Source organism: Candidatus Rhabdochlamydia oedothoracis, from assembly GCF_019453995.1.
Taxonomy (GTDB): Bacteria; Chlamydiota; Chlamydiia; order Chlamydiales; family Rhabdochlamydiaceae; genus Rhabdochlamydia; species Rhabdochlamydia oedothoracis.
In genome coordinates, this window is record NZ_CP075587.1 from 1,143,623 (window position 1) to 1,201,293 (window position 57,671).

The 57,671-nt window shown below is 35.4% G+C and carries 54 protein-coding genes, 3 tRNA genes and 3 pseudogenes; 31 read left to right on the forward strand and 29 right to left on the reverse strand.

Annotated elements, in window-relative coordinates; genetic code table 11:
• Nucleotides 1-40: 40 nt before the first annotated feature.
• Nucleotides 41-736: pseudogene (locus RHABOEDO_RS10840) on the forward strand (IS5 family transposase); the annotation flags it as partial.
• 213 nt (nt 737-949) lie between these two features.
• Here RHABOEDO_RS10840 and RHABOEDO_RS06350 read toward each other — a convergent pair.
• Both RHABOEDO_RS06350 and RHABOEDO_RS06355 read right to left on the reverse strand, forming a co-directional pair.
• Nucleotides 950-1,399, reverse strand: coding sequence for an ExbD/TolR family protein (locus RHABOEDO_RS06350; RefSeq protein ID WP_215216356.1), 450 nt, complete (start codon nt 1,397-1,399; stop codon nt 950-952).
• A complete protein-coding gene (locus RHABOEDO_RS06355) occupies nt 1,396-2,283 on the reverse strand; it encodes a MotA/TolQ/ExbB proton channel family protein (protein WP_215216355.1) in 888 nt (295 codons plus the stop codon). Before RHABOEDO_RS06355 ends, RHABOEDO_RS06350 begins: the two co-directional genes overlap by 4 nt.
• 164 nt (nt 2,284-2,447) lie before the next feature.
• On the opposite strand from RHABOEDO_RS06355, the gene trmB reads away from it, so the two are divergent.
• Both trmB and RHABOEDO_RS06365 read left to right on the forward strand, forming a co-directional pair.
• Nucleotides 2,448-3,143 (forward strand): tRNA (guanine(46)-N(7))-methyltransferase TrmB, encoded by a 696-nt coding sequence (gene trmB, locus RHABOEDO_RS06360; protein WP_215216354.1) that lies wholly within the window; start codon nt 2,448-2,450, stop codon nt 3,141-3,143.
• Nucleotides 3,130-4,023 carry a hypothetical protein gene (locus RHABOEDO_RS06365; protein WP_215216353.1) on the forward strand — a complete coding sequence of 298 codons (894 nt, stop codon included), beginning with the start codon at nt 3,130-3,132 and terminating at the stop codon, nt 4,021-4,023. Before trmB ends, RHABOEDO_RS06365 begins: the two co-directional genes overlap by 14 nt.
• On the opposite strand, the gene RHABOEDO_RS06370 is transcribed toward RHABOEDO_RS06365, so the two are convergent.
• Entirely contained in the window at nt 4,009-4,455 is a 447-nt protein-coding gene (locus tag RHABOEDO_RS06370) for a hypothetical protein (protein ID WP_215216352.1), read from the reverse strand. The genes RHABOEDO_RS06365 and RHABOEDO_RS06370 overlap by 15 nt on opposite strands.
• 57 nt (nt 4,456-4,512) lie before the next feature.
• Nucleotides 4,513-4,587, reverse strand: a tRNA-Pro gene (locus RHABOEDO_RS06375).
• A gap of 606 nt (nt 4,588-5,193) precedes the next feature.
• Here RHABOEDO_RS06375 and RHABOEDO_RS06380 point away from each other — a divergent pair.
• The 3 genes from RHABOEDO_RS06380 to RHABOEDO_RS11500 all read left to right on the forward strand — a co-directional run bounded on the left by RHABOEDO_RS06380 (nt 5,194) and on the right by RHABOEDO_RS11500 (nt 8,095).
• Nucleotides 5,194-5,541 (forward strand): helix-turn-helix domain-containing protein, encoded by a 348-nt coding sequence (locus RHABOEDO_RS06380; protein ID WP_215216351.1) that lies wholly within the window; start codon nt 5,194-5,196, stop codon nt 5,539-5,541.
• A gap of 135 nt (nt 5,542-5,676) precedes the next feature.
• Complete coding sequence (locus RHABOEDO_RS06385) at nt 5,677-7,272, forward strand: glucose-6-phosphate isomerase (RefSeq protein WP_215216350.1); 1,596 nt, start codon at nt 5,677-5,679, stop codon at nt 7,270-7,272.
• 718 nt (nt 7,273-7,990) lie between these two features.
• Nucleotides 7,991-8,095, forward strand: coding sequence for a winged helix-turn-helix domain-containing protein (locus tag RHABOEDO_RS11500; protein ID WP_350339713.1), 105 nt, complete (start codon nt 7,991-7,993; stop codon nt 8,093-8,095).
• 16 nt (nt 8,096-8,111) lie between these two features.
• Here the strand turns inward: RHABOEDO_RS11500 and recF are convergent, their stop codons facing one another.
• Genes recF through RHABOEDO_RS06410 form a run of 4 tightly spaced genes read right to left on the reverse strand, consistent with a single transcriptional unit; the run spans nt 8,112 to nt 12,093 of the window.
• Nucleotides 8,112-9,173 (reverse strand): DNA replication/repair protein RecF, encoded by a 1,062-nt coding sequence (gene recF, locus RHABOEDO_RS06395; protein ID WP_215216349.1) that lies wholly within the window; start codon nt 9,171-9,173, stop codon nt 8,112-8,114.
• The gene (gene dnaN, locus RHABOEDO_RS06400) at nt 9,163-10,275 is read right to left on the reverse strand and encodes a DNA polymerase III subunit beta (protein ID WP_215216348.1); all 1,113 of its coding nucleotides are present in this window, start codon (nt 10,273-10,275) and stop codon (nt 9,163-9,165) included. Before dnaN ends, recF begins: the two co-directional genes overlap by 11 nt.
• A gap of 49 nt (nt 10,276-10,324) precedes the next feature.
• Nucleotides 10,325-10,792, reverse strand: a complete 468-nt coding sequence (gene smpB, locus RHABOEDO_RS06405) for an SsrA-binding protein SmpB (protein ID WP_215216347.1) — start codon at nt 10,790-10,792, stop codon at nt 10,325-10,327.
• A gap of 5 nt (nt 10,793-10,797) precedes the next feature.
• Nucleotides 10,798-12,093, reverse strand: a complete 1,296-nt coding sequence (locus tag RHABOEDO_RS06410) for a hypothetical protein (protein ID WP_220017449.1) — start codon at nt 12,091-12,093, stop codon at nt 10,798-10,800.
• Nucleotides 12,094-12,364: 271 nt separating this feature from the next.
• On the opposite strand from RHABOEDO_RS06410, the gene leuS reads away from it, so the two are divergent.
• The 4 genes from leuS to RHABOEDO_RS06430 all read left to right on the forward strand — a co-directional run bounded on the left by leuS (nt 12,365) and on the right by RHABOEDO_RS06430 (nt 16,325).
• Nucleotides 12,365-14,899 carry a leucine--tRNA ligase gene (gene leuS, locus RHABOEDO_RS06415; protein ID WP_215216345.1) on the forward strand — a complete coding sequence of 845 codons (2,535 nt, stop codon included), beginning with the start codon at nt 12,365-12,367 and terminating at the stop codon, nt 14,897-14,899.
• A 97-nt stretch (nt 14,900-14,996) separates the two neighbouring features.
• Complete coding sequence (locus RHABOEDO_RS06420; protein WP_220017450.1) at nt 14,997-16,151, forward strand: 3-deoxy-D-manno-octulosonic acid transferase; 1,155 nt, start codon at nt 14,997-14,999, stop codon at nt 16,149-16,151.
• 17 nt (nt 16,152-16,168) lie between these two features.
• Nucleotides 16,169-16,242 (forward strand) — tRNA-Met (locus RHABOEDO_RS06425).
• 9 nt (nt 16,243-16,251) lie between these two features.
• Nucleotides 16,252-16,325, forward strand: a tRNA-Met gene (locus tag RHABOEDO_RS06430).
• A gap of 127 nt (nt 16,326-16,452) precedes the next feature.
• On the opposite strand, the pseudogene RHABOEDO_RS06435 reads toward RHABOEDO_RS06430, so the two are convergent.
• The 4 genes and pseudogenes from RHABOEDO_RS06435 to RHABOEDO_RS06450 all read right to left on the reverse strand — a co-directional run.
• Nucleotides 16,453-16,916 (reverse strand): annotated as a pseudogene (locus tag RHABOEDO_RS06435) (transposase); the annotation flags it as partial.
• A 209-nt stretch (nt 16,917-17,125) separates the two neighbouring features.
• Entirely contained in the window at nt 17,126-18,805 is a 1,680-nt protein-coding gene (locus tag RHABOEDO_RS06440; RefSeq protein ID WP_215216343.1) for a peptide ABC transporter substrate-binding protein, read from the reverse strand.
• 775 nt (nt 18,806-19,580) lie between these two features.
• The gene (locus tag RHABOEDO_RS06445) at nt 19,581-21,026 is read right to left on the reverse strand and encodes an AAA family ATPase (protein ID WP_215216342.1); all 1,446 of its coding nucleotides are present in this window, start codon (nt 21,024-21,026) and stop codon (nt 19,581-19,583) included.
• A 112-nt stretch (nt 21,027-21,138) separates the two neighbouring features.
• Complete coding sequence (locus tag RHABOEDO_RS06450; protein WP_215216385.1) at nt 21,139-21,891, reverse strand: glycosyltransferase family 2 protein; 753 nt, start codon at nt 21,889-21,891, stop codon at nt 21,139-21,141.
• Between the two features lie 84 nt (nt 21,892-21,975).
• Here RHABOEDO_RS06450 and RHABOEDO_RS06455 point away from each other — a divergent pair, with 84 nt between their 5' ends.
• From RHABOEDO_RS06455 to RHABOEDO_RS06475, 5 genes are all read left to right on the forward strand, one after another.
• On the forward strand, nt 21,976-22,992 hold the full coding sequence (locus RHABOEDO_RS06455) for a guanosine monophosphate reductase (RefSeq protein ID WP_215216341.1): 1,017 nt from the start codon (nt 21,976-21,978) through the stop codon (nt 22,990-22,992).
• Between the two features lie 108 nt (nt 22,993-23,100).
• Nucleotides 23,101-24,366: an Npt1/Npt2 family nucleotide transporter gene (locus tag RHABOEDO_RS06460; protein WP_215216340.1), complete on the forward strand. Its 1,266-nt coding sequence runs from the start codon at nt 23,101-23,103 to the stop codon at nt 24,364-24,366.
• Entirely contained in the window at nt 24,359-25,624 is a 1,266-nt protein-coding gene (locus tag RHABOEDO_RS06465) for an Npt1/Npt2 family nucleotide transporter (protein ID WP_215216339.1), read from the forward strand. The genes RHABOEDO_RS06460 and RHABOEDO_RS06465 overlap by 8 nt, the downstream gene beginning before the upstream one ends.
• Nucleotides 25,617-26,855 (forward strand): Npt1/Npt2 family nucleotide transporter, encoded by a 1,239-nt coding sequence (locus RHABOEDO_RS06470; protein WP_215216338.1) that lies wholly within the window; start codon nt 25,617-25,619, stop codon nt 26,853-26,855. Before RHABOEDO_RS06465 ends, RHABOEDO_RS06470 begins: the two co-directional genes overlap by 8 nt.
• A gap of 1 nt (nt 26,856) precedes the next feature.
• Nucleotides 26,857-28,512: an NAD-dependent malic enzyme gene (locus tag RHABOEDO_RS06475; RefSeq protein WP_215216337.1), complete on the forward strand. Its 1,656-nt coding sequence runs from the start codon at nt 26,857-26,859 to the stop codon at nt 28,510-28,512.
• Between the two features lie 2 nt (nt 28,513-28,514).
• Here the strand turns inward: RHABOEDO_RS06475 and tpx are convergent, their stop codons facing one another.
• Entirely contained in the window at nt 28,515-29,021 is a 507-nt protein-coding gene (gene tpx, locus RHABOEDO_RS06480) for a thiol peroxidase (RefSeq protein WP_215216336.1), read from the reverse strand.
• A 299-nt stretch (nt 29,022-29,320) separates the two neighbouring features.
• Between tpx and RHABOEDO_RS06485 the strand changes: the two genes are divergently transcribed.
• The 3 genes from RHABOEDO_RS06485 to RHABOEDO_RS06495 all read left to right on the forward strand — a co-directional run bounded on the left by RHABOEDO_RS06485 (nt 29,321) and on the right by RHABOEDO_RS06495 (nt 31,300).
• Nucleotides 29,321-30,334 (forward strand): IS30 family transposase, encoded by a 1,014-nt coding sequence (locus tag RHABOEDO_RS06485; protein WP_215216525.1) that lies wholly within the window; start codon nt 29,321-29,323, stop codon nt 30,332-30,334.
• Between the two features lie 140 nt (nt 30,335-30,474).
• Nucleotides 30,475-30,828, forward strand: a complete 354-nt coding sequence (locus tag RHABOEDO_RS06490) for a transposase (protein WP_215217041.1) — start codon at nt 30,475-30,477, stop codon at nt 30,826-30,828.
• Nucleotides 30,785-31,300: a transposase gene (locus RHABOEDO_RS06495; protein WP_215216393.1), complete on the forward strand. Its 516-nt coding sequence runs from the start codon at nt 30,785-30,787 to the stop codon at nt 31,298-31,300. The genes RHABOEDO_RS06490 and RHABOEDO_RS06495 overlap by 44 nt, the downstream gene beginning before the upstream one ends.
• A 285-nt stretch (nt 31,301-31,585) precedes the next feature.
• Here RHABOEDO_RS06495 and RHABOEDO_RS06500 read toward each other — a convergent pair whose 3' ends face one another.
• From RHABOEDO_RS06500 to RHABOEDO_RS06530, 7 genes are all read right to left on the reverse strand, one after another.
• Nucleotides 31,586-32,497: an ABC transporter ATP-binding protein gene (locus RHABOEDO_RS06500; protein WP_215217008.1), complete on the reverse strand. Its 912-nt coding sequence runs from the start codon at nt 32,495-32,497 to the stop codon at nt 31,586-31,588.
• Nucleotides 32,494-33,471 carry an ABC transporter ATP-binding protein gene (locus RHABOEDO_RS06505; protein ID WP_215217009.1) on the reverse strand — a complete coding sequence of 326 codons (978 nt, stop codon included), beginning with the start codon at nt 33,469-33,471 and terminating at the stop codon, nt 32,494-32,496. The genes RHABOEDO_RS06500 and RHABOEDO_RS06505 overlap by 4 nt, the downstream gene beginning before the upstream one ends.
• The gene (locus tag RHABOEDO_RS06510) at nt 33,468-34,382 is read right to left on the reverse strand and encodes an ABC transporter permease (protein ID WP_215217010.1); all 915 of its coding nucleotides are present in this window, start codon (nt 34,380-34,382) and stop codon (nt 33,468-33,470) included. Before RHABOEDO_RS06510 ends, RHABOEDO_RS06505 begins: the two co-directional genes overlap by 4 nt.
• A complete protein-coding gene (locus tag RHABOEDO_RS06515; RefSeq protein ID WP_215217021.1) occupies nt 34,379-35,305 on the reverse strand; it encodes an ABC transporter permease in 927 nt (308 codons plus the stop codon). The genes RHABOEDO_RS06510 and RHABOEDO_RS06515 overlap by 4 nt, the downstream gene beginning before the upstream one ends.
• A 35-nt stretch (nt 35,306-35,340) precedes the next feature.
• Nucleotides 35,341-35,808, reverse strand: a complete 468-nt coding sequence (locus RHABOEDO_RS06520) for a hypothetical protein (RefSeq protein WP_215217011.1) — start codon at nt 35,806-35,808, stop codon at nt 35,341-35,343.
• Nucleotides 35,809-35,946: 138 nt separating this feature from the next.
• Nucleotides 35,947-36,480, reverse strand: a complete 534-nt coding sequence (locus tag RHABOEDO_RS06525) for a hypothetical protein (protein WP_215217012.1) — start codon at nt 36,478-36,480, stop codon at nt 35,947-35,949.
• Between the two features lie 184 nt (nt 36,481-36,664).
• Complete coding sequence (locus tag RHABOEDO_RS06530; protein WP_220017451.1) at nt 36,665-37,279, reverse strand: hypothetical protein; 615 nt, start codon at nt 37,277-37,279, stop codon at nt 36,665-36,667.
• Between the two features lie 269 nt (nt 37,280-37,548).
• On the opposite strand from RHABOEDO_RS06530, the gene rimO reads away from it, so the two are divergent.
• The 8 genes from rimO (at nt 37,549) to RHABOEDO_RS06570 (ending at nt 43,445) form a co-directional block, all read left to right on the forward strand.
• Nucleotides 37,549-38,937 (forward strand): 30S ribosomal protein S12 methylthiotransferase RimO, encoded by a 1,389-nt coding sequence (gene rimO / locus RHABOEDO_RS06535; protein WP_215217014.1) that lies wholly within the window; start codon nt 37,549-37,551, stop codon nt 38,935-38,937.
• The gene (locus tag RHABOEDO_RS06540; protein WP_215217015.1) at nt 38,934-39,236 is read left to right on the forward strand and encodes a hypothetical protein; all 303 of its coding nucleotides are present in this window, start codon (nt 38,934-38,936) and stop codon (nt 39,234-39,236) included. The genes rimO and RHABOEDO_RS06540 overlap by 4 nt, the downstream gene beginning before the upstream one ends.
• Nucleotides 39,206-39,514, forward strand: a complete 309-nt coding sequence (locus tag RHABOEDO_RS06545; RefSeq protein ID WP_215217022.1) for a hypothetical protein — start codon at nt 39,206-39,208, stop codon at nt 39,512-39,514. The genes RHABOEDO_RS06540 and RHABOEDO_RS06545 overlap by 31 nt, the downstream gene beginning before the upstream one ends.
• Nucleotides 39,498-39,773: a class I SAM-dependent methyltransferase gene (locus RHABOEDO_RS06550; protein ID WP_245397491.1), complete on the forward strand. Its 276-nt coding sequence runs from the start codon at nt 39,498-39,500 to the stop codon at nt 39,771-39,773. The genes RHABOEDO_RS06545 and RHABOEDO_RS06550 overlap by 17 nt, the downstream gene beginning before the upstream one ends.
• Nucleotides 39,774-40,018: 245 nt before the next feature.
• Complete coding sequence (locus RHABOEDO_RS06555) at nt 40,019-40,474, forward strand: GNAT family N-acetyltransferase (RefSeq protein WP_215217017.1); 456 nt, start codon at nt 40,019-40,021, stop codon at nt 40,472-40,474.
• On the forward strand, nt 40,464-41,804 hold the full coding sequence (locus tag RHABOEDO_RS06560; protein ID WP_215217018.1) for a sugar porter family MFS transporter: 1,341 nt from the start codon (nt 40,464-40,466) through the stop codon (nt 41,802-41,804). The genes RHABOEDO_RS06555 and RHABOEDO_RS06560 overlap by 11 nt, the downstream gene beginning before the upstream one ends.
• 130 nt (nt 41,805-41,934) lie before the next feature.
• Nucleotides 41,935-42,990 (forward strand): class I fructose-bisphosphate aldolase, encoded by a 1,056-nt coding sequence (locus tag RHABOEDO_RS06565; protein ID WP_215217019.1) that lies wholly within the window; start codon nt 41,935-41,937, stop codon nt 42,988-42,990.
• Nucleotides 42,991-43,145: 155 nt separating this feature from the next.
• On the forward strand, nt 43,146-43,445 hold the full coding sequence (locus RHABOEDO_RS06570; protein ID WP_215217020.1) for a transposase: 300 nt from the start codon (nt 43,146-43,148) through the stop codon (nt 43,443-43,445).
• A gap of 184 nt (nt 43,446-43,629) precedes the next feature.
• Here RHABOEDO_RS06570 and RHABOEDO_RS06575 read toward each other — a convergent pair whose 3' ends face one another.
• The 3 genes from RHABOEDO_RS06575 to RHABOEDO_RS06585 form a co-directional block, all read right to left on the reverse strand.
• Nucleotides 43,630-44,061 carry an IS630 family transposase gene (locus RHABOEDO_RS06575; protein ID WP_320412796.1) on the reverse strand — a complete coding sequence of 144 codons (432 nt, stop codon included), beginning with the start codon at nt 44,059-44,061 and terminating at the stop codon, nt 43,630-43,632.
• 374 nt (nt 44,062-44,435) lie between these two features.
• Nucleotides 44,436-45,380, reverse strand: a complete 945-nt coding sequence (locus tag RHABOEDO_RS06580; protein WP_215217594.1) for a glycosyltransferase family 9 protein — start codon at nt 45,378-45,380, stop codon at nt 44,436-44,438.
• Nucleotides 45,377-46,309, reverse strand: a complete 933-nt coding sequence (locus tag RHABOEDO_RS06585; RefSeq protein ID WP_215217593.1) for a glycosyltransferase family 9 protein — start codon at nt 46,307-46,309, stop codon at nt 45,377-45,379. The genes RHABOEDO_RS06580 and RHABOEDO_RS06585 overlap by 4 nt, the downstream gene beginning before the upstream one ends.
• Before the next feature lie 264 nt (nt 46,310-46,573).
• Here RHABOEDO_RS06585 and RHABOEDO_RS06590 point away from each other — a divergent pair, with 264 nt between their 5' ends.
• From RHABOEDO_RS06590 to RHABOEDO_RS06600, 3 genes are all read left to right on the forward strand, one after another.
• On the forward strand, nt 46,574-47,464 hold the full coding sequence (locus tag RHABOEDO_RS06590; protein WP_215217592.1) for a hypothetical protein: 891 nt from the start codon (nt 46,574-46,576) through the stop codon (nt 47,462-47,464).
• A gap of 75 nt (nt 47,465-47,539) precedes the next feature.
• Complete coding sequence (locus RHABOEDO_RS11130; RefSeq protein WP_281069576.1) at nt 47,540-47,761, forward strand: helix-turn-helix domain-containing protein; 222 nt, start codon at nt 47,540-47,542, stop codon at nt 47,759-47,761.
• Between the two features lie 11 nt (nt 47,762-47,772).
• A complete protein-coding gene (locus RHABOEDO_RS06600) occupies nt 47,773-48,144 on the forward strand; it encodes a helix-turn-helix domain-containing protein (RefSeq protein WP_281069577.1) in 372 nt (123 codons plus the stop codon).
• A 38-nt stretch (nt 48,145-48,182) separates the two neighbouring features.
• On the opposite strand, the gene RHABOEDO_RS06605 is transcribed toward RHABOEDO_RS06600, so the two are convergent.
• Together RHABOEDO_RS06605 and RHABOEDO_RS06610 are read right to left on the reverse strand one after the other, a co-directional pair.
• Nucleotides 48,183-48,545, reverse strand: a complete 363-nt coding sequence (locus RHABOEDO_RS06605; RefSeq protein ID WP_220017454.1) for a hypothetical protein — start codon at nt 48,543-48,545, stop codon at nt 48,183-48,185.
• A 210-nt stretch (nt 48,546-48,755) separates the two neighbouring features.
• Nucleotides 48,756-49,790, reverse strand: a complete 1,035-nt coding sequence (locus tag RHABOEDO_RS06610) for an IS630 family transposase (RefSeq protein WP_220017455.1) — start codon at nt 49,788-49,790, stop codon at nt 48,756-48,758.
• Nucleotides 49,791-49,859: 69 nt separating this feature from the next.
• On the opposite strand from RHABOEDO_RS06610, the gene RHABOEDO_RS06615 reads away from it, so the two are divergent.
• A complete protein-coding gene (locus tag RHABOEDO_RS06615; RefSeq protein ID WP_220017456.1) occupies nt 49,860-50,096 on the forward strand; it encodes a hypothetical protein in 237 nt (78 codons plus the stop codon).
• Between the two features lie 157 nt (nt 50,097-50,253).
• On the opposite strand, the gene RHABOEDO_RS06620 is transcribed toward RHABOEDO_RS06615, so the two are convergent.
• Nucleotides 50,254-53,100, reverse strand: a complete 2,847-nt coding sequence (locus RHABOEDO_RS06620; protein ID WP_215217528.1) for a hypothetical protein — start codon at nt 53,098-53,100, stop codon at nt 50,254-50,256.
• A 92-nt stretch (nt 53,101-53,192) separates the two neighbouring features.
• Nucleotides 53,193-53,993, reverse strand: coding sequence for a bifunctional DNA-formamidopyrimidine glycosylase/DNA-(apurinic or apyrimidinic site) lyase (gene mutM / locus RHABOEDO_RS06625; protein WP_215217527.1), 801 nt, complete (start codon nt 53,991-53,993; stop codon nt 53,193-53,195).
• A gap of 74 nt (nt 53,994-54,067) precedes the next feature.
• On the opposite strand from mutM, the gene RHABOEDO_RS06630 reads away from it, so the two are divergent.
• Nucleotides 54,068-55,360: a dicarboxylate/amino acid:cation symporter gene (locus RHABOEDO_RS06630; protein WP_215217526.1), complete on the forward strand. Its 1,293-nt coding sequence runs from the start codon at nt 54,068-54,070 to the stop codon at nt 55,358-55,360.
• A gap of 259 nt (nt 55,361-55,619) precedes the next feature.
• Here RHABOEDO_RS06630 and RHABOEDO_RS11505 read toward each other — a convergent pair.
• Nucleotides 55,620-55,859 (reverse strand): annotated as a pseudogene (locus RHABOEDO_RS11505) (IS5/IS1182 family transposase); the annotation flags it as partial.
• Between the two features lie 98 nt (nt 55,860-55,957).
• Entirely contained in the window at nt 55,958-57,499 is a 1,542-nt protein-coding gene (locus RHABOEDO_RS11510; RefSeq protein WP_220017457.1) for a hypothetical protein, read from the reverse strand.
• Nucleotides 57,500-57,671: the final 172 nt, after the last annotated feature.

Consider the following 57,671-nt stretch of genomic DNA (forward strand, 5'->3'; position numbering starts at 1 on the left):
TAAAAATGTTTATACACTCAAACTCTTAATTTGAATGCAAATAAGTATATATGATATTTTTTGTGGGGTTTTGTACTTTTTAAAAAGTGGTTGTCAGTGGCGTATGTTACCCATAGAATATCCTAAATGGGAATGATGTGATTATTATTTCCATCTTTGGAATAAAAAAGATGATAAAAATTCTAAGAGTATTCTTGAAATAGTTTTAAAAAAAATTGGTTGGCGAGGTCAGAAAAAGCAGTGGTCGGAAAGAGAAAACAAGCTTTGTAATTATTGATGCTCAAAGTGTTAAAAATACTGATACAGCGGAGAAGAAAGGATATGATGCAGGGAAAAAAATATCAGGAATAAAAAGACATATAGCAGTCGATACCCAAGGGCTTCCTCATGCGATTCACATTACCACCGCTAATATCACTGACAGAAATGGGTGTATAGAAGCATTTTCACTACATAAAAACCATTTGTTCGGTGTAAAAATGTTTTAGTAGATGGAGGATATTCTGGAGAAAAATTTGCAAAGAGCGTGCAGGAGATATTAGGATGTATAGTAGAAATAGCCAAAAGAAATACACTTCATACTTTTACAGTTATTCCCAAAAGATGGGTTGTAGAGCGTTCTTTTGCGTGGATAGAAAAATGTCGCAGGCTATGGAAAAATTGCGAAAGAAAACTACATACAAGCCTGAATATGGTGGTTCTTGCTTTTATTGCTCTACTTTTGAAAAGATTTTAAACAGGCTCTTAGATCTGGTAGGTGCAAAGAAAATTCTTCATGCGTAAGCCCTGCTCGTTCCCCATCCAGATCCGATCGATTTAGGATCTTTGACAGAAGGAATGTTTTCTCCATTAACCAGGGATTGTAAGACCTTTGTATAAAGTTCATGTGCAGACTCACATGAAATATTCATAGCTGTGTTAATTAGTTGCATAAAAAATTCTTTAATTGCTATTCACTTTCATAAACGGGGTGGATTTGAAACCCGGCTTGCTTTACAGCAAAGATCAGCTGTACAATGGGCTCCCACATCGCTTGTTTGTCGATATGTAAGAGCACTTGTGTTTTTAGCGTATCTTTGGGTAAAAGACCGAGTTCTTGTTGTTTTTTAAGCTCTAATTGCACGTCTAGTGGGCAAGAAATCAGGTATTCATTAAATTCTGTAATCCATTTGTACTCGCCCTTATTATTTATGCTCAAATGCACGGTATAGCGGTCTTGGGGAATAGAAGCATCTACTTTTGTTTGGACCTTGACTAAACTGATCTCACGATCAAAAAGGCTGGCTCGAGTAACTGCAATCACTGCAAAAACAGCTACGATTAAAAACAGAAAATCAATCATAGGAGCTAAATTCAGATGATTGTATCTTTTGAGTTCTTCTTCAGGGATTAGGTTCATATACTTGCACTCTTGTTTTGAGCATCGATAAGAGAAGCTATTTGGTGGGTTTCACTCTCTACTAATACCAATGTTTTTACCAATCTGTATTTAGCAGAAGAATGTAAGATAAGCGCTAAGATAGCTACAATTAATCCAACAACGGTAGTCCCTACAGAAACTCCGAGTCCATCGAATAGCATAGAAACGCTTTCTATAGAGCGATTGACGTCATAAAAAGCATAAAACATGCCAAAAACAGTACCTAATAAACCAAGCATGGGGGCAATAATAGCAATATCATTAAGTAAGTTAATTCTTTGCCAAAATGTTGCAGTAACTCTTTTGCCTTCCGCTTTCATGATTTCAACCATTACTGGAAATCCATGTTGCCTGGAATGAATACCTGTGGCCACTAAATGACAAAATAACGTTTTTTCTTGTTTACATACCCCTAAAGCTTCGTCAAAATTATGGTTGGTTAATTGAGAGCGAAGTGTGTCGACTAAAGATTGAGAAACTTTTGTACTATTGCGCAGGGAAGACAGGCAGTAGAACCATAAGCAAAGAGCAAACGTAGACATTCCAAATAAAAGTATGTAGATGAGAGGTGCTCCAGAAAATGCTTGTTTAAAATCAATTACCATCATCTTTGAAGGAAAGTCAGAAATCGACTCTTGCAGCTGTGTGAATGGGGTTTCTTCGGGGGTTGCCCTAGATGAAGTATCCAAACGAGCATCTTCTTCTAAAGCAATGAGTTGTTCTTTGACACTGTTTAACTCTTGATCGATTAAAGAAAATTCCTGCTCAATTGTTACAAGGTCTGAGGTATCGGTTTCTGTAGGGTTGGCATATAACGCACTAAGCTGCATCAATCCAATAATTAAAATAGACTTTAACTTCATTTTAGGATATCTCCTTTAAAATTCTAAAAATGCTATAGCTTTTAACTTTGTTTTTTAGCTTATCAAGCTGGATTGGAATAGATCAAGAAGAATAAGAGAGATATAGGCAACAAAATAACAATTAGCTATCATGTTTTAGTTCTACATACAAATTTTTGCTGATTATGAAACCAAAAGATTTAAAGTTTCCTTTTTCTTGGGATGAAAGAAGGCCCGTAATTTTTGAAAATATTTTATTTGTGCCTCAATATTACATGAACCATAGAGAATGGGGTTTTGTAAATTGGTACAGTCCTCAAGTGTTTAAAAATCAATTGCCTATTCATATTGAATACTGTAGTGGAAATGGCTGCTGGTTGATTGAGAAAGCAAGAAATCATCCTGAAATTAACTGGATTGCTGTCGAAAAAAAATTTGAAAGGGTGCGTAAAATCTGGTCTAAAATGCGAAATTTAAGCTTGACTAATATATTGATTGTTTGTGGTGAGGCCCTTACCTTTACCAAAAATTATGTGGCAGATGTAAGCTTTCAGAAGGTCTATATCAATTTCCCAGATCCTTGGCCCAAAGAAAAACATGCGAGAAACCGCCTAGTACAGGAACCTTTTCTCATAGAATTAAGCAAGAAAGCCAAGCCACAAACAGAAACTATTGTCGCTACTGACCATCTAGATTATGTACAGCAGATTATATCCGCTGTAAGCTCAAGTGAAAAATGGGATTTTTCTCTGAAAAACCCTTTTTATACCAATCATTGGGAAAATTATGGTTCTTCTTATTTTGAGCAGTTATGGAGGGCAAAAGGTAAGCAAGTGTATTATTTACCCTTTTTAAACAAGAGTAAAAATGCCATTTTCTAAGGCAAAACAAATTGTTTTACCAGCAGGATTATCTGCAGATTTAGATTGGAAAACACAAGAGCTTCTAGCTTTTCGAGAATCTTCTGTTCTTTGGTATCTTGATTTTTCTTTTTCTACTATGCATTTTTCTCCTCAGGACTTCTTAAAAAGTCAATCACAATTGCTTACAATAGAGCATTTTTGTCGGACAATTTGGAATGATTTTAAAAAAAATACGGCTGGCGTAATCCTCTATCAAGGAGCAACGGATTTTTCTAGAATTTTTCCAAAAGAGCTTTGGTCAGAGTCTTTTCATAAGTGGTTGGATTTGTTCATACAAAATGCTGCACATCGACATGAGTTAAAAGAGGCCTCTTCTAGTTCTCTAGAGCACTATTATGAGTTATACGCTGCTAAATTATTTGCAGAAGTTATGCAAAGACTACTTGTCTTTTTACCAGAGGAGTGTGTTACATTATTACTGATTGAAGTTACAGAGCCTTTGTCTTTCTTAGCGCAAAAATTTTCTCTGGAGTGGTTTGAATCATTTGTTTTATTGGATTTAAAGAGAAATCAGCTGCCTTTTTTACATCAGAAAGCACGTTTAGGAATTTGTTTACCTCCTGACTCTCATTGTGATCAAAAAACATTAACTCAGATTAATTCCATTTTAATGCGCTTAAAACAAAAGCAGATAGATTTTAGATGTATTCCCGAATCTAAATTAAACCATTTCTGGAATGGACTAGATAGCATCTTGGTTTTTTCTAGAACATTATCAAATCAAGGAAAAAGGCAATTGCAAGGATTTTGCGCAACAGGTGGTAGAGTGATTATAGAAGGCGAGAGTCTTTGTTTACCTCAAGAAGTAGCTATGCTCGATTTTTTACAAATCTTTTAAAGCTTTTAGTTTTCGAAATAGAGCTTGTTCTGGTTGAATATTTTTTAGAAAATAGCTAAGAAAGCGCTCTTTTAGAGAATGGTAAGTAGGTTCATTTATACACTTTTTTTTTCCTTCTGGTAGGGCTAGTATACTAATTGCTTCTGAAAGGCGGATTGAATGCAATGTATTTAGCTCCTGATTTTCAAAGCAAAGGGTCGTGTTTTCTAAATGGGTTTTTAATTCTACCAAAGATAAATAACGTTCTTCTATTTGAACTTTTTTGGAGATTTGATATAGGTCGTGTAGTCTAGCTACAACATGAATATAATCTTTGTTTATATTTGCGTCTTTTTTACCGCTTATTTCAAAAACATGTTCAGCACACGCCTTAATCTCTTGATGAAGTAAGTTGTAATAAAGAAGAGGGTGATTACCTTTTGATAACGCCATATAAATTCGCCTTTTGAATTCAGTATAGCTATTATAAAATTTAGTAACATAAAATAATCGGAGCAAAGGGATTTGAACCCCTGACCCCCTGCTCCCAAAGCAGGTGCGCTAGCCAAACTGCGCTATGCTCCGATAAAACATAAGGTACCTTAAATCATTTATTTTTTTCTTACAAGCGTTTATCGGAGATCGTGCCAATGGAAAAAATAATTACGCTGAAGGCTATAGAGAATAACTAGAGTTTTTAGGAAAAAAATGTTGCAACGATATTCTAAGAAAGGGATAAGAAGTGAAAATCGCCTCTAAAAAAGAACTTTTTAAACACGTTAAATAATTAATAGATTAGAATTAAGGAAAAAACATGACATTTCGCAGCTTAAAAATTCTATCTTGTGAGTATGCACTCCCTTTTTTTAAACAAATGTATAAAAAAAAATCGGTTTCTGAAAAAAACCACTTTTCATTTAAAAAAATAGACAAAAGACTTTACTATATTGTTATTTCTACAAAGACGAAAAGTACATTTTACTAGATACTAGCGATTGTATATATTGATTCCGATTCAATCGTATAGAAAAATATAGGATTAACGACAAGTTTCAAGTCGTTGACTTGAACTCCATTAAGCTAGCCGTTTGAATTGGCACTACTATATACTGAAATGCATTAGAAAAAAGACTTTTCAAACACTAAATTCATTAAATTTTTCTCATTGATGGAGTTATAAATCTAACCTCTATGCAACCTGAAGCGAACTTTTTAACAAGAAACCAAAAAGACATCCTCAAGGCTCGTCATCGTCATGAACGAAACAAGAGATTGTGTGATAGAATTAAAACTATCCTGCTCTTAGATAAAGGGTGGACATATGAGGCAATAGCTGATGCCTTAATCCTAGATGAGGATACGATAAGGCGTTATTATAAAACCTATTTAGAAGGTGGCAAAGAAGCATTGCTGAATTTGAACTATACAGGAAAGGCATGCTGGCTCAATCAAGGCCAGCTTGAACAACTAAAAATCTATGTAAAAGAAGAAGTTCCTAGTTCGGCTAAACAAGTTGTCAATATTATGAAAAATTCTTAGATTTCAAGACGGCAATTTATGCCTTTTTTGAAAAAAATTCTAAATATCGATAAGAACTACAGCCTCTTTTGTCTAGGACAATTTTGCAACGATTATAGTAGCTGATTTAATAAATATCATTTAAGAGAGTAGAATATGACTTTTTTTCATCATTTACCATCAGTTGCTCAATTACATGATCTTGCTAAAGATTCGATTGACTTAACAAAAGAAGGAGTCTTAACCGCTAAACGCATCGATAATATGATGTTAGAGGCATTAGGGCTTAAATTGTTTTACGCAACAGAAAAAGTTAGTGAAAAGAATATTTCTGTTTTATGTCAATTAGCCGAAGAAACACAAGCTGTTAAAAAAATGACAGATATGCAAAATGGGCAGATTGTTAATTTTATCGAAGGGTTTTCTATTGAAAATAGGCCTGCAATGCACACTGCAGTGCGAGATTTTTTTGAGCAATGTAATACTTCTTTAGAAGCAAAGCAGGCAACAGGTTTAGGGTATAAGGAATTAGAAAAACTCCGTTCCTTTTTAGATGAGATGGAAAAAAAATCTCAAATAACAACAGTTATTCAAATCGGCATCGGTGGTTCACATCTAGGACCTGAAGCGATTTATTTAGCTTTAGAAGCTTTTCATAAGCTAGATCGCAAAGTATACTTCTTATCTAATATTGACCCAGATGAAGGCGCTCGTATTTTTCAACAAGTTGATCTAGAAAAAACTCTTGTTGTCGTAGTTTCCAAATCAGGAACTACTTTAGAAACTATGACAAATGAGCGATTTGCAAGAGAGAAGTTTAAGCAAGCAGGTCTTACTACAAAGAACCACTTTATAGCTGTAACGGGTAAGGGGAGCCCAATGGATAACAAAGAGCGGTATATGGACTGTTTTTATATCTGGAATTATATTGGTGGCCGCTATTCTGTTACTTCTATGGTAGGTGCTTTTATTTTAGCATTTGCTCTAGGAATGGATCGTTTTTTAGACTTCTTAAAAGGAGCAAATGCTATGGATAAAATAGCTCTTCGCTCTGATCCTTATGCAAACTTGCCTTTAATGTCCGCCTTATTAGGAATATGGAACCGCAACTTTTTAGGATTTCCTACTGTTGCAATCGTTCCCTATTCACAAGCCTTATCTCGTTTTCCAGCTCATTTGCAACAACTAGATATGGAATCCAATGGAAAGAGCATTGATAAAGCAGGACATTTTGTTGAATATGACACAGGTCCTATTATTTGGGGAGAACCTGGTACAAATAGCCAGCATTCTTTTTTTCAATCTGTTCATCAAGGCACAACGGTTGTTCCTATTGAATTTATTGGGTTTAAAGAGAGCCAATATAAAGAAGATGTTTTCTATCAACAAACCACTTCCCAAGAAAAGCTATTAGCCAATTTATTTGCTCAATCCATAGCACTTGCAGTGGGACAAAAAAGCGATAATCCCAATACTTTTTTCCCTGGTAATCGCCCTAATCGCATTTTATTAGCTGACAAATTAGATCCTTTTACCATAGGAGCTATTTTAGCTTTTTATGAACATAAGGTTGTTTTTCAGGGTTTCATTTGGAACATTAACTCTTTTGACCAAGAAGGTGTGCAGCTTGGTAAGAATTTAGCCTCAAAAATCCTTGAACAATTTTCCCTCCAAAGGCAGGGTAGATCTATGGATACAAAAGGATTTCCTTTAGGAGTTGCTTATCTAGAGCATTTGTCCTTTGGATCTTAACACCCCATTACCAAGAAGCTTTAAAAGTATACTTTCATAGAATCATTAAAATTTAATGAATTGGTTATCTATAATATACTTCTCGTAGTTGTAGTCTGTAAAAATTACAATTTTCCTATAAAATAGTTCAGAAGCAATGGATAAAGCTTTTATGCAAAAGTTATCTAAAGAGCAGAGAAAATATTTGGAAATGCTTGTCAGAAAAACAAGATGTTAATAGATCTCTTGCATAACCCCTATTTTAAAGCTTTCATTTATAGATTCTTATCTTAACAAAAGCATTTTTAGCTATATCGCTCAAACAATCATATCTCATGGACAGGGCCAACGCATGAAGATTTTTCTTGATAATTGAGAGATAAAAAATGATTCTGGCTCCTTTTTCATAAGGAGTATAAAATGGAAGGATTCATTCATTCTTCATCTATTATGATGCATTATATTATCAGCACATCTATGCATCATGTCGTAAAGATTATTTATTAGATCTGGTAGGTGCAAAGGAAATTCTTCATGCGTAAGCCCTGATCTCATGGACTAAAATCCTTTAGAATTTTAGATTGTTTATTGGTTATGCAAAAGATCTAATGACTTTCTTCTGCAATATTATCGAGAGCACAGCCTAGCGCATGATCGGTAATATCTTTGGCCTTAAGACCAACTCCTAGGAGCCTTTCTATTGGCTTGGATGCAAAGTTCAAAAAAGACATAATAGCAAATAAAATATACAGAGTCTGACATGACAGATTGGTTGAAAAGGAAAGGGTTTGTGTATAAGAATCCGATCAAAGTACCAGGCAAACTTGAGTTGATAATGCGTTAGGAAAAAGGCAATTTTTTTATAGAATCGCCCCTCGTTCCATCCAAAAAGAGCGGGTGGTATCTGGAAGTTTGCTTTTAAGCACATTTGCAGAGCAAATAAATACCTGTTTAAATCGAGTAAAACAGAAGATGAGATTTTCTTGTCTTTTAGGGTCTAGTTGCATTCCAAAGTCATCGATACATAAGAGGGGAGAGTAGCCTATTTTTTTTTGCATCCAATTCCATTGGGCGAGCTTCAAAGCGTAGATTAAAGAGCGTTTCTGTCCTTCGCTAGAGAAATTTTTGGCTTGTTTACCAGATAGTAAAAAAAGAAGATCGTCTCGGTGAGGTCCTAGAGTAGTTGCTTTTAAAAGCATGTCTTTGTGTCGATTTTTTTCCCATTTAAGTAAAAGAGAGGAATCTTTTTTTGTAAGAGAGGATTGGTAATGAATATCTAAAAGATCTTTTTTGTTAGAGAGTAAAGACAGCCATTCAGCAGCCGGGTCTAATAAGTAAGAACTCAGTTCTGCTCTTTTATCTATAAGATACAGGGCTGAGGGGAGCATAATGTGTTCCCATGCAGACAGGGTTTGTATTTCTTGGCTGCGCAAGGCGTAGTTACGTTGTTTCATGGCTTTGTAATACCTACTCAAGTGGTGTAGGTATAAAGGATCTGCTTGCGAGAGATAAATATCTAAAAAACGTCTTCTTTCATTAGGCATTCCAATGATTAAAGCAAGGTCATTGGGGTGTGATAAAATAGAAGGCAGGATTCCAATGATATTTGCTAGTTTTGGGTAGTTTGTGTGATTGTACTGGATGCGTTTGGTAGTTTCATCATAGTAGATTTGTAATTTTTGCGGAAGTTCATCCTTAATAAAATGAGCCTCGAGATAAAAGTACTGCTGACCTTCTCTGATAAGATCGCTTAAGTTATGAGTTCTAAAAGAACGGCCAGTGCTTAAAAAGTAAATGGCTTCTAAAACACTTGTTTTTCCCTGGCCGTTATTTCCATAAATCAGATTAACCAAAGCAGAAAAATGAAAATCTGTTTCCTTATGATTGCGAAAATTACGTAGAATAAGGTGTTTAAGATACATTCACTTCTAAGCGCATAGGCATAATAACAAACTGGGCAGAAGTGGAGTCAGTAATCAGTCCTGGGTTATAGGGATCACTAATGCTAAAATGTACAGATTCATCTTTGCTATGCCGCAGCATATCTAGAAAATAGTTAGGGTTAAAAGCTACCTCCAGTTTCTCTCCTCCATAATTGACAGGCATATGCACTTTGCCTTCACCAATAGATCCACTCATAGCAGATAAGTGTAATTCCCCCGTTGTAAAAGTAAAACGCACAGAATTGCTATTTTCTGAGGTAAATAAAGAAACCTGTCTTAGTAAAGACATTAACTCATCGCGATTTAAAGCAATGGGATTGGCGATTTGTTCAGGAATAACACGACTCACATCTGGATATTGACCTGAGAGAAGTTTGGTAATCAAGGTAACTGATTTAAACTCAACAGCAATTTTATCTGGCATAAGAGTTAAGGTAACAGGATCGTCCTCTTTGCTATCAAGCAGGCGAATCATTTCTTCAACAGCTTTTAAAGGAATAATATAAGAACTTGAGTCAGTAGGGATATTATCTATTTCTATATTATTTTTTGCTAGGCGTTTTCCGTCCGTTCCAATAAATACAATGGTATTCTCTAAGCTTTGCAATAAGATTCCATTAAGGGCGTGTTTGCTGTCATCACGAGCTGCTGCAAAAGAGGTGCGTGACAATAGGTAACTTAGTTGAGAGGAGGATAGGTTCAGCTGTATTCCTTCTGATAGATTGGGAAATTTAGGAAATTCATCTTTATGCATTCCTTGGATTTTAAAACGAGAGGTGCCAGCATTTACTAGAGCTATTTCTGAGGAAGGAGCGTGAATTTCTACTTGTATAGCGGTTAACTCACGAATTAATTGAAAAAACCTCTTAGCAGGAAGTGTAATAGCTCCTTCTTCTAAAACTTTGGCTTCTACATAGATTCGTACACTTACAGTAAGATCTGTTACACTTAAGATGAGCTGGTCATCGATAGCCTCTATCAAAATATTAGATAAAATAGGAATGGTTGGTTTTACAGGAACTATGTTTTGAATCTTACCAACTAGATTGACAAGCTCTATTCGTGTGATGACGACTTTCATGATATACTTCTCCTTAACTTAAGATATCAGCATAATCAAAAAGGGAAAATCAGTCTATGCGATTGCGCATTGCTTGTTGAATTGTTTTTGTATGTTCTTTTTCTTTTAGCGCTTGTCTCTTGTCATAATTCTTTTTACCTTTTGCACAGGCAACTTTAACTTTTATAAATCCATTTTTTAGATACATGGAAAGAGGAATTAGGGTAAATCCTTTTTCTTGAGAGAGGTTTTTTAATCTTATGATTTCTCTTTTGTGTAAAAGCAAAAATCGATCTCTTTTATCTTCATGGTTAAAGATATTTCCAAAGCGATAGGGAGCAATGGAAGCATTTTTTAAAAGAACTTTTCCTTGTTGAGATATTAAGATATACGCATCGCTTAAACTGCCTCCATGATTGCGCAAAGATTTTACTTCTGTGCCGGATAAAATAATACCAGCTTCAAATGTTTCTATGATTTCATAGTCATAAAAAGCGCGTCTATTAGAAACAAGTTCTGATTCTTTATGTTTTGACATATCTTTTATCCAAGAAAATCTTTTCCATATTCTGTTACGCGAAAACAACGATGATTTTGATAACTACCTAATTCTACAATTCCTAATTCAGATAACCATTCTAAAATAATTGCTTCAATCAAAATAAGCTCTCTAGAGTTGTAAAAAGGAAGCGTATATTTCCAGTTTTTGCCTTGTTTTTTTAAGATAACACTAGATTCTTCGCTTAAAGCAGTAGTCATACCTTTAAGAAAATCTTCAAATAAAACCCATTCGGAACAAGCTACTCTTAAAACACTTTTTTCGATATCTCTTAAGGCGCGCTCGTTAAATGAGCCGATCACTTCTGGCGCATAAGAATGGCGATACAACAATAAGGATTTTTGGGGATTAGTTAAGCCAAACCATTCATTTGCTTTGTCTAACAAAGAAAGGCTTTTATTCTTAACAGAAGCTAAGTTCAATAACTCTATTTTTTTTAGTAAACGTTCAAAATAGTTTATATGTCTTTTATTTGTTGGGTTTAGGTGCAAACAATTAGCCAGCTCAATTGTATCTCTATAGAAAAAGGGTTGTTTTTTTGCTAAAGATAAAAGAAAAGTGATATCTTCAAGAAAACAGAAAGCTCTTGTGCTTTCTCTTTTAACAGAGTTTGCACAAAGCGTAGTAGGTTGTGTTTTACGTAAAAAGAGTAAATAATCTTTCCATTCTTGAAAAAACGTAATTACTTCCACCCATTTAGAATCCATCTTTTTATAGGTTAAACAACATACGAAGTGAAACTCTAGCAATAGTGCAATTGTTTGAAATTGTTCCAGAGAAAAAGAGTATTTAACCATCAAATCACTTACATACAGCAAGTATTCAGGAGCATCTAGAAGATCTTTTAGTATGTCTTCCATAATAGGATCAGGAAACTGTAGAGCTGATAAATGGCGTTGAAATGTCTGGGGTGTTAATAAATATTTTTCCACAATAGAGTCAAAAATACGATCAGAGGTTCGAGAGATGTTATACCAAACAGGAAGAGTGTGAATAGGAACTTTTTTCAATAACCCTTTTAAGAATTCCATACCAGGTTTAAAGTCAGGATCAAATGCTGTTATTCTAGCTGCAAAATACTTACGCTTTTCTTTATCAACGGTAATTGCAGAGCCATTTAACGAAAGCAGTCCACTTTTAATAAACTTTTTTACGCTGGGAATTAATTCTTTTTCCTCATAGTTCAAAGCTTTGCTTAGATCTTGAAAAGCGATTTTTAAAGGGCTGTATAAAATTTCTTGTAAAAGTTCTAGATCAAGTGCAGATAGTTGAGAGATCAACAATCTGTTTTCAATATCTTGCTTGTAGTTGTAATCCTCCAAGCAAATTTTATTTTTTTTTATCAAACTAATTTCTAGCATGCTTCTTAGAACCTATTATATAAGTCTTGGAAAGACAACAAAGATAGTACTAGATTGTTTGATTTGTAGCAAGGAAGGATATTAATATTTAATAAACTTAAAATAAACAACTTATGTATAAAAGCCCAAAGACTAGACAAAAGATAAGGGTTCGCGTTAAGCTTGTGTGTTAAATTATTTGGGCAGGACTATGACAAAGAAGAACTATGACCATCAAGCAATTGAAGCAAAATGGCAAAAAATTTGGGAAGAAAAACAGCTATTTCAGGTCGAAATAGATACGAGCAAGCTTAAATATTATATCTTAGATATGTTTCCCTATCCTTCTGGTTCAGGACTACACGTAGGTCATGTAACAGGATATACAGCAACAGATACAATTGCGCGCTATAAAAGACAAAAAGGGTTTAATGTACTGCATCCTATGGGATGGGATAGCTTTGGTTTGCCCGCAGAGCAATATGCCATTCGCACAGGAACCCATCCAGCAAGCACTACGCAAAATAATATCAATACCTACAGACGGCAGCTTAAAAAACTGGGATTTAGTTACGATTGGAATAGAGAAATTACAACAAGTGACCCTAAGTATTATAAATGGACACAATGGCTTTTTACTAAGCTATACAATAAAGGGCTTGCTTATGAAGCAGAAGTTTTAGTTAATTTCTGTCCGGCCTTAGGAACTGTTTTAGCTAATGAAGAAGTCGAAAATGGTAAGGCTAAAGAAGGAGGATATCCGATTGAGAGACGTCCTTTGCGCCAATGGATGCTTAAAATTACCTCTTATGCAGATCGTTTGCTTAAAGATCTAGAATTAGTAGATTGGCCAGATCACTTAAAAAAGTTACAAATAAATTGGATTGGCCGTATTGAAGGCGCTAAAATCCACTTTGAAGAAACACAAACAAAACAAACAATCACCGTATTTACTACTCGTCCTGATACGTTATTTGGTGTGACTTATTTGGTACTATCTCCAGAGCATCCGCTTGTTTCATCAATTACAACAGCGCCTTATCGCAAACAAGTTCAAAGATATTGCAAAGAGATTTCCGGGAAAAGCGATTTGGAAAGGACAGAGCTTAACAAAGAGAAAACAGGTGTATGGACAGGTGCACATGCTAAACATCCCATTACAGATCAAGATATTCCTATTTGGATTTCAGATTATGTGTTGATGGGATATGGAACAGGGGCTGTCATGGCGGTTCCTGCCCATGATGAAAGAGATTTTGCTTTTGCTAAAATCTTTCATCTACCCATTATTGCTGTTATCATTCCTAATGAAACCGATCTAGATATACAATCTGGCAAACTTTGTTGGACAGAAGAGGGAACATATATTAATAGTTCTTTAGGTTCTTTAAATTTAAATGGTTTAGATTTGAAGCAAGCAAAGCAAGCAGTAATTCATTGGTTAGAAAGCCAAGGAAAAGGAGAGAAAACCGTTAATTATAAATTGCGCGATTGGTTATTTTCCCGCCAACGTTATTGGGGGGAGCCTTTTCCCATTCTTCACTTCTCCGATGGTACTAGGCGAGTTCTAGATTTAGATGAACTGCCTTTATGCCCTCCTGAATTAAAAGATTTTAAGCCAGCTCCTACTGGAGAGAGCCCTCTTTCTAAAGTTAAAAAATGGGTGCACATTACAGACTCTAAAACACATCAAATAGCTCAAAGAGAAACCAATACCATGCCACAGTGGGCGGGGTCTTGTTGGTATTATTTACGTTTTTGCGATCCTCATAATCCAGATAAACCGTGGAGTGAGGAAGCAGAAAAATACTGGATGCCGGTGGATTTGTATGTAGGAGGAATAGAGCACGCAGTGCTTCATCTTTTGTATGCACGTTTTTGGCATAAGGTATTTTATGACTGTGGCCTTGCCAGCACTCTTGAGCCTTTTCAAACCCTGCGCAATCAAGGTCTTGTTTCAGCTAGATCTTACCAGATAAATCAAGGTGTCTATGTAGCACCAGAGGGGGTCTGCGAAGAAAATGGCATCTTTTTCAAACTAGGTACTAAAGAACCGCTACACACTCAAATAGAAAAGATGTCCAAATCAAAACTCAATGGGGTAACACCGGATCACATTATTTGTGAATATGGAGCTGATTCCCTTCGTCTTTATGAGATGTTTATGGGCCCATTTGATAAAGAAAAACTCTGGAACAGCGATGCTGTAAATGGATGTTATCGCTTTTTAAATCGCTTTTATGACTTGGTTACTTCAGACAAAATTTGCGATGAAGATACAGCTGAAGGATTGAAGTTATCCCACCGTTTGGTCTATCAGGTTGAAAAAGAGATAGAAGCTATGCAGTTCAATACAGCTATTGCTAAAATGATGGAATTTATCAATGCTTTTTCACCCCTTGCTTCTTATCCTAAGCAAGCGCTAAAAATGGCTATTCAAGTATTGTATCCTTTTGCTCCTCATATCGCAGAAGAGCTGTGGGAGTATTTAGGTGAAACAAAAAGCTTAACCTATCAGCCATTTCCTATTTTCGATCCAAACTATTTAATAGATGAAACAGTCTTATATGTAGTGCAAATAAACGGTAAGGTAAGAGGAAAATGGTCTTTGCCTAAAGAACAAACCAAAGAAGAACTGCTATCTTTTTTACAAAAACAACCGCAGATCATAAAATATTTACTTAAACCGATTACTAAAGTAATTTTTGTTCCTAATAAACTGATTAACCTTGTGTGCGATGTTTAGTTTTTTTTATAATACCTGTCTTATGTTACTAGGACTATTTGCCCTACCTAAGTTCCTTCTCTCTTGGAGTAAATACAAGGGAACTATTTTATATAGATTGGGATTAAAATTTCCTAATTTACAACTCTCTTCTGCACCTGTAATTTGGATTCACGCTGTATCAGCAGGTGAGACAAAAGCTGCTATTCCTCTAGTAGCTCAACTGCAACAAACTTTTCCCTCTGCACAAATTGTGATTTCTAATACCACTCGTACAGGGCACATGGAAGCTAAAAAAAGCTTACCTCAAGCAAAAGCTCACTTTTTTCTTCCCTTGGATTTTTCATTGATTATGTGCCGCTTAGTAAAACAAATATCACCCAGCGCTCTCTTCTTAGTAGAAAGTGATTTTTGGTTTCATCTGGTTTACTATGTAAAAAAAATAGGAGGAAAAGTTGTATTGGTGAATGGAAAAATATCAGAGCGCTCTTATAAAAGGTTTCAGTTTTCTCCTTATTTTACACAGAAGCTATTTTCTTTATTTGATCTTTTTCTGGTACAAAACAACACGTATTTTGAGAGGTTTTCTCATCTTATTAGCTCTCATAAAATCCACATAACAGGTAATCTCAAGTGGGATGTTAAGCCAGATCTTTTATCTTCTTCTCAAAAACAAAACTTAAAAGAACGGTTTAAATTAGCTAACAACACAATCATGATAGCTTCAACACATGATCCAGAAGAGAAGTGGTTGCTTGAAAAACTAGACCTACTTTGGCAGTTATTTCCCAATTTAAAAGTGCTTATAGCCCCTCGTCACCCTGAGCGTTTTCAAAACGTAAGTTCTCTACTACAAAAAAAGAACTACTCTTACGCTCTTTCATCCAATTCTTCCCAAATCACTGGAGAAGAACAGGTAATTTTAATTGATCAAATGGGACAGCTTACCAAGTTATATCAAATAGTCGATCTTGCTATTGTAGGGGGAAGCTTTGTTTCCCATGTTGGAGGGCATAATATTTTTGAGCCCGTATCGGTTGGAACGCCTGTGCTTTTTGGACCACACATGCATACACAAAAAGATTTACAGCAACAAATCTTAGCCGCTCATATTGGACTGGAGATCACCTTAGATAGTCTAGTTGAAACAATCTCCAAACTACTGTCTTTTCCTTTATCTATTTCTCAAAGTAGCCCTTCCATGCAAGGAGCAACTAAAAAAACTATCGACCTTTTGCAAAATGTTATTGAGCTAAAAGCGCAAGCGCGTTAAACTCATGCTTTCTTTATCGCGGGGTGGAGCAGTTGGTTAGCTCGTTGGGCTCATAACCCAAAGGCCGGAGGTTCGAGTCCTTCCCCCGCTATTTTCTTTCAGCGGCATAGCTCAGCTGGTTAGAGCGGCGGAATCATAATCCGTAGGTCGTTGGTTCGAGCCCGACTGCCGCTAATTATCGTTTATTTATTGATGTGTATTCAAATCTATGCTTCTCTTAGTTGTATACTCGTTTGCATTTTTATACAAATGAGAACTACTTTCTTTTTCATCTCATTAGACCTCTTGCATAACCTGAATTTTAAAGCTTCCAATTATAGATTCCTTCTATAAGATTAAATCTTAGGCAAAAGCATTTCCGTCGATTTCTATATCGATCTGCTATGATTTTAAAACGCTTAAGCATCCCGATTACATTTTCATTAATTACCTTGGTCTTTGGATGGATTTTCGTTTTAAATTCTTTAAATAATCGAAAGTCATGACGCTTACTATTACTAAATGCAGTGCAAATAACCTTCTGGCTCTTTTTGTCTACTATCACCTGATTTTTTAACGTATGCCTTTTCTTTTTTCCTGAATAAAAATATCTTTGGTTTTTAGTGCAAAGTCAGGGTGCTTAAATCAGCATATCTTCTATCCAACGGATATTCCGATAGCAAGCACTTTCTGAAATATGTAGGATGCTGCAACAAAATAGGTTCTATATTCTCTCCTATGGGAAGATGAGCCAAAAGAGTATGTACTCAAAGATAAAGAAAAGGGCATACTACCTAGGTGTATTGCAAATTACATTAATGAATATGGAGCCATTGAAGTAGCTCATAAGTACTTACTTGATACTAGCGGTAATGCTATAGGCATTGCCAGTAGCACACGGGAGCAAGTGTATTCATTTATCTAGAAAAAATTTAGGGTACCGTCTGAGATGTAAGTCTTAGGGTTTTTTACGTATTAAAATCCCATCCTTTTTTTTACTTTTTTACTGACGGATTTTTAGATTTTTGCTTTATATGAGAATGTTTGTTCTCTTTTTTGGTTTGTTTTTGTTCTGGAGTAAAGGGGAATAGTAATCTATCTCCCCATAGAGAGACATTAAATTCTAGCTCTGGATTTATGAGATATACATAATATCTGTGATATAAGGGAATAACTGGCATATCGTCGATCAGTACTTTTTCGGCTTGCTCTAGAGTTAATAAGCGCTTATCTCCTTCCTCATAGTTAGAGCGATCAAGTAACTCGATAAACTTTGGATGTTCCCATCTAGGATGATTCATTGTATAGTTTTTATACTTAAATCTTTCAAGCACATTCATAGGGTCGTCATAGAAGGCAAGCCAACAAAAAAAACACATTGAATAGTCATAGTTATTTAACTTATCTAAAACAATGCTAAAATCTAGCTTTTCTAGCTTAATAAAGATTCCAAACGCTTTTGCCCACTGCTGTTGAATGACTTGCACTATCTCATTTGCATAAATTCTGGGATAATAAAAAAAAGTCAGTGATTTAAAAGCCTCTTTGGTAATACCTAGCTCAGCCATTCCTTCATTGAGCAAAATATTAGCTTGGATTACATCGTTATCTTTGAAAAACTCGGTACATCGATTTTCTTTTAAGCAAGGTGCAACTAGATTTGTTGCACATAAGCCGGCTTTGTAAGCAGGAGTGATTGAATCCGTTTTGATATTTTTTTTACATCCTTTTCCTAATATTTCAATTAATTCTTGGCGATTAATTGCCAAAGCAAAAGCTCTTCGAATCTTAACATTATTAAAAGGCCGTTTAGTTGTATTGAGATTAATAAATACAGAAAAAGGTTGTGCTTCTAAGTTAAAGGTCCATGTTTTTTCTAGCTCAGATATCTCCTCTAAAGGAATATTCGTTAAAGAGTCTCCAATCATATCAACTGTTCCTTGTTTAAACATTTCTAATGTTACGTGATTGTTTTCGACAATATTGAATGTAATTTTTGGTGGATGTTTATCTTTTATTTTTCGATAGTATGGATTGCTAGTTAAAACGATTTGATCGCCTTGCTTAAAGCTTTCCAATATGAAAGGTCCATTGCACACGAATTGAGCGCCTGTTTGGCATACCCAGTTAGGGTTCTTTTGGTCTTGCTCAATACTTATAGGATAAAAGCAGGGTTGTGAAAGCACCTTAAGAAGGTAAGGAGTCGGGTGTTCCAGCGTAATTACAAGGATTTTTTCATCAATTGCTTTAATACCTACCTCATTTAAGGGAACAAGTCCTTTCCTGGCTTTTTTTGCGTTTTTAATGGGAGCAAATTGGTAGTCCCCTGTTGAGGGAAACTTTGGATTAAGAATGTCTTTCCACGACTGTTCAAAATCATAAGCAGTAACGGGCTTACCGTTAGACCAATAGTTGTCTCCTAACATAAATGTATAGGTAAGCTTATCATCTGAGACCTTATACGACTTAGCTTGGGCAAGTTTAATGGATCCATCGGGATAGCGCTTAGTAAGACCTTCAAACAACAAGAAAATCATTTGCGAAGAATAAACATCGCCGGCTTTACGAGGATCAAATGTTTTAGGAGACGTTATCATATTTAAATTGAGCATAGGTAAATTATTTTTTAACGGAGCTGAAGAGCTGCAAATAAATATACATGTAGTAACAAGCACAACAACCAGTGTTGCTTTTTGGATAAAAGGTTTCCTTAGTTTTTTAATGATACAAGAAAAAAACGCTAAAAATCTGTTCAACTTCTTGCATAGCATGTAAAAAACCCTTAAAGAACAATTATAAATTTTATAAAGACGTATTTTCTGATAAAATGGCATATTCTACAACAACAAAAGAAAAATTTAAGACACTTTTATTGCTAGAAGTTGTGATGTGAATATTATTTTGAGCTCCTCTTAGCTATATACTATACATGCCATAATTGCACACTAGGAAAAGTGACTAAAATTTTTTGTAGTAGAAAACCGAAGAAATAGGTAAAGACGACAAATGAGTTGGCGCTTAGAAGCCGTAGTATACATTGTCTTGCCCATTTCATTTCGGATAGCATAATGGAGCGAAGAATCTAAACTAGTTTTCTTCAAAAAGACTCCGCAGAGAACCCTGGACTTATCTCCCGCATTAAACTTTGCTGTCCAAGATCTTAAAAAACGCCTTTTATTGTGCAAGCGAAATATCGGCTCGGAGAGCTTATGAAGAATTAAGAGAATTTATATTCCCCTTGTGTGCAATTAGAGAACTTTTTTCAGTAAGGCATAATGATAGTTTTCATAAAACCCTTGGAAGTAATTATGGCATATATAGTAGTGCCAATTCAAACGGCTAGCTTAATGGGGTTCAAGTCAACGACTTGAAACTTCTCGTTAATCCTATATTTTTCTATACGATTGAATCGGAACCACTATATATTAAAAATTAGAACATAACACATCTTCAAAAAAGATCATCCATTGTCAGTTGATTATCAATCACTGAAAGATAATGTGCATTCTTTTTGACACCATAAGTGGTTACCATAGTCATAAATAGAGTTTTAGTAGTCTCTGTTTGTTCTCTAAAAACGTTCTTTTTATTCTGCAACTTTTCTTCATAAGATTTATCGATAGTAAATTCCGAAGAGCTATATTTCATTTCACATAAATTGATACATTTATCTGCTCTATCTATAACAAGATCTATTTGCGCCCCTTGTTCATTAATCGATTTTTTAGGCAGATAGTGCCATCCTGATTCAATGGTACTGATACCCGAAATACCAAGCGCTTTTTTTATTTTCTGAATGTGTTTTAAGCAAAGAGATTCAAAGGCACATCCGCTCCATGCATTCCACTTGGATGTGCTTTGTTTTTTTATCCAAAATTCTGAATCAACACTTTCCAGACCAATCTTAGAGTTTTCTACAATCCAGGTTAAGTAAAAAAGAGAGTATTCATCAATAAGCCGATAGATTCCTCCAGCTTTCTTTTTCTTAAAGGAAGGAACATGTATAAGAAAACCCGCATCGATTAACTCTTCAATAACTCTGCTTGAGGTTCCACCTGAGGTTAATTTTGTTTTGTTTAAAAGTTCATTTTTTGTGAGTCCATCTATAGCCTTAGCAAGAACTTTTACGATAGCTATATGATGCTCATAGTTCTCAAAAAGAGACTTATAAAGATTGTCAAATTCGTTATAAAGCCCACCATTTAGGGAAAAGCACACATCATTGATGATTTGAGCTGCAGATTTGCCTCTAGCTATATAGGAAAGATATTTCGGAACTCCTCCCATTGCCATGTAAATATCAATAATTTGTTTTCTCTCTAGTTCAATATGACGGGATTTAAGATATTTTTCTGTTTCTAAAAGAGAAAAGGGAAGCAGACGCATTTTTCTTGTCACTCTGCCATATAACCCTCCTTTGTTGTTTATAATATTTCTAATAATCCAGAATGCGGAAGAGCCACAAATAATAAGAACTACATTTTTTTTTCTAGATAGATAACGGTTCCAAAAATGCTCTAAGGCATTTAAAAATTTAGAACGAGGAGAAGCAAGCCAGGGGACCTCATCAAAAAAAAGGATGATTTTTTTGTCTTTTATTTCTTCAATAGCCTCATGTAATAAATTCAAAGCTTGTGCCCAATTTTCTGGAGAAGAAATCCGTTTCCCTTGATTAAACTGGCGGGAAAATTCGTAGGCAAATTGAAAAAGTTGCTCAGCTCTAGATCCTTCTTTCATTCCTGTTATCTCAAAATAAATCCCTTTATTTTTAAAAAATTCACTAATAAGAAAGGTTTTGCCTATTCTTCTTCTTCCATAAACAGCAAGGAACTGAGGCTCCGTTGACTCATAAATCTCCTGGAGTATTTCAAGTTCTTTTTTTCGACCTATAATCATTATTTATTCCTGTTTTTCGCTGATTATAGCATGAAAACAAGCGAAAAATCAATAAATTAAATCATTTTTCGCTAGGTTATTTAAAAATACGACAAAAAAACCAAGAAAAAAATTAAAGAATATCTTGGTTTTTCTGCGCTTCTCGTAATTTCAAATACTTATAAAAGGCAGTATGTCCATTATAAGCTGAAATAATAAAACCCTCTACTCCTTGCTTTAGCCCTTTTTTTAAAAAGTAACTTTTGAAAAAAGCAAAAGAGCCATGAAAAATAGCTTTGGCTAAGGAGACTGGTTTAGAATCTTTTTTCTGAGTAGCAAAAAGATCTGAGTATACTTGCATTTTTTTTAGAAAGTCATGGATATTTCGATAAGGTGTATGAAAAAGGGGATAAAAGAGAGGATGGATTTGCATCCCTTGAGAAGAGACTTTTTCATGAATCATAGAATCGGTAAACTGGGTTTTTTTTCTGTGGTATAAGCGAATAATCGGATCTGGATACCAGCCGCCACAGCTTTTAATCCACTTACCATTAAAGAAATTATGTCGATCTATTTGATAGATAAAGTTGGAATCTAAAGAGATGTTTAGAATTTCTTGAGATAGCTTAGAAGAGAGGACTTCATCGCTATCTAAGGCCAGAATCCAATCGTGAGTGGCTGATTTAGCAGCTTTGTTTCGGGTAGGACCAAACCCGATAAATTCAGATTGTATTATTTTGACATTAGGAAATTGTTTAGCTATATCTAATGTTGTATCGGTTGAACCTGTATCATAGACTAATATTTCAGGAAAGCCTCGCACAGAGAAGAGCGTGTCTTCTAGGGTTTCTTGAGAATTTTTTGTAAGAATAATTACTGTAATCATATCAAAATTACTAAATTTAAGTGTTGCTCCTATGTTACCGTTTTTCTCTTGTGAAAGCAAATTTTAACAGAAAAGGTTTTTAGCATGTCTATAAAAAATGCATATACTTTTGATGATATAGCTCTTGTTCCGCAATTCAATAATGTTCCTTCTCGTACAGAGCCTTCTTTAGAGACATGGCTAACTAAAAAACTTAAAATGTCACAACCTATCCTATGTTCCAATATGGATACAACAATAGGGGAAGACCTAGCTCCTATTTTACTACAAGAAGGTTCTATACCTATTTTTCATCGCTTTGTAAGTTTTAAAATACAAAAAGAATGGGTTGAAAAATATACAGACAAAATATTTATCTCGTGTGGGATTCAAAATATTGATCAAACAAGACAATTGCTTGATTTAGGAGCAGCTGGTGTATGTATTGATGTAGCACATGGTCACTCCGATAGAATGTTCTATTTTATTCAAGAGCTTAAACGCACCCATCCAGATAAAGAAGTCATAGCAGGAAATGTGTGTACCGCTATGGCGTATCACGATCTGGTTAATGCAGGTGCTGATGCGGTAAAAGTAGGTGTTGGTCCAGGAGCTGCTTGTACAACTCGTATGGTAACCGGTTTTGGAGTGCCTCAATTTACAGCGATTTACGATTGTGCAAAAATAGCGGAAAAACTTCGTGTTCCCTTAATCGCAGATGGAGGAATTCGCAATAGCCGGGATTTGGTTCTTGCTTTAGCCGCAGGTGCTAGTACTGTTATGGTTGGAAAACTATTTGCCATGACAGAAGAGAGCGCAGCTCCTAAGCGCGACTCTAGCAATGGAAGAGAAGCTAAATTTAGAGGCCAGGCTAGTGCTGATTTTCAAACCGACTTTTATGGAGGGTTAAAGGATAAAACAGTTGCTGAAGGGATCGATTTTTGGGGCCCTGTTAGCGGATCGGCTAAAGAGTTAATAGACTCTCTTTTAGGGGGCTTGCGTAGCGGACTAACCTATGGAGGAGCCCGCAATATTAAAGAATTGCAGCGCAAAGCTGAGTTCGTGGTAGTCACAGCTAATTATCTAGGAGAAAGTTGTCCTAGACCTATCTGGTTTTCTTAAATTTTTTTTAATTAGGAAGATTTTTTTACTGATAAAAAAGCTTCTGTGCTTTAAATCATTACCTGATATTATCTTGAGTGGCTTAAAATTTAAGATATTTCGAAACATATGCAATTCAAGCAAGACCTTAATCGGTTTTCTAAAACGGAGCGCCTGTTCATTATGGGCGCTATGCTCTGTGGATTTTTTATTTTAGCGGATTATTCCATTATTTACCCTGTAAGTAATTCTTTGTTTATTTCTACTTATGGAACCCGTTTTTTCCCTTATGCTTGGCTGGTATCCATCCCTTTAAATTTACTACTCGTCGGATTATATAATAAATATTTACCTAAACTCGGATGTCTAAAAACCTATTTGATACTAGCAAGCAGTGTTGTAACTATAAACTATTGTTGTGCTTTGCTCATTAAGCAGTATTCTTTTTTATCTTTTTTTCTCTATGTCTGGAAAGATGTTTACATCATGCTGATGTTTCAACAGTTATGGTCTGTAATCCATTCAACTGTGTCATTAAAGCGGGCTAAATATCTCTATGGAATTTTTTTTGGCGTGGGAGGATTAGGATCTCTATCTGGTAGTTTATTACCGGGTTTTTTTGCAATGAAAGTGGGCTCTGAGTCTTTACTATATATGACGCTGCCGCTTTATTTGTGTTTAACAGCTGCTTTTATACTCACCTTAAAACAAAGCAATGCAGGAGCATCTCTTCTACTAAAAGAGAAAAAAGATGCTAAAGATGCCTTAATGCATGGGATTCAACTCATTCTAAATTCTAGGATATTGGTTTTCATTGCTTTAAGTGTTCTTTTTATGCAACTTAGCGCTACTTTAATCGACTATCAATTTAATACTTTTTTAGAGAAATTCATTACGGTTAAGGATCTGCGAACAGAATATACCGGTCGAATGCAAGCCATTGGTTTAAGCTTTACGGTATTTATGCAATTTTTTGGAACCTATTTACTTGTGCAAAGAGTCGGTATAAAACGCTTGCACATCGCACTTCCCTTTATTTTATGCATCATGAGCATTCTCTGCTTTCTTTTTCCTAGTTTTGGGATAGTTACCTTTACGGTTATCCTCTTGAGATCCTATAACTCCTCTTTATTTAGCATTATCAAGGAAATGCTATATATTCCCTTAAACCCTGACCAAAAGTTTCGAGCAAAAGCCTTTATTGATGTCTTTTTGTTTCGCTTTGCTAAAATATTTGCATCCTTGATTATTTTAGGCCTACAATTTATCTTAACCACTCTGCTATTGCCTGTTCTCAATTGGATTAGTATTAGCGTCTACGTAACTTGGATAGTCTTTGCGGTATATCTATTTAAAAAAATGACTCCTTTGTTAGAAGCAGGGGAAAATGCTTAATCTATTTACACAAAATAAGTTTTCCGCAACAGAACATCTTTTTATTATAGGCGCCATGTTGTGTGGGTTTTTTATTTCAGCGGATTATTCTATCATTCGGCCTGTAAGTACTTCTTTATTTATTACAAAATATGGAACGCAATTTTTCCCTTATGCTTGGATAATATCCGTTCCTTTAAATCTACTTCTTATTGGGATTTATAATAAATATTTACCCAAGCTTGGTTGTTTGAGAATTTATTTGATAGTAGCAGGTAGCATTGTAGCTATAAACTACAGCTGTGCTTTGTTGATCAAGCACTTTTCTTTTCTAATCTTTTTTCTCTATATCTGGAAAGAGATTTACATCATGCTGATGTTTCAGCAATTGTGGTCTATCATTCACTCGACAGTGTCTTTAAAACACGCTAAGTACCTTTATGGTTTTTTTTTAGGAGCAGGGGGATTAGGTTCTTTACTGGGTAGTTTATTGCCGGGTTTTTTTGCAGTAAAAGTGGGCTCTGAGTCTTTACTATATATGACGCTGCCGCTTTATTTGTGTTTAACAGCTGCTTTTATACTCACTTTAAAACAAAGCAATGCAGGGGAATCTCTTTTACTAAAAGAGAAAAAGAGTGCTAAAGAGGCGCTTTTACATGGCGTCAAATTAATCATAAATTCTAGAACGTTGATCTTTATTGCTTTAAGTGTTCTTTTTATGCAGCTTAGCGCTACTTTAGTCGACTATCAATTTAGTACGTATCTAGAACAGACAATTATTGGTAAAGATTTAAGAACTCAATATATAGGGCGAGTGCTAGGTATTGGTCTTGGCATTTCCGTCTGTATGCAATTTTTCGGCACGTATTTTCTTATTCAAATGATGGGAGTAAAACGTTTGCATATGGGATTCCCTATGCTTTTAGGCTTGATGAGTATCCTCTCTTTTCTTTTTCCAGGTTTTGCTATAACCACGCTTGTTTTTATTCTTTTAAAAGCTTGCGATTTTTCTTTATTTACCATCATTAAGGAAACCCTCTATATTCCCCTGAGCTCGGATGAAAAATTTCGAGCAAAAGCCTTTATCGATGTTTTTCTCTATCGTTTTGCTAAAGTATTTGCTTCTCTGATTATCTTGAGCTTACAAATGGTTTTAACTAGCTATTTATTGCCTGTTCTTCACTCCATTAGCATTTGTGTTTTTATCAGCTGGGTAGCTATTGCTATATATTTATTAAAAAAAATGCAAACTTCAGAGTTAAAAGACAAAAATGCTTAAAAGATCCAAGGAACATCTATTTATCTTAACAGCTATGTTGTGCAGTTTTTTTATCTCGATGGATTATGCGATTGTTCGTCCTGTAAGCAATGCTTTGTTCCTTACCGATTACGGTGTAAATTTCTTCCCTTACGCTTGGCTTTTTTCTATTCCCTTAAATCTACTTCTTGTTGGTTTATACAATAAATATTTACCCAAGCTTGGTTGTTTAAAAACCTACTTAAGCTTAGCAATTGCTGTTATAATCATCAATTGCACATGTGCTATCTGGATGCATAAAATTTCCTTTTTAAGCTTTTTTCTCTATGTCTGGAAAGATGCTTACATCATGCTTATTTTCCAGCAGCTTTGGTCTTTAATTCATGTAAATATATCAATGGAGAGAGCTAAATACCTCTATGGGTTTTTTTTTGGAATAGGGGGATTAGGATCTTTATTAGGAAGCTTGTTTCCTAGCTTTTTAGCTGTAAAAATAGGCTCTGAGTCTCTTTTGTATATAACACTACCTCTTTATGTTTTTTTGAGTTTTCTATATGTAATGATGTTAAAACAAAGCAAACAAACGGAATCTTTTCCTTTAGAGAAAAAACAAGGGCTAGAAACCGTATTACACGGTCTTAAGTTGATTGCGGGTTCTCGCGTATTGATCTTTGTTTCTTTAGCGGTTATTTTTATGCAGGTAATCTCTACTTTAGTCGATTATCAATTTAATACTTTTTTAGAAGGACTTGTTACTAAAAAGGACTTAAGAACCCAATATAGTGGTCGCATTCAAACAATGGGTCAGACCTTTACTACAACCATGCAATTTTTAGGCACCTACTTTCTAGTGCGGTTTTTTGGAGTCAAACGTCTTCATGTGGGTATCCCCATGCTTTTAGGCATCATGAGCGTTTTTTGTTTTCTTTTTCCTGCCTTTGGCATGATTACTCTTACTTTTGTCATATTAAAAACTTTTGATTTTTCCTTATTTAGCATCATTAAGGAAATGTTATATATTCCTCTGAGTTCGGATGAAAAATTTCGAGCAAAAGCTTTTATCGATGTTTTTCTCTACCGTTTTGCTAAGGCCTTTGCTTCTTTAATTATCTTGAGTTTACAGGCTATTTTAAGCACGAGTATGCTAACTGTTTTGAATGCAACCATTGTTTTTATCTTTACTATTTGGATAGCAGTAGCTATGTATCATTTGAAAGAAACCGATCTTAGCATAGCATCATGGGAAGTATAAAATGAAGGAAATACAAACCTCTCTACGATCAGAAAAGCTTTTAAATCATTCCATATATAATAAAGGAACAGCATTCACTGTAGAGGAAAGAGATGTATTTCATCTACATGGATTACTGCCCTTTCATGTTTCCACTCTGGAAGAACAAGTAATTCGTCGATATCAGAATTTCCTGGCTCAAAAAAATCAACTCTCTAAATATACGTTCTTATCGTCTTTGCAAGATCGCAATGAGGTGCTCTTTTATCGACTAGTATTGAATCATATCTCTGAAATGCTGCCCTTTATCTATACTCCAACAATAGGGGAGGTGTCGCTGCAGTTTAGCAGTTTGTACTACCAACACCGTGGAATGTATATCTCTTATGCGCTTCAGGATAAAATAGAAGAGATTATGGCAAATCTTTCTCAAAAAGAACTAGATGTTGTTGTTGTAACAGATGGAGAACGCATTCTAGGTCTAGGAGATTTAGGCGTAGGAGGTATGGCAATTCCTCAAGGAAAGCTTTCTTTATATACCTTATTTGGAGGTATTCATCCTTTAAGGACTCTACCTGTTCTTTTAGATGTAGGAACCAATAATCAAACCCTTTTAAACGATCCTCTCTATTTAGGTTGGCGCCATCCTAGAATTTCAGATGATTTGTATTACGATTTTATCGATCGATTTGTTAGGGCTTTAAAAAAACGATTTCCTAAGGTTTTATTGCAATGGGAAGATTTTTCTAAAACACACGCAAAACCTTTATTGGAAAAATATCAAGGTGTACTTTGCTCGTTTAATGATGATATTCAGGGAACAGCTGCCGTTACTCTATCAGCTCTTTTATCTGCTATTCAAGGATCTCTTCTCTCAGAACAAAAAATCGTGGTATTTGGAGCTGGATCAGCTGGGCTTGGGATTTCTTATCTGATTGTAAAAGCCATGCAAGAAGAGGGTTGTAGTGAGCAAAGAGCACAAGAAAACTTTTATATGATAGACAGACAAGGGTTAATCCACACAGAATTATCCAATCTAGATAGCGAGCAAAAAAAATTTGCTCGTGATTATCAAAGTCTACGAAAATGGGAATTGAATTCTTTTCCTATTTCTTTGTTAGAAGTCATTAAACAGGTAAAACCAACCATTCTCATCGGAGTTTCTGCTCAAGCAAAAGCCTTTACAAAAGAGATTGTAACAGAAATGGGAAAATATGTAGAGAACCCGATTATTTTCCCCCTATCTAATCCAAATTCTCGCTCAGAAGCAACACCTGAAGAACTTCTACACTGGACTAAAGGCAGAGCTATTATCGCAACGGGTAGCCCCTTCGAGAATGTGGATTACGATAGTAAACAATACACCATTGCACAATGTAATAATGTCTATATTTTTCCAGGCATCGGTCTAGGGGCTATTGCAGCTAAGATTCCTAAGATCACTGATGAAATGTTTATTCAAGCAGCTTATGTATTATCAAAACACTCCCTCTTCCCAGATCTATTCCCGCCTCTTAAGCTCTTAAGAGAGGTGAGTCGTGAGATTGCTATAGCAGTTATTGCTGTAGCAGAAAATCAGGAATTAATCCCTCCCATGACAAAAGAGATAAGAGAAAAACTTGTGGATCAAACCATTTGGTTTCCTTCCTATCCTACTTACAGCTTCAAACAAGAATAGTTTTATTTTTTTAAGAAGTGTTTTAAAGCTTCCGTATAATTGGGTTCCTGGGTAACTTCTGGTACAAGCTCCGTATAAATAACCGTGTCATTTTCATCTAGAACAACGATGGCTCTTGCACACAAGCTAGCAAGAGGTCCATCTAGCATTAAAATTCCATACGATTGAGCAAAATCTTTAGACCCCATCATCGAAAGACAAACAATGGTATCTACTTCTTCTGCATGGCAAAAACGGCTTTGTGCAAAAGGCAAGTCTGCAGAAATATTCAAAACCACTCCCGATTCGGGATTTGCTTTTATGACTTGATTGAGTTTTTTAGCAGATAAAGAGCAAACAGCTGTATCTAAACTTGGTACTATAGAAATTAATTTACGCTTACCTGAATAATCCTTTAAGGAGCGTTTTTTTAAATCCTTATCTATTAAAACAAAATCTGGTGCTTGTATCCCTAATCTAGGCAATGAACCACTTATATGAATAGGGGATCCCTTAAAGGTAACTTCCATGAATGGCTCTTTTTTTAAATTAAAAACTTTTACTGTTAAGTTTAGTCAAAAACCTTTTTTGCTAATACACTTTTTTCTCCTTCAGAATGAACTACAAGAATCGCACAACAATGAGTTAAAAATTTAAATAAAATTGACTATAACCAATTTTGGTCATATAACTTTTGAGAAATAAAGAAAAAAAGGAGATTTAAAAATAATAATGAAAGAGCAGGTCATCTTAATTGTCAGTCTTTTCAAGTTTGAAGTGCACAGAAGAATTAAAAAAAGAATAGGCAGGCGATGAAAGAATCTCTATTGTGATTTTTAACAATCAAACACAAGGAGAGACCTTGCCTAAAGGCTACCATCACCTAACCTATGACCAAAGATGTCAGATTTATATTTTAAAAGCTAGAGGAGATACATCTAGCTCAATAGCAAACATTCTAAAAGTTCATCATAGCACTATTAGTAGGGAACTTAAGAGAAATAAAGGGCAACGAGGATACCGTCATCAGCAAGCTCAAGAAAAAGCATTTCTTAGAAAAAATTCTCAGCCCAATAAAAAAATGACTCCTCAAATAGTTACCCGTATTGAAGAAAAAATCAAGTTGCAATGGAGCCCTATACAAATATCCGGATGGCTTAAAAGACATGGTAAAGAACATGTTAGTCATGAGACCATCTATAATCATATCTGGAAAGATAAACGACAGGGAGGACAGCTTTATAGAGAGCTCCGTCATCGAGGGAAAAAATATAACAAGCAGAGAAAGGGAGCTTCTGGAAGAGGGAACATGCCTGGTCGTATAGATATTAAGCAACGGCCTTGTATTGTAGAAAAAAAGACTCGTTTAGGAGACTGGGAACTAGATACAGTCATAGGGGCAGGACATAAAGGCGTAATTGTATCAATGGTAGAAAGAACTTCCAAGCTAACTAAGCTCGCCAAAGTTTCTCATAAAACTGCAGAGGAAGTAAGTCAAGCGTTAATTGAACAACTTAAACCTATCAAAGATTTTGTACACACATTAACAGCAGACAACGGAAAAGAATTTGCCTATCACCAAATGGTTAGTTTCGAGCTAGAGACAGACTTCTACTTTGCAACGCCCTACCATTCTTGGGAAAGAGGCTTAAATGAGCATACAAACGGACTAGTTAGGCAATATTTTCCTAAAACACAAAGCTTTTTAGATACGACTTCCAAGGATATAGAAAGGGTGGAAACTTTACTAAATAACAGACCTAGAAAGGCTCTCAACTTCGAAACTCCACTAGAAGTGTTTACGAGATTATCTACAAACATGCTATGCTCGGGTGCACAATAGATGTTTTTTCAAGTATTTATATGTTCTTTTTTGTGCACTTCAAGGTTGAAAGGGCCGTCTTATATGAACCTATCTTGAATTGAATATAAATTTTCGCTATGATACCAGATCTTTTTATTTTTTAACTAAAGACAGATGACATGAGCAAGCAAGGATTAAATGAAGAACAGTTTAAAATACTCGAACCTCAAATGGAAAAATGGGTAAATCGTAACCATTATGGAAGAAAATTAGCGCCATGGAGACCTGTAGTGAATACTATTTTCTGGGTGCTTCGGACAGGAGCTCCTTGGAAAGATGCACCTAGAAACAAGGAGTTTTCTCATCCCTCAACAGCACACGCATGGCTTGGAAGAATGCAATCTGCTGGATTTTTAGATCAATTTTTAGAAGAGCTGCTTAAGCTTGCCGAACAGCTGGGGTGTATTGATGCCCAGAGACTCTCTGTAGATGGTTTTTTTTTCCAGCGGACGCGGAGGAGGAGAGCAAGTTGATTATGGCTACAAAGGTAAAGGCGTGACATCGCATTTACTGGTAGAAAAATCAGGAAAGCCTCTTGCAATCACTTTTACATCAGCATCCGGGGATGAGAAAAAACAAGTGATCCCTCTGCTTAGGAAAGTCATTCCCTTCATTAAAAAAGCATGGAATCAGGGAAAAGTACCCATACTTGAAGCAGATAAAGGTTATGACTCAGAGCAAACACGTATCGATGTTCTTTCCCATGAGGTTTTTCCTCTGATAGCTCGGAAAAGAAACACTAAGGGATATAAGATAAAAGGCATTTGCTACCTTGAAAAGCAACGTTGGGTCGTTGAGAGAACGATTTCTTGGTTAAAGACATGCTTCCGTCGTCTTACAGTGCGCTGGGAAAGAAAGGCAATATATTGGAACGGACTATTAATGTTTGGACTACTGGGATATTGGATGAATTTCTTAAGTCGGCAAGTATCTTTAAAACAGTAAATTTAATTCAAGATAGGTTCATAGTAGTGCCGAATATACTAGTTTGATTTCAAATTAAGAATTGCATAACTAGTTTTTTTTGAAAAAACTGCTCTATTTTGCAAGAAGATGTTATCTTTTGTATAAAAATGTTTATATATTAAAACTCTTAATTTGAATGCAAATAAGTATATCGATTTAATAAGAGATAGGTACAGAAATCGGAGAAAGAGGGTTTGGTTTGCGATTTAATCTTATCGCAGCGATTCACAATTTGGAGTTGCTTTGAGGAATTTCGAAAGAAGTCTAGTGCAAATGACACGCGACGAAATGCTCTGAATGCTTTTCCTTCCATATAGGTTTTTCTTGGCTGCAAATTTTTGTAGCATATGGACAGCGAGCTGCAAAAGGGCAACCTGAAGAAGAAGGGCTAACTGTAGGTTTAGCTTTTTGAAAAAAAGACCCCGGCATAGTAGCAAATAAAGCCTGAGTGTAGGGATGTAGAGGATTTTGATACAGATCCTCTGTAGGTGCAAGTTCTACAAAATTTCCTAAATACATAACAGCTACTCTGTGAGAAATATGCCTTACCATATGGAGATTATGAGCAATAAATAGATAGCTGACATGTAGCTCTTCTTGCAATTTTTTTAAGAGGGTAATGATTTGTGCTTGAGTCGATATATCTAAAGCTGAAATAGGTTCATCACACACGATAAAAGCAGGATTTAATATCAGAGCTCGTGCAATAGCAATTCTTTGTCTTTGACCTCCTGAAAATTCATGAGGGAGGCGATTAAAAGAACTAGCATGTAATCCTACACGGATAAACGCTTCGTAAGCTAACTGTCTATTAGCTTCTTTAATGTATTTACAGTGAATCTGCAAAGGCTCCATGATAGCTTCAGCTGCCGTCATTTTTGGATTTAAAGAAGCATAAGGATCTTGTAGGATAATTTGAGCTTTACTTCGAAAACGAAAAAGTTGTTTTTTAGAAAACTTTAATAGATTTTGGTTTTCAAAATACACACCTCCAGAAGTGGGCTCTTCTAAACGCAGTAAACATTTCCCTAAAGTGGATTTACCCGATCCGCTTTCTCCAATTAATCCAAGAGTCTCTTGAGGCAAGATAGAAAAAGAAAGATCCGAAAATGCTTGGGTATAGCCTTTTTTCAATAGAAATCGCTTGGATAAATCCTCAGCCTGTATAAGACTCATGATTTTCTCCTCGGATCGTATTGAAAACAAGCGCATAATTGATCTTGCTTGATTTCTTTTAAGGTTGGCATTTGGGAAAGGCAAATGCGCATGGATTGGTCGCAGCGAGCACAAAAGCTACACCCAGGGAATATGGTGCTTAAATCAGGAGGAAAACCAGCAATGGGTTCGAAAGGAGTTAAGCGGGATTGGGGTAATATTTGCAGTAGTCTTTGTGTGTAGGGATGCAAAGGAGAAGAGAAGAGTTTTTGGGTGTTGCTACTTTCTATAACTTGCCCTGCATACATTACCATTACATGGTCACAAAATTGAGAAACTATAGATAAATCATGGGTAATCCACAAAATGCTCATCTCTCTTTTTATTTGTATTTTCTTAAGTAGTTCGAGAATTTGTGCTTGAATGGTTAGGTCTAAAGCCGTTGTTGGTTCATCTGCAATTAAAAGCTGCGGTGCACAAATCAATGCAATGGCAATGATCACTCTTTGACGCATACCTCCGCTTAACATATGAGGATAACTAGAGAGACACTGCTTAGGATTGGTAATCCCCACTTCTTCTAATAGCTTTAAAGATTGGTCTTGAGCTTCTTGCATGGAGGCATGGGGAAAATGGTGTAGATAGCCTTCCTTAAGTTGTTTACCGATGGTAATGGTCGGGTTTAATGAGGTCATAGGATCTTGAAAAATCATGGCAATACGCCTACCTCTAATCGTTTGCATTTTTTTTTCTACATAGGGGAGAAGAGGTTGATCTTGGTAGTAAATTTGTCCTTGAATAGCGGTTTTTTCCGGAGGAAGTAAAGCGATGATTGCTTTTGCTAATGTTGTTTTTCCACAGCCTGATTCTCCTACAACCGCTAAGATTTGGTTTGTAGCTAATGTAAAAGAGACATCGCGAACTGCATGTATACACTTATTTTTGTCGAAAAATTGGACACTTAAGTTTTTAACAGTAAGCACAGGTTGTTTCATTGCATGTGTCTTGGGTTAAGCACTTCCCTTAAGCCCTCTGCTAATAAATTTAAGCCCAATAAGCTTAAGCTAATACAAGCAGCTGGAACAATTAGGCGCCAAGGGTAATAACGAATCGCATATAAACTATCATGGATCATCATTCCTAAACTAGCGGTAGGAGCTTGTACTCCTAATCCAAGAAAACTTAAAAAAGCCTCTACAAAAATAGCCCAAGGAACTGTAAGGGTCAAAGTCACCATAATGGAGCCCACTGCATTAGGAATTAAATGCTTGCGCATGATATGCCAGCGAGGAGCACCCAAAGCAAAAGCTGCTTGAACATACCCTTGTTGCTTAATTTGTAGTATTTGGCTGCGTACAATACGAGCCATATTGACCCAGCCTATTAAGGCCAAAGAAAGAATAATGGTAAATACCCCTGAACCAATGACTGTAATTAGCAAAATGATGAATAGTAAATAGGGAATAGAATAAAAGATGTCTAACATGCGCATCATACGCATTTCTATTTTTTTACCTAAAAATCCAGCGCATACCCCATAGAGTACACCTATGATTAAATCGATGGTAGAAGCAGAGATGCCTACAAAAAAAGAAATCCTCGCTCCCCACCAACATCTCGTGAATAGATCTCTTCCAAGATCATCTGTTCCAAACCAATAATTGCGACAAGGAGGTTGATTTCTAAGAGGAAGATTAATCTCATAGTATTTGTAAGGAGAAAGATAAGGCCCGATAATAGCCATGATCATGAGTAAAATTAAAAGAGATAACCCTAACAAAGCAGATTTTTTTTTGACGAGTTGGCTCCAGGCTAGGCGTAAAGGGGAAGTGCTCGGCATTTCCTCTTTTTCATCAAGCAATCGAGCTCTTTCTATAGCAGTTAAGGGGGTAAATAATTCATTCATCTGTCTTTTAACCTGGGGTCTAAGAATAGATAAATTGTATCAATTAGCCAAACAGCTAACAACAGAATACAGCTATAAAAAATGGTTAGCCCCATAATCATTGAATAATCGCGATTAATAATACTTTGTACAAAAGAGTGTCCTAAGCCAGGGATAGCAAAAATTCTCTCAACGGCAAAGCTTCCGATAAAAATATTTGCTGAAAGAGGCGCTAAATAAGAAAGAACGGGGAAGATGGCGTTACGCAAGGCGTGCTTATATATGATCTGCATTTGACCTAAACCCTTTGCCCGAGCGGTTAAGATATAATCTTGTTGCATGGCTTCAATTAAATTGACTCTAGTAAGCCTGGCTATAAAAGCTGTTGGCAAAGCAGCAAGGGATAAAGCTGGCATAATGCTTTGCGCAAAACTGCCCCAACGAGCTACTGGTAGCAAATCAAGCTTCATAGCAAAAACGAACTGTAAGAGGGTTGCCAAAATAAAACTAGGTAAAGACATACAAAAAGTAGCAAAGAGCATGCTTACACAATCTTGCCATTTAAGATGATTTGCTGCAGAAACCAACCCTAATCCTATACCTGCTAAAATAGCGAGCGTCATGGCCTCTAAGCCTAGTACAAAAGATGTAGGAAATCCATTGATAATGACATCTTTCACAGCTCTTCCTTGATAGTGAAGAGAAGGACCTAGATCAAATACACAGATATTTTTTAAATACTTTACATATTGTAACCATAAAGGTTGATCTAGGCCATAGTGAGTAGCAAGGGCTTTTGAAATTTCAGCATCTAACTTATCATCTGCAAAAGGACTACCCGGAATAGAATGCATTAAAAAAAACGTCACTGTAATTACAGCTAAAAGAGAGCTAACTAAAGTAGATGTTTTTTTCAATAAAAGATAAATAATGAAAGCTAACATCCTTACATAAGAGGTTTCATTCCAAGCTAGGATAATCAAATGGCTTTTTTTGGCAAATACTCCTTTGTTTTTTTAGGTAAATTTATTTTTGAATAAGCGTTTGCGAAAAGCTCAGACATTGTATTAAAAGTCTCTCCTCCCATGTTGTGAACATATCCCATAACAATGGCTGCTTTGAAAAAGGGAAGAGGAGGGGCTGTTAGTAAACTTATGCACAATATAGAAGTGAAAAAACCAATAGCTAATAGGGCTGTTTTGTTTATGGTATCATTGATTTTCAATAAAGGATTCCTGAAAGGATCTGGAAATTTTTCTAAGATCTCCTTCTTTCTGATTACATGAGAACCAGCGGTAGCAGCTCCTAAAAGAGCTCCTGATAAAGGACATAGGCAATAAAAGACTCTTCCTATTACAAATCCGACAATTGCTTGCTCTGCTACGTACCTTCTAAGAGATTTTTCTTGATTATCAGGTGTTTTCACTGACATGTCAAAAGACAGCATAAAAACTCCTAAACGTTAATTATAAAAACCAACAAACTAGATAAATATAAAAAGAGCTTGTACTAAGAATTTGGTAAAAAAACAAAGCTCATCTTATTATAACAAGATGAGCTTTTAAGAAACAAGTAGCTAAGAGTGCTAAGAATTGTTACCAACTAAACGATTCCATAGATCGTTTATTTTTTGTGTTGCAATTGGGTATTGTTTGCCGATATCGTTTTTAATATCTATCAGAGATTGCTTAACCGTCTTGCCTTCTTTAGTGCATGCCTGGCGAATTGTTGTAGCTATCGGCTCTGCCACTAAATAAATAGCACTCATTAAGAGACCAGCTCTAAAAAGAGTCGAAGAGCCTGGGAGAATTGTATTAATTACCGCTTTTGCTAAAAAAAATGATCCTGCAACCAAAGCTGTTTTTACAACTGTTCTATTATTTTCGATAAAAGAGAATTTAGCAGAGAGTTGCGCAATTGCTTTGTCTGTTACATACCGAGAACCTTCAGTTGCCAAGCCTAATGCTGCTGATTGAAAAAAAGGAAGGCGACAGACAAAAAATCCCAAGGCTGTACTAAAGGCGGTTTGACCGATTAGATAATCCTTTATATTAGTCTGCTTATTAAAAAATGTTTTAAGTGGCTGACTTAAAAATGGTAAGCTTGCTGGGGTTGACATATAATTTCTCCTTAGTGAAAGTAGAGTATCTTATTAAAGATTAACAACTTTTATTGCCTTATTTAAGAAAATTTTTTGAATAAAAAAAGCTGACCTATATTCTTAAAAAAGATCAACTTATATTAGGATAATCAAAGATTAAATACAGCTGGTTTTTCAAAAAAATCTCAATTAAATTTAGGCTCTACTGTGCATGTACAGTGGTTCCTATTGCAAAAGCCCCGGCTCCAATAACCACAGCAGTAGCAGCAATTTTACTAGCTAAAGCAAGATTATAAGAGTTTAACCCTAAAGAGAAGCTTAAAACAGCAATCGGAACAATTCTAACCGTCTGTTTAAAAGAGGATTGTGAGATATTTTCTGATTCTGGTTTAGAACCATTAACCCAGTTAAATATTTGATTACTAGCACTATTGATAGCATCTAGCCCTTTATCTAAACCTATACTTCCCAATTTTACAGCAACACCTAGCATAAATCCTGTAGGAACGCTTAAGCCCATTAATAAACCTGTAGCTGTACCTAATAGGCCAGCCCCGATATAAGGAACAGTTGGGTGGTGATAAGCAGAATTAAAGATATTTTTTACTTTATTTGCACCCGCTTGAGGATACGCTTTAGTTGCAGTCCACTTTTCGGCAAAAAAGGTTTTAATTTTTTTTGCTAGGTTGGGTTGTTTAGGCGTTATATGATATTGAGCAATATTTCTAATATGCGCATTTTCAGAGTTTTGCCCAAGCTCTATAAGAGCGTCTTCTAGTGATTGAACAGGAGCCGTTGGTTGAATGTTTATTCCCATCGCCTCCTGATATGATGGAGGGAGAGCAAAAGGTGTGAACCTATTTGTTTGTGTTAAAGTTGCCATAATTATTTCCTTTTATATTGTTTATTATTCAAATAGATATTAATTATAAATTAAAACGTAATTAATTTAATATGTTTATTTAATTAATATTTGATGTTAATCTAATCTTAATATAATCTATTAGTAAATATTTTTTTAATAATAAGAACTGGTAGGAAATTCTGCTTTTATTGATACTTCTTTAAGTTTACTAAGGCAAAATCATGAAATACCCTTCTCAGTTAAAAACATTAAAAAATAAAATTCACTTTACTAGCCTTGGATGTGCCCGAAACCTAGTGGATACCGAGGTTATGTTAGGAATGGTGCTAAAGGCTGGCTATCAGATTACAGATCAGCTTAATGAAGCAGATTTTCTAGTGGTTAATACTTGTGGGTTTTTAGCCTCTGCTAGACAAGAGTCTATCGGTTCGGTACATAACTTTTTCCAAGAGAAAAAAACAGAGGCAAAGGTCATTGTGGCTGGTTGCATGGTGCAAAAACATAAAGACCAGCTCAAAGAGCAATTTCCTCATATTCATTACTTTTTAGGCTCTGGGGATGTGGAAAAAATTTTAGAAGCCATTATAGCTGATAGTCCTGGAGAAGCGGTATCTAATGCCCGTAGCTATTTGGAATGGGGTGAGATACCAAGACAGCTATCCACACCAAAGCATTATGCTTATTTAAAAATAGCAGAAGGATGCGCCAAACAATGCGCTTTTTGCATTATCCCCAAGATTAAAGGCCGCCTGCGTAGTAAACCTATACCTCAAATTCTTAAAGAATTTCGTGCTCTTGTTTCTCAAGGGGTAAAGGAAGTGATTTTAATCGCTCAAGATTTAGGGGACTATGGCAAAGACCTAGTCGATAAACAAGGATTAGAGAATGTGATCTCTCTTCTTTTATCTGAAAAAGGTTCTTTTTGGTTAAGGTTATTATACCTTTATCCTGATGAGATCACCGATGGGTTAATTGCTTTAATGAAAGCTGATAAGAGAATCTGTCCTTATTTAGATATGCCCATTCAGCATATTAGTAATCGGATCTTAAAAGCTATGAAACGAAAAACCTCTAAGCAACAGATTATTGAAACAATAGGAAAGTTGCGCAAGAATGTTCCGAATGTGGTCATTCGTACAAGCTTAATGGTGGGATTCCCTTCAGAAACAGAGGAAGAAGTGGATGAACTTATTGAGTTTATCCAAAAACATCCTATCGAACATATTGGGATTTTTAAGTATTCCTGCGAGGAACAATCTACTTCTGCAAAGCTGCCAGATCATATAGTAGAAGAAGTAAAACAGGCTCGTTTTGATAGAGTAGCAAAGGCGCAAATGCAGGTTATTACCCAAAGAAATCAAAAATATATAGGGCAAAAAATACCTGTTATTATAGAAGACACTCATCCTGATTCCCCCTATCTTCTATGTGGAAGGTTTTCTGGGCAAGCACCGGAGATTGATGGTATGGTAATTATCAATGACGCTCGCAAGGTAAAAAATGTGCCCGAGTTATATGAAGTGGAAATCACAGATGTCGCTGATTATGATTTGATTGGAAAAGCCATTCGATCTTTAGAGAAAAAAACCTCACTTAATATGGTTGTATGAAAAAACGAGCTATCTTAAAGCCTAGTCGAGAAAAATCCCTTTTACATCGACATCCGTGGATCTTTTCTGGAGCTATTGATTCTTTGCCAGAGTTTGAACAAGGAGAGATTTTAGAGGTTTATAGCTCTTCTGGACAATATTTAGCACAAGCGTACTTTCATAAAGATAATTCTCTGGCAGCAAGGGCGTTAAGCTTTGATAGAGATTTAGAAGATGTTGTGCTGAATAAGCATTTAGATCGGGCTATTGAGTTGCGTAAAAAAGTATTTTGCCAAAAAAACTATTTGTTTTCGCATTAGTAAATGCTGAAGCAGATGAGCTTCCAGGTCTTATCATTGACATCCACGACACCATAGCTGTTATGCAAATCAATACATGGGGCATGCAGCGTTTAAAAGAGAAAATTCTCTCTTTATTATTAAAAAAACTTCCCCCTATTATCAGGGGTCTTAGAGAAATCCGTTTCTTCAGCACGTTTGCAAGAAGTTTTAGAAGAGAAGAAAGCGATTTTATTTGGGAAAGTTCCTCAAGAGCTGCTTGTAAAAGAAAATGGCTTATCTATGTATGTTACCCCTGAAGAGGGACAAAAAACCGGTTTATTTTTAGATCAAAGAGAAATGCGTCAACTCATTTTTCGTCACGCTAAAGGTAAAAAGATCTGGAATTGCTTTTCTTATACGGGAGGATTATCTTTATTTGCTCTATCAGCTGGTGCTAAGCATGTAACTAGCATAGATGTGAGTAAAAGCGCATTCCATTGTTCAAGCAGATGTATTCGAGTATTTACGACAATTAGATCCTCCTGTTTTTGCAAAGAGAAGGCAAGACATGAATAATGTGCTTAGCTTTGGATATAAAGAAATAAACCGCCTGAGTTTGGCTAAAATGCCTTATGATTCTTTATGATTCTTTTTCAAACACCCGATCATCCTATTTCTTTGTTTCATCCCGAAGGGGATTATTTAAAGAGCTTTCTTCTCAGGGTTTGTTAACAAATAAGTTACCTCTTTTTATAAAAATACCACTTTATTGTATGGTGCAAAGAAAGAAACTCTTTATCTATAAAAGGAGTATGTGTCTTATGAAATTCAAATGGATTACTGTTGACAATATAGAATATGGTTTAGCCAAGATGCTGCGTTGGGAAACGTTGCATAAACCACTTGGTTTAGCTCCAGAAACCGAAGAAATACCAGGGGAAATAAACGGTTTGCATCTGGTTGTTTTAGAAAGCAAAAAAGTAGTGGGCTCGGTTTCCTTCTCTCCAGAGAGTGAAATTAAGGGACGTATTTACCAAATGGTCATGAGTGAAGAGTATCGAGGAAGAGGATTTGGCCGCAAATTACTTTGTACATTAGAAAAAGGGTTGGAAAAAAAAGGCATCTATTACGTGTATCTCTATGCGTATAAAGAAGTAGAAGGTTTTTATCAGCAAATGGGTTATCAACCGGAGGGTCCTACCATTGAAAAAATTGGTATTCCACATCGACTTATGAAAAAGACACTACAAAAAAAAGAGGCAAAATATGGCTCATAAGCAGCGTTTAAGCAGATATATGATCTTTGTTGTGACAACAGCTTGTTTAGGGGGGTTATTATTTGGATATCATACAGCCATTATTTCAGGGGCTTTAATTTTTTTATCTCCGATTTTTCATCTATCTATTGCAGAACAAGGAGTATTGGTTAGCATCATCTTATTAGGAGCTCTTGCAGGGGCCTTAATAGGGGGGTATTTAGCCGATTGCTTAGGGCGTAAATGGACGATTATGCTGACAGCTGTTTTATTTATTTTGGGCTCTTGGATTACAGCGGAATCGCATTCTTATTTTATGCTGCTAGCTGGGCGTGTGGTCAGCGGGATAGCTGTTGGAGTTATTTCTGTAACAGCGCCTTTATATCTTGCTGAAATTGCACCTCCTAATCATAGAGGAGCGATCGTTTCTACTTATCAATTATTCATTACGCTCGGAATTCTTGGAGCGTATATCATTAATTATATTTATGCAAAAAAAGCAGATTGGCAAGAAATGTTTATTATTGGCAGCCTTCCTGCTGCGATTCAATTGCTTGCTCTTTTTTTTACACCGGAATCTCCTGGTTGGCTTTTTAAAAATGGGAAGTCTCGTCTTGCTATTATTGTTTTAGAGAGATTGCGTTTAGATCGAGATTGGAAGGGCCATATTGGTGAAATGAAGCATTCTGCTAGCTCTAGGAATAAAAAAGCTTGGAGGCTTTTATTCTCCTCTAAATTAAGCCCCATTTTATTCATAGGGCTTTTCATTAGCGCCTTTCAACAGATTACAGGGATTAATACGATTATTTATTACGCGCCTCGTATTTTTCAAGGAGCGGGGTATACGTCTGCTATTAGTGCTACCTTTGCTACTTTGTCCATTGGTGTGATTAATGTATTAGCCACACTTGTATCTGTTTGGCTATTAGACCGTATAGGAAGAAGAAGGTTGCTTTTGATAGGAATTGCAGGAATGGTGGTTAGTTTATGCTCTCTTGCTATTACTTCTTTTTTACGCTCTTCATTAATTGATGAAATGGCTGTCGTTAGTTTAATGACTTATGTTGCTTTTTTTGCTATTGGTTTAGGTCCAATCACCTGGGTGTTGCTCTCAGAGATTTATCCATTAAAGGTACGCGGTAAAGCAATGACTCTTGCTACATTTGTAAATTGGCTCTGTAATTATTTTGTTTCACTGACATTTCCTAGTTTATTAGTTTCTATGGGAATTGGAGGATCTTTTCTTGCTTATGGCGTGATTAGCATGATAGCTTTTTGGTTTGTGCTTAGATATGTGCCTGAAACAAAGGAGAAAAGCTTAGAGGAAATCGAACAAATTCTGCAAAAATAAATTTTTTTATAAAAATAAAAGCTAAGAATTTACAGAAATTTGCCTTTTAGATCTTAAAATTCTTTAAAAAAGCTGTTTTTTTATATATAGTTGTCTTTTTTTAAAAATTTTAAAATCTAGAGGTTCTTCTATGTCGCTTACTCATATTGAAAAGCTATTAGGTAAAAAAGCTAAAGATTTACTGGATCATACTTGTAAGATTCCTAAAGAGCGATTGCATCTACCAGGTCCTGACTTTGTCGACCGCATTTTTTCCCAATCTGATCGCAATAATCGCGTGTTAAATAGTTTAAACATGATGTTTCAAGCAGGACGCCTAGGAGGAACGGGCTATCTCTCCATTTTACCGGTAGATCAAGGAATAGAACATACAGCAGGAGCCTCTTTTGCTGCAAATCCCGACTATTTTGATCCTGAAAATATTGTAAAATTAGCTATTGAAGGAGGATGCAATGCTGTTGCTTCTACCTTGGGTGTTCTAAGTATGGTTGCGCGTCGTTATGCGCATAAAATTCCCTTTATGCTGAAGCTAAACCACAATGAGCTATTAAGCTATCCTAACAAATTTGAACAAACCCTGTTTGCAAATGTGGAACAAGCGTATGATATGGGTTGTGTTTCTGTAGGGGCAACAATCTATTTTGGTTCACCGGAATGCCGCACGCAAATACAAGAGGTGTCTCAAGCTTTTGCACTCGCTCATGATTTAGGCATGGCGACTGTCTTGTGGTGCTACTTACGCAATCCTGCTTTTAAAACAGCTGATAAAGATTTTCATGAAGCAGCTGATTTAACCGGTCAAGCAGATCATTTAGGGGCTACGATTGGAGCGGATATTGTAAAACAAAAATTACCTGTAAATAATAGTGGTTTTAAAGCGCTAAAATTTGGTAAGCAAACAGAAAAAATGTACACAGAACTCTGTTCTGATCACATGATTGATCTATGTCGTTATCAAGTGGCAAATGGTTACATGGGCCGAGTGGGTTTAATTAATTCAGGTGGGCCTTCAGAAGGAGCAAATGATTTAAACCAAGCTGTAGAAACAGCTGTTATTAATAAAAGAGCAGGCGGTATGGGCTTGATTTCTGGACGTAAAGCTTTTCAGAGACCTCTTAAAGAAGGCGTGCAAATCCTTCATGCAATCCAAGATGTATACCTCTGTAAAAAAGTTACAATTGCTTAATCTTCATCAAATTTATATAACAAGGCTTTATCTTAGATAAGCCTTGTTTGTTGCTTGAATATGTTTTTTAAGATTATCTAAAAAATGATCTTGCTACAATAAATTGGACATGAAGAACCCGAATAGATTAAAACAAATTTATTAAAGAGGTTCTTATGAGAAATCAAAAAAAATATGATCGAGAATTTAAGTTAAATATAGTAAAGCACTATAGAGAAAGCGGGAAATCCATGACATCGATATCCCGTGATATTGAAGTTCCTATGGGAACTTTAGCCGGGTGGATTCAAGAATTTAAAGAGCAAGGAGAAAAGAGTTTTCCTGGATCAGGCAAGATCAAACCCTGCAATGAAGAGATGTATCGCCTTCGTAAAAAATTAGCAGATAGGAAACAGGAAAAAGATATCTTAAAAAAGGCTATGACCATCTTCTCACGACCAAGAAAAGCAAATTAGAGTTTATGAAAAAGCAGCATTACAAGTGTATAGTGAAGAAGATGGCAAAACTTTTAAAGGTGTCTAGAAGCAATTTTTATTGCTTTGTTTGTAGAAAGCCCAGTAAAAGAGCTAGGGAAACCGCAGAATATCTAAAAAAAATTAAAAGCATTCATGAGCGTAGTCGATCTATACTAGTGCCGATTCAAACGGCTAGCTTAATGGGATTTAAGTCAACGACTTGAAACTTGTCGTTTATCCTACATTTCAAAATATCTGTTATTTTCGGTATCTCTTCTAAGAAGAATCCTCTAATTGCCTGAAAAAAAGTTACCGACGTTTCGTAATATCGATTGTATACCGTCTTTTCCTTTAAGATCTTCCACAAGCGTTCAATAGGATTCAAATTCGGCGAATAAGGAGGGAGATAGTGCACTTTAATCCTAGAAGACATCAGAAACTCTTCTAGTTTCTTATTTTTGTTTGATCTCGCATTATCCAAAATTACATGAATAATTCGAGCCTCTGTCTGTTTTTCTAGCTTCTTGAAAAAATCGAGCATTGCATCGGCATCAACTGTCTTATATTCCTCTGTAAAAATCTTCATTCCTGTCAGGCAAAGAGCTCCAGCAATCAGGGTTTAAGGTCTCCTTTGAATCGGAACCAATATAGATTAAGATTTTAATAAAAGAAATTTAGCTTGATTTCTTCCTATTCGATAATGTGTATTTATACTCGTTTATACATGCCATAATTGCACAAAAAAAAGGGGTTACTCCTTAGACGGAGTAGGTTAAACTCTCCAATATAAACGAGATTTTTTCAAATCTCAAAACTGCTCGTTAAAGAGCAAAAAAATGAGGAGCAACCCATGAAGCCATTATATTGGATTAGATGTATCGATGAAAAACTTTTATCTGTGTGTTGAATGAACAGTTGCTGGCTTTGAAAGTGGCTGTTTATCACATTTATCTATGCCTTAAAGCGATGAGCGCGAATAGAGACCTTGATTTACTTGTTTATAAAATTGGTTTTAATAAAAGCTCGAATAACCTGTTTTGGAGAAATGTACAATTGCCATCTTTCTTGCCGAAGACGAAACCCTTTAAAGTTTGGAATAAAGCGATAAGGTGTAATCACTTTAGTAGAGAACCAGCTGGGGCGCCAAAGGGCCATTTGTTTTTGGCAAGAAGCGATAACAAGGGTAGGGATTTGCAAATTCGAAGCTAAATGGACTGTTCCAGACTCGTTACCGATAAGAAAAGCAGACTCGTAAATAAATCCCGCTAATTCATGTAAAGAGGGAAAAAAAGGTAGAGGAAATCTATCTTTAACCAATAAACACCACTCAGGACGCTCTGAAGGACTGACGCAGAAAGCCACTTCATAACCCTTTTGAACCAAATTTTGAGCTACTTTAATAAATTTATGAGCACTCCATGTTCGTAAAGGCGTTGTACTTGTTGGATGTATCAATACTCGTTTTGGATAGCGATTTTGCTTAAATTCACAGGGGATAACCAATCCGTTGTTTTTTGAAACCTCTGGGCACTGTAAAATAGAAGCAATGGCTCCTACGATATTATCAACCATAGAGCGTGAGCGGTCAAAAACCCGATCTAGTGAAGTTAAACGAGCGTGTTTTCTTTCTTCATAACTAGAATAAAAAACGCTTAATTTATAAAGCTTCCCAAGCTTGTAGAGATCAATGATGGCATTTGATAAAGAACTATTATCATTTTGCAGAATGATGATCTCATAAGCAGAAAGCTGCTTTTCAAGTTCCTTTAGAGAAGAGCGTTTTTTTAAATGATGATTGGGGAACCATGTATTGAGTTGGGGGAGAGAATCCTGGTAGGTAGTAACCATATATCCTTTTGAAAAAAGATATTGAGAAGCAATCATCATAAGAAGACCATCTCCCATTCCCTGTGAACAAATAACAGCAGCTTTCATGCGCTTGCCTGTTTAAGCTTATGAAACGCTTTTAGTGTGCGCGAAACCGAAATAAAGTGCTGCCAAAAATTTTCCCTGATAGGAAGATAGAGGCCTTTGAAATTGGGAAGAGGAAAGGGAAGAGTTACAATATGGCCTGTATGCCAATCAGGGCGCCAAAGACGCACTCTCTTAGGATTTCCAGAAATGGTTAATGTGGGAATGCCGAGGTTTGAGGCTAAATGGCCAATTCCTGAATCATTTCCAATAAAAACCCCCGATTCATATATATAAGTTGCAACCTCGCTCAGATCACAAAAAGAAGGAAGCTCAAATCCTTCTTTTTCCACATGAAGCCAATCAGCACGCTCAGATGGGCTAACAGAAAAGCCAATGCAATAGCCTTCATTTTGCAGGCGATATGCTAGAGCAAGGAACTGAGAAGAAAACCAATTTCTTTTTGGATCATTGCTAGTCGGATGTATCACAATGCGTTTAACAAATCTGCGGCGTATTCCTTTTGGAATATAAATACCGTTTTCTTTGGTTGCGTTCTGTATTTGGAGCACTGTTTGACAGGCTCGGCAAATATTAGACGCAATAGGAAGCCGCGGATCAAAAAGAAAATCTCCTTCTTGAAATTTAGGAGAAGTCGTAGGGAAAAAAAAGGTGAGATTATTCAATTTTTTTGCTTCGCGCAGTCCAAAAAGGTCATAAGCTCTTTTCGAGTGATCGTTTTCGATAATAACGCGCTCAAATGGGACGAAGGTTTTTTCTAACTGATCAGGATAAGGGAGAATGCAAACATCTTTAAAAAGAGAGGTCAACTCTTTTGCATAACTATGAAAAACAGTTGGTTCATATCCAGAGCATTTGAATTGATGGGCTACAATCATCATAAGCAGAGCATCGCCTAAGCCCTGAGCACACATAATAGCTACTTTTTTCATTGCAGGTAAGATTCTTTCAGGTTACTTAGAATAATATGCAAATAATAAAGTTTAAAGCAAGATTGCAGAATACCGAACGGTTTTAATGGGGCATGGGGCAATTACAACGAATTCTGCATTATCAGTTACCCACAAGAGCTTCTTGATCCTTATTTTACAATCGCCTGCCTATTCTTTTTTTAATTCTTCTGTGCACTTTAAACTTGAAAAGATAAATAATAATATGTTAAATTTTTTACCAATTCATTAATGAATGGGAGTTTTATGGGTATTAATTCTACAAGTGATTATGGAGCTTCTTATATTTACTATCCTTTTCCAAGCTTGCCGCTAGGGCACGCTGAATTAGAGATAAATGGAAAGTCGTATACATTCACCAATATAACCGAAATTAGGGATACAATTATAACCGAAATTAGGGATACAATGTGCTGCAGTCAAATAGATGTAGGAGAAACTAGGAAAGTAAAAAGTTTACCGCGGATAAAAATTTTATCGCAGATGATTGAACGTGCAAAGAGCAGAACAAGATGTGGATCGTCGTTTTTTCGTTTTAACATTTCTGTGACACCAAACCAACTTGATGAATTAAAAAAAAATGCTGTAAGAATAAACAGTATAAATTGTTCTGTAGGTGTAGCGAAGGCTCTCAAACAATTTACAGACCTTAAGATTCCTCCGCTGTTTGTAATATCCCCATTAGCATTAGCCTTCTATTTGACCATGGCTAATAAGCTCGGTTCGCAACACGTTTCTCAAATTGAATTTCATCATAATAGTTCATTAAAAAATCTATCTAAAAGCATTTTAGGGGGTTTAGTGGAAGCTGCAGGGCTTTTTTCATTAGTGTTTATTATTACACAGAGTAATTTACGGGATATTTATTATTTTATATTTGATAGTAATTCATTTGATAGTAATTCATCAGAGATTGCAAAAAACTCTATAGGGCTTCTTTTATTATGGTCTATTATATTGGATGGTTATTATTTAAGATCTTGTAGCAATCTATTAATAAAATCCGCTGAAATCTCTAGACAGCTTCTCGGATACAGTTTAAGGTTTATCGGATTCGGATACACTTTAGGGCTTATTATGTGGGATGATTATCCTTCTTCTTGTTTTTGCGGTTATGCTTGCTTGAAATCCATATAACGGCGAATCTCTGGCTAGGGGTCAGTTTTTTCATACTCAATAGCTTAAACACAAAACAAAATATTTTTCTATACGATTGAATCGGAACCACTATATACTCTAGAGAGAGCTGACTTAGAACACAAGTTAAAGCATCCAAAAGACTATTCTGAACGGAATAGGCTTTGTGTAATTTTGGGCTATGATGAGGGTATCTCAACAAAAAATCTTGCTAAAACACTCCGGATAAGCCCTATCACTGTTCAGGAATACCTCAGAGAATATGATTCCGAAAATAAAACTGGAAGTAGCCCTTGAGGCGGTAGCAAATCAAAACTTTCACAAGACCAAAAACAGAGTCTCTACTAAAACACCTACAGGAAAAGACCTATCTTAAAGTCAAAGGGATCATAGCTTATGTGCATGAGCAATATGGGATAAAATATTCCCGAAGTGGCATGACAGATTGGCTCATACAGCACGGATTTGCTTATAAACGTCCTAAAAAGATTCCTGGGAAATTAGATCCTGAAAAACAACGAATTTTCATAGAACAATATTACGAAACGTCGGTGACTTTTTTTCAGGCAATTAGAGGATTCTTCTTAGAAGAGATACCGAAAATAACAGATATTTTGAAATGTAGGATAAACGACAAGTTTCAAGTCGTTGACTTAAATCCCATTAAGCTAGCCGTTTGAATCGGCACTAGTATATTATCAACGTCTGATAATCGATATTATGTTGCATTTGTAAGTGATGCAAACGCTTGCTGAACTTTGTTTTCATCAAAATTGTCACCGGGTATTAGCTGCTTTAGTATAGATATATACTTGTCTTTATATAATTTAAAACTATCTAAATCTAAAATCGTTCTTACTATTCCTAAACGATCGGAATGTTTTTTGTTATGTTGTACTAATCCAGTAATAATTAAACACTGTTTTAGTTGCTCATCTATAACTTTATTAAGTTTTTCTTTTAGTCCTGACTCATAGCCTATGGTTAACCATCTAAAAACAGCCCAACCCGCTTCAAATTCATGTTCTAAACCATCATTAAAATCGCTAAATAAGTCTAGTTGGTTTTTTTTAAATTCCATCATTTCTTTCCAATTCATTGAATGAAAAAAATCTGGTGATACGTAGGGCCATAATGGCTCTGACGGATTTCGATATAACTCACATGTATTAGGTTCTTATTTAGAACTAACAAAAGATAACATCTTCTTGCAAGATAGAGCATTTTTTTCAAAAAAACCTAGTTATACAATTCTTAATTTGAAATCAAACTAGTATATACTAGTGCCGATTCAAACGGCTAGCTTAATGGGATTTAAGTCAACGACTTGAAACTTGTCGTTTATCCTACATTTCAAAATATCTGTTATTTTCGGTATCTCTTCTAAGAAGAATCCTCTAATTGCCTGAAAAAAAGTCACCGACGTTTCGTAATATCGATTGTATACCTTCTTTTCCTTTAAGATCTTCCACAAGCGTTCAATAGGATTCAAATTCGGCGAATAAGGAGGGAGATAGTGCACTTTAATCCTAGAAGACATCAGAAACTCTTCTAGTTTCTTATTTTTGTTTGATCTTGCATTATCCAAAATTACATGAATAATTCGAGCCTCTGTCTGTTTTTCTAGCTTCTTGAAAAAATCGAGCATTGCATCGGCATCAACTGTCTTATATTCCTCTGTAAAAATCTTCATTCCTGTCAGGCAAAGAGCTCCAGCAAAATGCAATCGCAATTGTTTCCCGGATGTCTGCAAAGTCTTTTGAACGCCTTTTTTGATCCATCCACATACGGCTTGGGACTGATGTTCAGGATGCACAGCATCTATGAAATAGATCTCTTCATCAGGGTTTAAGGTCTCCTTTAAAGCCCTATATTGTTCTATGAAAATTCGTTGTTTTTCAGGAGCTAATTTCCCAGGAATCTTTTTAGGACGTTTATAAACAAATCCGTGCTGTATGAGCCAATCTGTCATGCCACTTCGGGAATATTTTATCCCATATTGCTCATGCACATAAGCTATGATCCCTTTGACTTTAAGATAGGTCTTTTCCTGTAGGTGTTTTAGTAGAGACTCTTTTTGGTCTTGTGAAAGTTTTGATTTGCTACCGCCTCGAGGGCTACTTCCAGTTTTATTTTCGGAATCATATTCTCTGAGGTATTTCTGAACAGTGATAGGGCTTATCCGGAGTGTTTTAGCAAGATTTTTTGTTGAGATACCCTCATCATAGCCCAAAATTACACAAAGCCTATTCCGTTCAGAATAGTCTTTTGGATGCTTTAACTTGTGTTCTAAGTCAGCTCTCTGGCTAGGGATCAGTTTTTTCATACTCAATAGCTTAACACAAAACAAAATATTTTTCTATACGATTGAATCGGAACCACTATAGATGTATCAATGAAAAGAACTTTTATCTGTGTATTAAATGAACAAGGTAAGATTGTCCATGAAGGTTCAGAAAAAACAGATCCTGATTTACTAGCAGATTATTTTTCCAAAAGAGATTTTCAAGAAATCGTTATTGGCTTTGAAAGTGGATGTTTATCTCATTACCTAGTCACAGGATTTAGAAAAAGAGCTATAGATCCCCTATGTATGGATGCAAGGAAGCTGAGTACGATTCTTGCGCTTTGAAAATAAATAAGACAGACAAAAATGATGCACGAGGAATCGCACTAGTATAATTAAAGTATTTGGAAAAAATCTATGTATTTTCCAACCTGTAAATCTTATTTCTAATATATTTGAGTATAGAAAGAAAACCACTTATTAGAGCGGTTCTCTTAAAGCTTTATGCTAAAGCAACTTGACAGCTTTTCCAAACTTCTAAGGATTTCTGTCTATATGCTATATCTCTTTCTTTTTCAGCATTGCTAGATATCTTACGAAATCGTTGACCAATCTCTTGAGATGTATTCCAAACACTACCTATACTATAAGTAGACTTTGCCAAGGCAAACCAGAAAATAGTTTGAGGCGAAGAAGTTAAACGTCTATGAACTACCCATAGATTAATAGATCTAGCAGCTGCACTCAAATAAGGGATTTCAGGCAACCTTCTTATTCCTTTTGTAGTTAACCAGATAATTGCTATAACTGTAAAACGATTTCTCCAAATAAACTCTTTGACTCCTATGATTGCATTACCAGATCGAATAATCTGGACAGGAACATGATTGATAATAAAAGGAATCCCCTTAGCTACAAAAAGGTGTCCTATTCGTTCATGTGCTCGATAGATTGAAAAAATAGAAGCAAATATAGCAGATATGATTAAAGCAACTTTGAAACAGGTATTGCAGAAAGTATATGCGGGAACTTTGGGAAGTTGAATCAAACAAACTTCTTTCCACTTAGGATAAAAGACTTGCTTGCTCACTTTTTCTGCAGCAGCAGTTATGCCATCAGGATTTTTCTGAAAACTTTGATTAAAAACCCATGTTAAAACTGCATCTCTTTTGAACTTAGTCGCTTCTCTATATCTAATACCTTGATCTGGTATACCAGCAAACACGTCTTCAGCATTTTCATCTTTACTGCGTAGTAATGTAAGCAGTTTTTCTAGAGAAATGCGCTTTTCTATTTCTTGAGAAGCGTTATGTACGGTTTCAGCATAAGACTTAACTTGGTTTTCAGCTAAATTTATATACCCTATTTCATTCTGATTAGACTCGACTTGAGGCTTTAAAATCTTTTGAGAGACCAGAATCCATTCTATCAATCTTTGATAAGCTCTATTTTCAGCATACGTTAAATTCTTAGTACCGGTTAAATCTTCGGCAGAAACCGACGTTATTTTTTCAAGTATTTCTCCAAAACCAAGAAAGTCAAGAAAATCTTCCTGGCATACTCGCTCTTGATAATCTCGAATAAATCCTATTAAATCAGTTTCATTTTTTAATAATCTCAATAAAGAATCATCTTCCGCAAAAGGAAGAATTTTTTTCATTTCCTGAATCTTTTGGTTTTCAATAAATCTTGGCAAATATCGATCACAAGAGATTGGCGTGAAATTACCAGAAGCAATTGTCCTTTGCAGCTCTTGAAGTAGTTCAGGTCTAAGCGTAGATTCAGAGCAACTTGTTTTTATGTTATTTCTATCTACCGCATTATTTAAATTTTCCTTTACTTCATCTAAAGCAAAAAGTTCTTGGAGAAAGTTATCCCAACCTTCTTTTAATTCTGGTAAGTCAATTTTTTCGCCTTTTAGATAGAGGAGTAAGTCTTGAAATTTTTGGAAATTAGAAGATAATATAGTTTCTTTTAGAGGGCTATTTCGAATATTTTCTATCTCTTTAAAAATAACATCAATATCTTCATACTTTTCATGATTCCAATCTTTTATTTGGTCTTTAATCCAATCCGTGATTTTTTCTCGAAAGCTTTGAGAGGTTTTTATTTTTTCTTGAATGGTCTTGATAATTGTATCAACAGTATATTTCTGGAAGAAATCATTTAGTAATTGGTAGGTGTCAATGCTCTGTGAAAGATATTCTATAATATTCTTAGTTCCTGGAATTCCAAGAAGCCTACCCATATTGCCCATGTACTTAGTAAATTGATGGGTTGTATCAGAAGTCCTGTCGTCTAAGCCTAGCTTTTGAGCTTCTGCTTTAGCGATCTCTTCGCGTTTTTTAGCTAAAATTTCGATTAAAGTTCCTTGAAGATCTTTATCATTGGAAACACCCTCTTCATTATAAATGTTGTAATATACATCCATAGCCTCACCCATATATCGGGCTCCGCAATGTCCCCCTGCAATAGCTAAATCTAAAGCTACACGAGCCTGTGTTTCTAAAAGATTCTTGTATTCGCATTTTTTATCTTCAGCAAGTTCATCATAGATAAACGAACCAGACTTATTTTTATTTTTATCTTCAAAGTCTGTTACATTTTCTCTTACTTTGTGAATAGAAAGACGAACCGCATCTTCAATTTGTTGATAAAAATCCATAAGCTGAAATACATCATGAGTTGATGGAGTTCCTATGAACGCTTCTCTTGTATTGACTCTATGTATAAACTCATTGAGGTTTTTTCTTAATTCTTCCGGAGAAAAAATTTTATTTTGTTCTTGGCGGGATCCTTCTGCCATATATCCTGGAGCAGCTTTATCTGTAAAATTAATTTTATCAAAAAGCTCTTTCAAAGTATCGACTTTAATATCTTCTGGCACATGACTTGCATCTAAACCAATTTCTTCTGTTTTAATGTGATCTACGTCGATTTCATCACTGGCAAATTGTTTAAGAAATAAAGCATGACCTGGTGAAGCTCTTTCTGAAAAGAGACGAAAGGTAGTTGTAACAATCCCCCACCCCATAGAAACAATCCAGAAAACAATTTTGAAAACAACTAAATGAGCATTTTCAGGAAAAGGAATTTGGCTCCAAGAACCGTAATAACTAAGAACTGTGTACTTGAAAGAGGTACCAGCACCCCCTAAAGTTTTAAAGAGAGCATCTTTTGAAGAAACAAAGAAAATGCTAACCAACTGAAAAGAGCGTTGTGCGCATACTTGCACTTTTTCAAGAGTAGTTGTTTTTTTGTTATTTTGACATATGTCAAAAGCTACGGTATAACTAGGATATTCAATTTTTCCAGAACTATCCATTCTTTCAGGAAATACAAGACTCATTTAAAAAACCTCACTTTAAATGATTTTGATTCAAAAGATAATAACATTAACTTCTTATTAAAACAAACATTTATTTTATTTAGAGATAGATGCTAAATCCCTTGACAAAGCGGACAAAAGTGGGTCCCTCTTTGTTGGAAGGCTATTTTCTGAATAGGGTTTTTACAAATAGGACAAGGCTGCTTTTCCCTAGCATAGACCCATAAATGATTTTGGTTTTTACCTGTTTGACCATTTATAGCATGAAAATTGGCGTTTCCCTTTCCTAAGCTGGTTCCTCCTTGATCAAGTCCTTTTTGCAGGACCTCTCGAATGGCAAAGAATAAAATCTTTGCTTCTGCAAAGGAGATGCTAGAGGATTTTCTTTGAGGATGAAGAGCTGCTTTCCACAGAGCTTCGTCGGTATAAATGTTACCTAAACCTGCAATCAAGGTTTGGTCTAATAGAGCTGCTTTGAGAGGTTGTTTTCTAGATAATAGCAACTGATACAGCTCCTCTGGCGTAAAACAAGGATCAAGAGGCTCTTTACCTAACTTCTGAAAAACCTCTTCTGGCTTATTGGTGATGAGGAAGGTCCCAAAACGCCTGGTGTCTTTAAAAAAAAGCGGAGGCTGATCGAAGAAGAAAAAGGTTGCCCGATCATGCTTTTCTTTTTTCGGTTTTATCAGAAACTGCCCTGTCATACGCAAATGAACGATCAAAGATCGATTTTCAAAAGCAAAATGCATATATTTTCCACGGCGGGTAATAGATAAAAGAATTTGATCTTTTAGTGAGTCGAGTGCTTTTTGCGTATTGAGTTTAAAATCATGTACCTTAACTTTGATAAGATGTTTTTTTTCAAAGACTTTTAATTGATTAACAGTGGTTTGGACTTCGGGCAATTCAGGCATAAGAAAATGGATAAAAATGAAAAGTTTAGGTAGACTAGCATAGGAATTACATAAATTTAAAGGAATACAAAGTAATGACTAGTAAAAAAAGACAAAGCCCCTGGAAAGTATTAATTGCAATCGCTTTAGGAATTATTATAGGAGATTGTACGCAACAAGGGAAGAGTATTTTTGGAATAGACCTATTTTCATCGCTTCACCCGTTTTATGAGTTTTTTGGCTCTTTATTTATTAATGCTCTAACTCTTGTTGTAATCCCTTTGGTTGCTTCTTCTGTGATTACAGGCATTGCTCGTATAGGAGATCAAAAATCTGTGGGAAGGCTAGGGTTAAAGATGGTGACTTTTTACATAAGTACAACTCTTCTAGCTATTTTAATAGGGCTTTTTTTTGTAAATATAATCGGCCCTGGTCTTTCTATTACCCCGGAACATGTGTCCTCTTCTGCTGATTTGACAGACATGAAGCACCAATTAGTTGAAACACATGCAAATCATCGCTTTAGCGAGCTTCTTCTAAAGATTATTCCTTCGAACATCTTTGCGGCCTTTGCTAAAACAGAAATGCTGGGAATTATCTTTTTTAGTTTACTCTTTGGATACTGTATTTCTAAGGTTAAATCCCATTTTTCTCAAACCGTTTTAGATTTTGCAAAGGGTATCTTTCAAATTATGATTGAATTTACCCATGTCGTTATTAAATTTTTACCTATAGGTGTCTTTTTTCTCGTTGCTAAAACCATGTCTGAAACAGGACTGCATTCGCTCTATTCCTTGGGATTATTTACAGTAACGATTTTCTTAGGGTTTATATTTTTTACCTTAGTCGCTCTTCCTCTTTTATTAAAATGGATAGCTAAGGTCTCCCCTGTTCGTCATTTTAAAGCCATGACCCCTGCTATCATTACTGCTTTTTCTACCAGTTCTTCTTCAGCTACCCTCCCCATTACTATTGACTGTGTAGAAAAAAGAGCCGGCGTATCCAATCGTATTTGCAGTTTAGTTATTCCTTTAGGAACCTCTTTGAATATGTCAGGCTCAGCTTTATATGAATGTGTAGCAGCTATGTTTATTGCTCAAGCCTATGGAATTGAACTTTCTTTTGTCACACAATTTTCTATAGTCCTACTTGCATTGATCTCTTCCATTGGAGTAGCAGGCGTTCCTTCTGCTAGTTTAGTTGCTCTTATTGTGATCTTAAAAACCATAGGACTTCCCATTGATGGAATTGGATTGTTTATTGCAGTTGATCGTTTATTAGATATGTGTAGAACGGCCGTAAATGTATTTAGCGACAGCTGTTGTGCGGTTCTTGTGGCTCGTTCTGAGGGAGAAAAAAGTGTATTAGCAAAAAAGGTTTTTGACTAAACTTAATAGTGAAAATTTTCAATTTAAAAAGAGAGCTATTCATGTTTGTAAAAGGCAGTCTAATGGTCAATGGATTGTGATTGCATAAGTTTCCCTTTTTTCAATCATTCTATATATTGTATTTATCTTCTTTTATCAAAAGGTTTTCTTACTCTTCCTTTTAAGCGTTCGAGTTCTTTTATGAAGTTTTCCCAGCCCTTGATATCCACTATACATGCCATAATTACACACAAAGAAGGGGTTGCTCCTTAGAGCCTGTTTAAAATCTTTTCAAAAGTAGAGCAATAAAAGCAAGAACCACCATATTCAGGCTTGTATGTAGTTTTCTTTCGCAATTTTTCCATAGCCTGCGACATTTTTCTATCCACGCAAAAGAACACTTTACAATCCATCTTCTAGAAATGACTGTAAAAGTATGAAGTGCATTTCTTTTTGCTATTTCTACTATATATTCTAATATTTCCTGTACACTCTTTGCAAATCTTTCTCCAGAATATCCTCAATTTTGAAAAGATTTTAAACAGGCTCTTAGTTGCAAAAGCTGTTTTTCTTTACTATTTACCACTAAGTGTCAATTTAAGTCTTATCTATTGCAAATTATACTTGAGTATGGCCTTGTCTCTGTGAAGTTGTTAAGTTATTAACGAGATGTAAACTACGCTTGTATCTTCTTTTTTTCTTAAACATGAAAATACTAGCTAATAAACTTCCAATTATAAATAGACCTGATACTATTAATGCAATCCCTTGTTGAATATTTGTTGATTGAGTTATTTTAGGTTCTGTTGTTGTGATTGGTTCAGATATTGCTGTTGAAGTAGCAGCTGTTAGTTTTGTTTGCTTAACTGTTGTTTCTGAAGCGGTTGTTGATTGAGTTAGTTCAAGTATTGTAGTTGGTTTTTCTGATGTTGTGATTGGTTCAGATATTGCTGTTGAAGTAGCAGCTGTTAGTTTTGTTTGCTTAACTGTTGTTTCTGAAGCGGTTGTTGATTGAGTTAGTTCAAGTATTGTAGTTGGTTTTTCTGAAATTTTTGTATATCGAGTTAATCTACCACACTGCTCTTCTAATTGAGTAATCTTGCTCTCTTTTTCTTTTAAAGACTTATTACATATCTGATTTTCTTCTATGCAATGATCATTTGTAGTTCTTAATTCTAAAGCTATTTCTTCTAGATAAGTGTAAGTCGAACGAAGATCATCATACATTTTTTCTCCCTGTAATGTTATCTCTATACATTTAGATCTCTCATTTTTCAAATCCTTGATATTTGAATCAATCAAACGTCTAATCTCTTTGTCCTTAGTTGATGTTATGTTACGTTTTTCTTCTTCACAAGTAACTAAGGAGTTTTTACGAGTATTTCTTTCAAGGGTTAGATCATCAAATGGTATATCAATAGATCTTGTATGTCTTGCATGAAATTGAGTTCGTTCAAGTGTTATTGGTTCTGTTGTTGTACACTGCTTTTCTAATTGAGCAATCTTGCTCTCTTTTTTTTTTAAAGACTTATTACATATCTGATTTTCTTTTATGCAACGATTGTTTTTAATTATTAATTCTAAATAAGCTATTTCTTCTACAGTGTAATTCGAAAGAAGATCATTATACTTTTTTTTTCCCTGTAATGTTATCTCTGTACATTTAGATCTCTCATCTTTCAAATCCTTGATATTTGAATCAATCAAACGTCTAATCTCTTTGTCCTTAGTTGATGTTATATTACGTTTTTCTTCTTCACAAATAACTAAGGGGTTTTTACGAGTATTTCTTTCAGAAGATCTTGTATGTCTTGCATGAATACGCTTTGACCGTGGAATATTTCCATATTTTGGATCTGTAAACCCATTTCCAACTTTCACCTTAGCCACTCTATCTACTTTTCGATTTGAAGAAAATATATTGGTAGCATTCATTGGAGATTCATTTGAAAATGCCTCTATAGAATTTATTAGACTATCATCAGGGAAGGGACCTCGAAAAGATCTATCTGCTTTTCGATTTGAAGGAGACATATTGGTAGCATTCATTGGAGATTCATTAGGCAAGGGACCTCGAAAAGATCTATCAAAATATATACTAGTATTACTTTCTGTATTAAAAGATCCATTGATTGCTATACTTGAATTTATAAAGCTCATTTTTATTTCCTAATATTAAATTATTCAACTTTTTAAAAAACAAAAACACGAATACTTATTTGTTGCAAAATTTCGCGAAAATAAATAACCTAAATAACGCTGAAGTTATTCTTTTATGAAAAGTATATTATCTTGAATTTTATGCATACATCATTTTAAGTCTCATAAAGAT

Coding starts and splice junctions, on each gene's coding strand:
- RHABOEDO_RS06475 (WP_215216337.1), top strand. CDS start 26,857: ATGAAGGAAATACAAACCTCTCTACGATCAGAAAAGCTTTTAAATCAT.
- RHABOEDO_RS06555 (WP_215217017.1), top strand. CDS start 40,019: ATGAAATTCAAATGGATTACTGTTGACAATATAGAATATGGTTTAGCC.
- RHABOEDO_RS06460 (WP_215216340.1), top strand. CDS start 23,101: ATGCAATTCAAGCAAGACCTTAATCGGTTTTCTAAAACGGAGCGCCTG.
- RHABOEDO_RS06520 (WP_215217011.1), bottom strand. CDS start 35,808: ATGCTGTCTTTTGACATGTCAGTGAAAACACCTGATAATCAAGAAAAA.
- RHABOEDO_RS06605 (WP_220017454.1), bottom strand. CDS start 48,545: ATGGAATTTAAAAAAAACCAACTAGACTTATTTAGCGATTTTAATGAT.
- RHABOEDO_RS06585 (WP_215217593.1), bottom strand. CDS start 46,309: ATGAAAAAAGTAGCTATTATGTGTGCTCAGGGCTTAGGCGATGCTCTG.
- RHABOEDO_RS06385 (WP_215216350.1), top strand. CDS start 5,677: ATGACTTTTTTTCATCATTTACCATCAGTTGCTCAATTACATGATCTT.
- smpB (WP_215216347.1), bottom strand. CDS start 10,792: ATGTCAAAACATAAAGAATCAGAACTTGTTTCTAATAGACGCGCTTTT.
- RHABOEDO_RS06620 (WP_215217528.1), bottom strand. CDS start 53,100: ATGAGTCTTGTATTTCCTGAAAGAATGGATAGTTCTGGAAAAATTGAA.
- RHABOEDO_RS06365 (WP_215216353.1), top strand. CDS start 3,130: ATGCCATTTTCTAAGGCAAAACAAATTGTTTTACCAGCAGGATTATCT.
- RHABOEDO_RS06515 (WP_215217021.1), bottom strand. CDS start 35,305: ATGTTAGCTTTCATTATTTATCTTTTATTGAAAAAAACATCTACTTTA.
- RHABOEDO_RS06550 (WP_245397491.1), top strand. CDS start 39,498: ATGTATGTTACCCCTGAAGAGGGACAAAAAACCGGTTTATTTTTAGAT.
- mutM (WP_215217527.1), bottom strand. CDS start 53,993: ATGCCTGAATTGCCCGAAGTCCAAACCACTGTTAATCAATTAAAAGTC.
- RHABOEDO_RS06580 (WP_215217594.1), bottom strand. CDS start 45,380: ATGAAAGCTGCTGTTATTTGTTCACAGGGAATGGGAGATGGTCTTCTT.
- RHABOEDO_RS06470 (WP_215216338.1), top strand. CDS start 25,617: ATGCTTAAAAGATCCAAGGAACATCTATTTATCTTAACAGCTATGTTG.
- RHABOEDO_RS06500 (WP_215217008.1), bottom strand. CDS start 32,497: ATGAGTCTTATACAGGCTGAGGATTTATCCAAGCGATTTCTATTGAAA.
- RHABOEDO_RS06565 (WP_215217019.1), top strand. CDS start 41,935: ATGTCGCTTACTCATATTGAAAAGCTATTAGGTAAAAAAGCTAAAGAT.
- RHABOEDO_RS06445 (WP_215216342.1), bottom strand. CDS start 21,026: ATGATTATAGGTCGAAAAAAAGAACTTGAAATACTCCAGGAGATTTAT.
- leuS (WP_215216345.1), top strand. CDS start 12,365: ATGACAAAGAAGAACTATGACCATCAAGCAATTGAAGCAAAATGGCAA.
- RHABOEDO_RS06380 (WP_215216351.1), top strand. CDS start 5,194: ATGCAACCTGAAGCGAACTTTTTAACAAGAAACCAAAAAGACATCCTC.
- RHABOEDO_RS06525 (WP_215217012.1), bottom strand. CDS start 36,480: ATGTCAACCCCAGCAAGCTTACCATTTTTAAGTCAGCCACTTAAAACA.
- dnaN (WP_215216348.1), bottom strand. CDS start 10,275: ATGAAAGTCGTCATCACACGAATAGAGCTTGTCAATCTAGTTGGTAAG.
- RHABOEDO_RS06350 (WP_215216356.1), bottom strand. CDS start 1,399: ATGAACCTAATCCCTGAAGAAGAACTCAAAAGATACAATCATCTGAAT.
- recF (WP_215216349.1), bottom strand. CDS start 9,173: ATGTATCTTAAACACCTTATTCTACGTAATTTTCGCAATCATAAGGAA.
- RHABOEDO_RS06560 (WP_215217018.1), top strand. CDS start 40,464: ATGGCTCATAAGCAGCGTTTAAGCAGATATATGATCTTTGTTGTGACA.
- RHABOEDO_RS06510 (WP_215217010.1), bottom strand. CDS start 34,382: ATGAATGAATTATTTACCCCCTTAACTGCTATAGAAAGAGCTCGATTG.
- trmB (WP_215216354.1), top strand. CDS start 2,448: ATGAAACCAAAAGATTTAAAGTTTCCTTTTTCTTGGGATGAAAGAAGG.
- RHABOEDO_RS06465 (WP_215216339.1), top strand. CDS start 24,359: ATGCTTAATCTATTTACACAAAATAAGTTTTCCGCAACAGAACATCTT.
- RHABOEDO_RS06530 (WP_220017451.1), bottom strand. CDS start 37,279: ATGGGAATAAACATTCAACCAACGGCTCCTGTTCAATCACTAGAAGAC.
- RHABOEDO_RS06590 (WP_215217592.1), top strand. CDS start 46,574: ATGGGTATTAATTCTACAAGTGATTATGGAGCTTCTTATATTTACTAT.
- RHABOEDO_RS06570 (WP_215217020.1), top strand. CDS start 43,146: ATGAGAAATCAAAAAAAATATGATCGAGAATTTAAGTTAAATATAGTA.
- RHABOEDO_RS06540 (WP_215217015.1), top strand. CDS start 38,934: ATGAAAAAACGAGCTATCTTAAAGCCTAGTCGAGAAAAATCCCTTTTA.
- rimO (WP_215217014.1), top strand. CDS start 37,549: ATGAAATACCCTTCTCAGTTAAAAACATTAAAAAATAAAATTCACTTT.
- RHABOEDO_RS06495 (WP_215216393.1), top strand. CDS start 30,785: ATGGTTTTTTTTTCCAGCGGACGCGGAGGAGGAGAGCAAGTTGATTAT.
- RHABOEDO_RS06370 (WP_215216352.1), bottom strand. CDS start 4,455: ATGGCGTTATCAAAAGGTAATCACCCTCTTCTTTATTACAACTTACTT.
- RHABOEDO_RS06630 (WP_215217526.1), top strand. CDS start 54,068: ATGACTAGTAAAAAAAGACAAAGCCCCTGGAAAGTATTAATTGCAATC.
- RHABOEDO_RS06610 (WP_220017455.1), bottom strand. CDS start 49,790: ATGAAAAAACTGATCCCTAGCCAGAGAGCTGACTTAGAACACAAGTTA.
- RHABOEDO_RS06505 (WP_215217009.1), bottom strand. CDS start 33,471: ATGAAACAACCTGTGCTTACTGTTAAAAACTTAAGTGTCCAATTTTTC.
- RHABOEDO_RS06450 (WP_215216385.1), bottom strand. CDS start 21,891: ATGATTACAGTAATTATTCTTACAAAAAATTCTCAAGAAACCCTAGAA.
- RHABOEDO_RS06615 (WP_220017456.1), top strand. CDS start 49,860: ATGAAAAGAACTTTTATCTGTGTATTAAATGAACAAGGTAAGATTGTC.
- RHABOEDO_RS06355 (WP_215216355.1), bottom strand. CDS start 2,283: ATGAAGTTAAAGTCTATTTTAATTATTGGATTGATGCAGCTTAGTGCG.
- tpx (WP_215216336.1), bottom strand. CDS start 29,021: ATGGAAGTTACCTTTAAGGGATCCCCTATTCATATAAGTGGTTCATTG.
- RHABOEDO_RS06490 (WP_215217041.1), top strand. CDS start 30,475: ATGAGCAAGCAAGGATTAAATGAAGAACAGTTTAAAATACTCGAACCT.
- RHABOEDO_RS06455 (WP_215216341.1), top strand. CDS start 21,976: ATGTCTATAAAAAATGCATATACTTTTGATGATATAGCTCTTGTTCCG.
- RHABOEDO_RS11510 (WP_220017457.1), bottom strand. CDS start 57,499: ATGAGCTTTATAAATTCAAGTATAGCAATCAATGGATCTTTTAATACA.